58 protein-coding genes and 1 riboswitch (2 of these 59 running past the window's edge) are annotated in these 55,326 nt (G+C 69.1%); of the genes, 37 read left to right on the top strand and 21 right to left on the bottom strand.

Annotated elements, in window-relative coordinates; all coding sequences use genetic code 11:
• From ACZ5BU_RS00510 to egtD, 6 genes are all read left to right on the top strand, one after another.
• Positions 1–121, top strand: partial view of a (2Fe-2S)-binding protein gene (locus ACZ5BU_RS00510; RefSeq protein WP_465694414.1) — the 3' portion only. The gene continues 539 nt to the left of window position 1, outside the view; 121 of the gene's 660 nt are visible here — the last part of the coding sequence; its start codon lies beyond the left edge, outside the window; it ends in the stop codon at positions 119–121.
• Positions 122–185: 64 nt separating this feature from the next.
• Positions 186–3,710 (top strand): glycoside hydrolase domain-containing protein, encoded by a 3,525-nt coding sequence (locus ACZ5BU_RS00505; RefSeq protein ID WP_465694413.1) that lies wholly within the window; start codon positions 186–188, stop codon positions 3,708–3,710.
• Between the two features lie 118 nt (positions 3,711–3,828).
• Entirely contained in the window at positions 3,829–5,049 is a 1,221-nt protein-coding gene (locus tag ACZ5BU_RS00500; RefSeq protein WP_465694411.1) for a glutamate-cysteine ligase family protein, read from the top strand.
• Positions 5,046–6,383: an ergothioneine biosynthesis protein EgtB gene (egtB, locus tag ACZ5BU_RS00495; RefSeq protein ID WP_465694410.1), complete on the top strand. Its 1,338-nt coding sequence runs from the start codon at positions 5,046–5,048 to the stop codon at positions 6,381–6,383. The genes ACZ5BU_RS00500 and egtB overlap by 4 nt, the downstream gene beginning before the upstream one ends.
• Positions 6,383–7,180, top strand: coding sequence for an ergothioneine biosynthesis protein EgtC (gene egtC / locus ACZ5BU_RS00490; protein WP_465694408.1), 798 nt, complete (start codon positions 6,383–6,385; stop codon positions 7,178–7,180). Before egtB ends, egtC begins: the two co-directional genes overlap by 1 nt.
• Positions 7,177–8,142 carry an L-histidine N(alpha)-methyltransferase gene (gene egtD, locus ACZ5BU_RS00485; protein WP_465694407.1) on the top strand — a complete coding sequence of 322 codons (966 nt, stop codon included), beginning with the start codon at positions 7,177–7,179 and terminating at the stop codon, positions 8,140–8,142. Before egtC ends, egtD begins: the two co-directional genes overlap by 4 nt.
• 160 nt (positions 8,143–8,302) lie before the next feature.
• Here egtD and ACZ5BU_RS00480 read toward each other — a convergent pair whose 3' ends face one another.
• From ACZ5BU_RS00480 to ACZ5BU_RS00470, 3 genes are read right to left on the bottom strand one after another with little or no spacing between them, the layout of a single operon-like run.
• A complete protein-coding gene (locus tag ACZ5BU_RS00480; RefSeq protein WP_465694405.1) occupies positions 8,303–9,604 on the bottom strand; it encodes an ABC transporter substrate-binding protein in 1,302 nt (433 codons plus the stop codon).
• A 12-nt stretch (positions 9,605–9,616) separates the two neighbouring features.
• Complete coding sequence (locus ACZ5BU_RS00475) at positions 9,617–10,519, bottom strand: carbohydrate ABC transporter permease (RefSeq protein WP_465694404.1); 903 nt, start codon at positions 10,517–10,519, stop codon at positions 9,617–9,619.
• The gene (locus ACZ5BU_RS00470) at positions 10,506–11,402 is read right to left on the bottom strand and encodes a carbohydrate ABC transporter permease (protein WP_465694402.1); all 897 of its coding nucleotides are present in this window, start codon (positions 11,400–11,402) and stop codon (positions 10,506–10,508) included. The genes ACZ5BU_RS00475 and ACZ5BU_RS00470 overlap by 14 nt, the downstream gene beginning before the upstream one ends.
• A gap of 135 nt (positions 11,403–11,537) precedes the next feature.
• On the opposite strand from ACZ5BU_RS00470, the gene ACZ5BU_RS00465 reads away from it, so the two are divergent.
• Both ACZ5BU_RS00465 and ACZ5BU_RS00460 read left to right on the top strand, forming a co-directional pair.
• Positions 11,538–12,587, top strand: a complete 1,050-nt coding sequence (locus ACZ5BU_RS00465; RefSeq protein WP_465694401.1) for a LacI family DNA-binding transcriptional regulator — start codon at positions 11,538–11,540, stop codon at positions 12,585–12,587.
• A 29-nt stretch (positions 12,588–12,616) separates the two neighbouring features.
• Positions 12,617–13,339 (top strand): alpha/beta fold hydrolase, encoded by a 723-nt coding sequence (locus ACZ5BU_RS00460; RefSeq protein ID WP_465694400.1) that lies wholly within the window; start codon positions 12,617–12,619, stop codon positions 13,337–13,339.
• A 40-nt stretch (positions 13,340–13,379) separates the two neighbouring features.
• Here ACZ5BU_RS00460 and ACZ5BU_RS00455 read toward each other — a convergent pair whose 3' ends face one another.
• The gene (locus tag ACZ5BU_RS00455; protein WP_465694398.1) at positions 13,380–14,087 is read right to left on the bottom strand and encodes an SH3 domain-containing protein; all 708 of its coding nucleotides are present in this window, start codon (positions 14,085–14,087) and stop codon (positions 13,380–13,382) included.
• Between the two features lie 132 nt (positions 14,088–14,219).
• Between ACZ5BU_RS00455 and ACZ5BU_RS00450 the strand changes: the two genes are divergently transcribed.
• The gene (locus tag ACZ5BU_RS00450; RefSeq protein WP_465694396.1) at positions 14,220–14,879 is read left to right on the top strand and encodes an NBR1-Ig-like domain-containing protein; all 660 of its coding nucleotides are present in this window, start codon (positions 14,220–14,222) and stop codon (positions 14,877–14,879) included.
• On the opposite strand, the gene ACZ5BU_RS00445 is transcribed toward ACZ5BU_RS00450, so the two are convergent.
• Positions 14,876–15,379: a GbsR/MarR family transcriptional regulator gene (locus tag ACZ5BU_RS00445; RefSeq protein WP_465694395.1), complete on the bottom strand. Its 504-nt coding sequence runs from the start codon at positions 15,377–15,379 to the stop codon at positions 14,876–14,878. The two genes, ACZ5BU_RS00450 and ACZ5BU_RS00445, sit on opposite strands and share 4 nt — an antisense overlap.
• Positions 15,380–15,459: 80 nt before the next feature.
• Here ACZ5BU_RS00445 and ACZ5BU_RS00440 point away from each other — a divergent pair, with 80 nt between their 5' ends.
• The 6 genes from ACZ5BU_RS00440 (at position 15,460) to ACZ5BU_RS00415 (ending at position 21,111) form a co-directional block, all read left to right on the top strand.
• On the top strand, positions 15,460–16,371 hold the full coding sequence (locus ACZ5BU_RS00440; protein WP_465694393.1) for an ABC transporter ATP-binding protein: 912 nt from the start codon (positions 15,460–15,462) through the stop codon (positions 16,369–16,371).
• On the top strand, positions 16,368–17,966 hold the full coding sequence (locus ACZ5BU_RS00435; RefSeq protein WP_465694392.1) for an ABC transporter permease: 1,599 nt from the start codon (positions 16,368–16,370) through the stop codon (positions 17,964–17,966). The genes ACZ5BU_RS00440 and ACZ5BU_RS00435 overlap by 4 nt, the downstream gene beginning before the upstream one ends.
• Positions 17,967–18,052: 86 nt before the next feature.
• The gene (locus ACZ5BU_RS00430) at positions 18,053–18,433 is read left to right on the top strand and encodes a TIGR03618 family F420-dependent PPOX class oxidoreductase (RefSeq protein WP_465694391.1); all 381 of its coding nucleotides are present in this window, start codon (positions 18,053–18,055) and stop codon (positions 18,431–18,433) included.
• Positions 18,423–19,625, top strand: coding sequence for a precorrin-6y C5,15-methyltransferase (decarboxylating) subunit CbiE (gene cbiE, locus ACZ5BU_RS00425; protein WP_465694389.1), 1,203 nt, complete (start codon positions 18,423–18,425; stop codon positions 19,623–19,625). Before ACZ5BU_RS00430 ends, cbiE begins: the two co-directional genes overlap by 11 nt.
• Positions 19,622–20,362 (top strand): precorrin-4 C(11)-methyltransferase, encoded by a 741-nt coding sequence (gene cobM / locus ACZ5BU_RS00420; RefSeq protein WP_465694388.1) that lies wholly within the window; start codon positions 19,622–19,624, stop codon positions 20,360–20,362. Before cbiE ends, cobM begins: the two co-directional genes overlap by 4 nt.
• Complete coding sequence (locus ACZ5BU_RS00415) at positions 20,359–21,111, top strand: cobalt-precorrin-6A reductase (protein WP_465694386.1); 753 nt, start codon at positions 20,359–20,361, stop codon at positions 21,109–21,111. Before cobM ends, ACZ5BU_RS00415 begins: the two co-directional genes overlap by 4 nt.
• On the opposite strand, the gene ACZ5BU_RS00410 is transcribed toward ACZ5BU_RS00415, so the two are convergent.
• The gene (locus tag ACZ5BU_RS00410) at positions 21,072–21,839 is read right to left on the bottom strand and encodes a TetR/AcrR family transcriptional regulator (protein WP_465694385.1); all 768 of its coding nucleotides are present in this window, start codon (positions 21,837–21,839) and stop codon (positions 21,072–21,074) included. The genes ACZ5BU_RS00415 and ACZ5BU_RS00410 overlap by 40 nt on opposite strands.
• Before the next feature lie 79 nt (positions 21,840–21,918).
• Between ACZ5BU_RS00410 and ACZ5BU_RS00405 the strand changes: the two genes are divergently transcribed.
• Positions 21,919–22,767, top strand: coding sequence for an NAD(P)H-binding protein (locus ACZ5BU_RS00405; protein WP_465694384.1), 849 nt, complete (start codon positions 21,919–21,921; stop codon positions 22,765–22,767).
• 89 nt (positions 22,768–22,856) lie between these two features.
• A complete protein-coding gene (gene rpe, locus ACZ5BU_RS00400) occupies positions 22,857–23,522 on the top strand; it encodes a ribulose-phosphate 3-epimerase (RefSeq protein ID WP_465694382.1) in 666 nt (221 codons plus the stop codon).
• Here rpe and ACZ5BU_RS00395 read toward each other — a convergent pair.
• A complete protein-coding gene (locus ACZ5BU_RS00395; protein WP_465694381.1) occupies positions 23,487–24,695 on the bottom strand; it encodes an MFS transporter in 1,209 nt (402 codons plus the stop codon). The two genes, rpe and ACZ5BU_RS00395, sit on opposite strands and share 36 nt — an antisense overlap.
• Positions 24,696–24,730: 35 nt before the next feature.
• Between ACZ5BU_RS00395 and ACZ5BU_RS00390 the strand changes: the two genes are divergently transcribed.
• Complete coding sequence (locus ACZ5BU_RS00390; protein WP_465694380.1) at positions 24,731–25,531, top strand: HAD-IIA family hydrolase; 801 nt, start codon at positions 24,731–24,733, stop codon at positions 25,529–25,531.
• A gap of 6 nt (positions 25,532–25,537) precedes the next feature.
• Here ACZ5BU_RS00390 and ACZ5BU_RS00385 read toward each other — a convergent pair whose 3' ends face one another.
• The 3 genes from ACZ5BU_RS00385 to ACZ5BU_RS00375 form a co-directional block, all read right to left on the bottom strand.
• On the bottom strand, positions 25,538–26,275 hold the full coding sequence (locus ACZ5BU_RS00385) for a polysaccharide deacetylase family protein (protein WP_465694378.1): 738 nt from the start codon (positions 26,273–26,275) through the stop codon (positions 25,538–25,540).
• 117 nt (positions 26,276–26,392) lie between these two features.
• Positions 26,393–27,055, bottom strand: a complete 663-nt coding sequence (locus ACZ5BU_RS00380) for a polysaccharide deacetylase family protein (RefSeq protein WP_465694377.1) — start codon at positions 27,053–27,055, stop codon at positions 26,393–26,395.
• 131 nt (positions 27,056–27,186) lie between these two features.
• A complete protein-coding gene (locus ACZ5BU_RS00375; RefSeq protein ID WP_465694375.1) occupies positions 27,187–27,885 on the bottom strand; it encodes a helix-turn-helix domain-containing protein in 699 nt (232 codons plus the stop codon).
• A gap of 145 nt (positions 27,886–28,030) precedes the next feature.
• On the opposite strand from ACZ5BU_RS00375, the gene ACZ5BU_RS00370 reads away from it, so the two are divergent.
• The 8 genes from ACZ5BU_RS00370 to ribH all read left to right on the top strand — a co-directional run bounded on the left by ACZ5BU_RS00370 (position 28,031) and on the right by ribH (position 37,093).
• Complete coding sequence (locus tag ACZ5BU_RS00370) at positions 28,031–30,118, top strand: vWA domain-containing protein (protein WP_465694374.1); 2,088 nt, start codon at positions 28,031–28,033, stop codon at positions 30,116–30,118.
• Positions 30,119–30,202: 84 nt separating this feature from the next.
• Complete coding sequence (locus ACZ5BU_RS00365; RefSeq protein WP_465694373.1) at positions 30,203–31,411, top strand: serine/threonine-protein kinase; 1,209 nt, start codon at positions 30,203–30,205, stop codon at positions 31,409–31,411.
• 48 nt (positions 31,412–31,459) lie between these two features.
• Complete coding sequence (locus ACZ5BU_RS00360) at positions 31,460–32,665, top strand: MFS transporter (RefSeq protein WP_465694371.1); 1,206 nt, start codon at positions 31,460–31,462, stop codon at positions 32,663–32,665.
• Between the two features lie 59 nt (positions 32,666–32,724).
• Positions 32,725–32,855: riboswitch (FMN riboswitch) on the top strand.
• Between the two features lie 213 nt (positions 32,856–33,068).
• A complete protein-coding gene (ribD, locus tag ACZ5BU_RS00355) occupies positions 33,069–34,079 on the top strand; it encodes a bifunctional diaminohydroxyphosphoribosylaminopyrimidine deaminase/5-amino-6-(5-phosphoribosylamino)uracil reductase RibD (RefSeq protein ID WP_465696684.1) in 1,011 nt (336 codons plus the stop codon).
• The gene (locus tag ACZ5BU_RS00350; protein WP_465694370.1) at positions 34,080–34,709 is read left to right on the top strand and encodes a riboflavin synthase; all 630 of its coding nucleotides are present in this window, start codon (positions 34,080–34,082) and stop codon (positions 34,707–34,709) included. It abuts the gene before it with no gap.
• Positions 34,706–35,380, top strand: coding sequence for a nicotinamide riboside transporter PnuC (gene pnuC, locus ACZ5BU_RS00345; protein ID WP_465694369.1), 675 nt, complete (start codon positions 34,706–34,708; stop codon positions 35,378–35,380). Before ACZ5BU_RS00350 ends, pnuC begins: the two co-directional genes overlap by 4 nt.
• Position 35,381: 1 nt before the next feature.
• Positions 35,382–36,620: a bifunctional 3,4-dihydroxy-2-butanone-4-phosphate synthase/GTP cyclohydrolase II gene (locus tag ACZ5BU_RS00340; RefSeq protein ID WP_465694367.1), complete on the top strand. Its 1,239-nt coding sequence runs from the start codon at positions 35,382–35,384 to the stop codon at positions 36,618–36,620.
• Complete coding sequence (gene ribH / locus ACZ5BU_RS00335) at positions 36,620–37,093, top strand: 6,7-dimethyl-8-ribityllumazine synthase (RefSeq protein WP_465694366.1); 474 nt, start codon at positions 36,620–36,622, stop codon at positions 37,091–37,093. The genes ACZ5BU_RS00340 and ribH overlap by 1 nt, the downstream gene beginning before the upstream one ends.
• 236 nt (positions 37,094–37,329) lie before the next feature.
• On the opposite strand, the gene ACZ5BU_RS00330 is transcribed toward ribH, so the two are convergent.
• Positions 37,330–38,289 (bottom strand): hypothetical protein, encoded by a 960-nt coding sequence (locus ACZ5BU_RS00330; RefSeq protein WP_465694365.1) that lies wholly within the window; start codon positions 38,287–38,289, stop codon positions 37,330–37,332.
• 63 nt (positions 38,290–38,352) lie between these two features.
• Between ACZ5BU_RS00330 and ACZ5BU_RS00325 the strand changes: the two genes are divergently transcribed.
• On the top strand, positions 38,353–39,318 hold the full coding sequence (locus ACZ5BU_RS00325; protein ID WP_465694363.1) for a helix-turn-helix transcriptional regulator: 966 nt from the start codon (positions 38,353–38,355) through the stop codon (positions 39,316–39,318).
• On the opposite strand, the gene ACZ5BU_RS00320 is transcribed toward ACZ5BU_RS00325, so the two are convergent.
• Positions 39,309–39,782, bottom strand: coding sequence for a MarR family transcriptional regulator (locus tag ACZ5BU_RS00320; RefSeq protein WP_465694362.1), 474 nt, complete (start codon positions 39,780–39,782; stop codon positions 39,309–39,311). The two genes, ACZ5BU_RS00325 and ACZ5BU_RS00320, sit on opposite strands and share 10 nt — an antisense overlap.
• A 75-nt stretch (positions 39,783–39,857) precedes the next feature.
• On the opposite strand from ACZ5BU_RS00320, the gene ACZ5BU_RS00315 reads away from it, so the two are divergent.
• Complete coding sequence (locus tag ACZ5BU_RS00315; RefSeq protein ID WP_465694361.1) at positions 39,858–40,490, top strand: NAD(P)-dependent oxidoreductase; 633 nt, start codon at positions 39,858–39,860, stop codon at positions 40,488–40,490.
• Positions 40,490–40,990 (top strand): anthrone oxygenase family protein, encoded by a 501-nt coding sequence (locus ACZ5BU_RS00310; RefSeq protein ID WP_465694360.1) that lies wholly within the window; start codon positions 40,490–40,492, stop codon positions 40,988–40,990. Before ACZ5BU_RS00315 ends, ACZ5BU_RS00310 begins: the two co-directional genes overlap by 1 nt.
• Here ACZ5BU_RS00310 and ACZ5BU_RS00305 read toward each other — a convergent pair.
• Both ACZ5BU_RS00305 and ACZ5BU_RS00300 read right to left on the bottom strand, forming a co-directional pair.
• Complete coding sequence (locus ACZ5BU_RS00305) at positions 40,913–41,773, bottom strand: P1 family peptidase (protein ID WP_465694358.1); 861 nt, start codon at positions 41,771–41,773, stop codon at positions 40,913–40,915. The genes ACZ5BU_RS00310 and ACZ5BU_RS00305 overlap by 78 nt on opposite strands.
• An 89-nt stretch (positions 41,774–41,862) precedes the next feature.
• Positions 41,863–42,255 carry a VOC family protein gene (locus ACZ5BU_RS00300; protein WP_465694357.1) on the bottom strand — a complete coding sequence of 131 codons (393 nt, stop codon included), beginning with the start codon at positions 42,253–42,255 and terminating at the stop codon, positions 41,863–41,865.
• A 71-nt stretch (positions 42,256–42,326) separates the two neighbouring features.
• Between ACZ5BU_RS00300 and ACZ5BU_RS00295 the strand changes: the two genes are divergently transcribed.
• Genes ACZ5BU_RS00295 through ACZ5BU_RS00285 form a run of 3 tightly spaced genes read left to right on the top strand, consistent with a single transcriptional unit; the run spans position 42,327 to position 43,966 of the window.
• A complete protein-coding gene (locus ACZ5BU_RS00295) occupies positions 42,327–42,590 on the top strand; it encodes a phosphoribosyl-ATP diphosphatase (RefSeq protein ID WP_427890272.1) in 264 nt (87 codons plus the stop codon).
• Between the two features lie 48 nt (positions 42,591–42,638).
• Complete coding sequence (gene hisG / locus ACZ5BU_RS00290) at positions 42,639–43,487, top strand: ATP phosphoribosyltransferase (protein ID WP_465694355.1); 849 nt, start codon at positions 42,639–42,641, stop codon at positions 43,485–43,487.
• Between the two features lie 14 nt (positions 43,488–43,501).
• Positions 43,502–43,966 (top strand): PH domain-containing protein, encoded by a 465-nt coding sequence (locus ACZ5BU_RS00285; RefSeq protein WP_465694354.1) that lies wholly within the window; start codon positions 43,502–43,504, stop codon positions 43,964–43,966.
• Here the strand turns inward: ACZ5BU_RS00285 and ACZ5BU_RS00280 are convergent.
• Positions 43,944–44,825, bottom strand: coding sequence for an aldose 1-epimerase family protein (locus ACZ5BU_RS00280; RefSeq protein WP_465694353.1), 882 nt, complete (start codon positions 44,823–44,825; stop codon positions 43,944–43,946). The two genes, ACZ5BU_RS00285 and ACZ5BU_RS00280, sit on opposite strands and share 23 nt — an antisense overlap.
• A gap of 90 nt (positions 44,826–44,915) precedes the next feature.
• Between ACZ5BU_RS00280 and ACZ5BU_RS00275 the strand changes: the two genes are divergently transcribed.
• Both ACZ5BU_RS00275 and ACZ5BU_RS00270 read left to right on the top strand, forming a co-directional pair.
• Positions 44,916–45,260 carry a YciI family protein gene (locus ACZ5BU_RS00275; RefSeq protein WP_465696682.1) on the top strand — a complete coding sequence of 115 codons (345 nt, stop codon included), beginning with the start codon at positions 44,916–44,918 and terminating at the stop codon, positions 45,258–45,260.
• Positions 45,261–45,262: 2 nt separating this feature from the next.
• Entirely contained in the window at positions 45,263–46,936 is a 1,674-nt protein-coding gene (locus ACZ5BU_RS00270; protein ID WP_465694351.1) for a DUF6596 domain-containing protein, read from the top strand.
• Here ACZ5BU_RS00270 and ACZ5BU_RS00265 read toward each other — a convergent pair.
• Together ACZ5BU_RS00265 and ACZ5BU_RS00260 are read right to left on the bottom strand one after the other, a co-directional pair.
• On the bottom strand, positions 46,915–47,586 hold the full coding sequence (locus tag ACZ5BU_RS00265; protein WP_465694350.1) for a uridine kinase family protein: 672 nt from the start codon (positions 47,584–47,586) through the stop codon (positions 46,915–46,917). The two genes, ACZ5BU_RS00270 and ACZ5BU_RS00265, sit on opposite strands and share 22 nt — an antisense overlap.
• Positions 47,573–48,061, bottom strand: coding sequence for a hypothetical protein (locus tag ACZ5BU_RS00260; RefSeq protein ID WP_465694349.1), 489 nt, complete (start codon positions 48,059–48,061; stop codon positions 47,573–47,575). Before ACZ5BU_RS00260 ends, ACZ5BU_RS00265 begins: the two co-directional genes overlap by 14 nt.
• An 88-nt stretch (positions 48,062–48,149) precedes the next feature.
• Between ACZ5BU_RS00260 and ACZ5BU_RS00255 the strand changes: the two genes are divergently transcribed.
• Positions 48,150–48,662: an SseB family protein gene (locus ACZ5BU_RS00255; protein ID WP_465694348.1), complete on the top strand. Its 513-nt coding sequence runs from the start codon at positions 48,150–48,152 to the stop codon at positions 48,660–48,662.
• 14 nt (positions 48,663–48,676) lie between these two features.
• On the opposite strand, the gene ACZ5BU_RS00250 is transcribed toward ACZ5BU_RS00255, so the two are convergent.
• The 3 genes from ACZ5BU_RS00250 to ACZ5BU_RS00240 are packed head-to-tail and all read right to left on the bottom strand — an operon-like array spanning position 48,677 to position 52,348.
• On the bottom strand, positions 48,677–51,142 hold the full coding sequence (locus tag ACZ5BU_RS00250) for an ABC transporter permease (protein WP_465694346.1): 2,466 nt from the start codon (positions 51,140–51,142) through the stop codon (positions 48,677–48,679).
• Between the two features lie 31 nt (positions 51,143–51,173).
• Positions 51,174–51,926, bottom strand: a complete 753-nt coding sequence (locus ACZ5BU_RS00245) for an ABC transporter ATP-binding protein (protein WP_465694345.1) — start codon at positions 51,924–51,926, stop codon at positions 51,174–51,176.
• Complete coding sequence (locus ACZ5BU_RS00240; protein WP_465694344.1) at positions 51,923–52,348, bottom strand: DUF1707 domain-containing protein; 426 nt, start codon at positions 52,346–52,348, stop codon at positions 51,923–51,925. Before ACZ5BU_RS00240 ends, ACZ5BU_RS00245 begins: the two co-directional genes overlap by 4 nt.
• A 142-nt stretch (positions 52,349–52,490) precedes the next feature.
• On the opposite strand from ACZ5BU_RS00240, the gene ACZ5BU_RS00235 reads away from it, so the two are divergent.
• Together ACZ5BU_RS00235 and ACZ5BU_RS00230 are read left to right on the top strand one after the other, a co-directional pair.
• Positions 52,491–53,204 carry a TetR/AcrR family transcriptional regulator gene (locus ACZ5BU_RS00235; protein WP_465694343.1) on the top strand — a complete coding sequence of 238 codons (714 nt, stop codon included), beginning with the start codon at positions 52,491–52,493 and terminating at the stop codon, positions 53,202–53,204.
• Between the two features lie 63 nt (positions 53,205–53,267).
• On the top strand, positions 53,268–54,437 hold the full coding sequence (locus tag ACZ5BU_RS00230) for a serine hydrolase domain-containing protein (protein ID WP_465694342.1): 1,170 nt from the start codon (positions 53,268–53,270) through the stop codon (positions 54,435–54,437).
• Here ACZ5BU_RS00230 and ACZ5BU_RS00225 read toward each other — a convergent pair.
• Positions 54,427–55,326: the 3' portion of a glycoside hydrolase 5 family protein gene (locus ACZ5BU_RS00225; protein WP_465694340.1), read on the bottom strand. 261 nt of this gene lie beyond the right edge of the window; only the last 900 of its 1,161 coding nucleotides appear in the window; its start codon lies off the right edge, out of view — the gene reads right to left on this strand; it ends in the stop codon at positions 54,427–54,429. The two genes, ACZ5BU_RS00230 and ACZ5BU_RS00225, sit on opposite strands and share 11 nt — an antisense overlap.

Below are 55,326 nucleotides of genomic sequence, written 5' to 3'. Positions count from 1 at the left end.
CGTGGACGCGGCTGCCGAGGCGTTCGGGGTGTCGTTGGAGCAGAAGCTGCGGACCTCGTGTTGCTACTTCTACGTGCTTCCCAACGTGACGGCCTGCACCACCTGCCCGCGTTTTCGCTGATTGGTCTAGCCGGGCTGCCGGTAGAGCATTGCCGGGACCGGACCGGCCGCGAAGGCTTGGCGGCATGCGCTGGACACGAGTAGTGGTGGCGAGTGGACTGATGGTGACGACGGTTGGGTTGGCGCCATTGGCGCACGCTGCCGGCGTGGCACCGGGCATGTGGACCGAGACGTCGTACAACTCGGTCTTCAAGGACAGCGGGCGGTCACCGGAGGCGGGCGACGAGATCCGGCTGGACACCGCGAAGAACGACTACGAGGCGGCACAGATCGTGCTGCGCGGACCGGCCGCGTTCACCGTGACCAGCGTGGACTTCAGCGCGCTGCAGGGGACCGGCGACGCGATCGCGGCGAGTGAGATCAGCTACAACCCCGTCGGGTACGAGTACCTCGACCACAACTCGTACAACGGCTGGGAGCCGGACAACTTCGTCGTCCCGACGATCCGGACCGCGCCGGGCGACTTCCCGGACCGGCTGCTCAACCAGACGAGCATCGACGTACCGGCGAACCAGACGCAGTCGATCTGGGTCCGCGTGCACGTACCGGCCACTGCCGCGGGCGGGGTCTACACCGGCCGCGCGACCGTCCGGACGACGAACGGCAACCTGAACGTGCCGATCCGGGTGAACGCCCGCAACGTGGTGATCCCGCCGGCGAACCAGAGCGAGTTCACCAACGTGATGTGGACGAACTTCCTCGGCCTGACCTCGTGGGACATCGGCGCGGGCGACACGGTCAAGCTGTTCTACGGCCATGATCGGTACTCGACGCAGTGGTGGCAGTTGATCGACAACTGGGCCGACACCATGAAGCGGTACCGGCAGAACGACCTGCAGTTGCCGCTGATCAACCTGCTCACCGACGGCGGCAGCAAAGTCGATGCTGCGGGCAACTACACGTTCAATTTCGACCGCTTCGACCAGGTCGTGCAGCGGTTCCTCGACAAGGGCGTGGTGAGCCGGCTGGAGGGCTTCACCGGCGCCGGTCCGCAGAACCCGGACCGCAACCCGCAGTACCCGCGGTACCTGCAGGAGGTGACGCCCAAGCAGACCGGCAGCCAGGTTCCCGACTTCGTCTACTGGGACTCGCCCGAGGCCGACAACTGGTACAAGCAGTTCTATCCCGCGCTGCGGCAGCACCTGGTGGACAAGGGCTGGCTGGACAAGTTCTGGATGCACGTGGGCGACGAGCCGGGAGCTGGTGGCGACCCGGGCTGGTTCGGGATCGCGAGCAAGCTGCGGCAGTACTGGCCGGACGTGAAGATCGGTGACGCGGTGGTGAACGACCTGGCGCCGCGGGTCGCGCAGGCAGAGGACATCGTGATCCCGAACCTGTTCACGTACACGGTCAACCCGAAGCCGTTCGACGACCAGCGCAAGGCCGGGAAGCCGATGTGGTTCTACAACTGCAACATCCCCGCCGGCAACCACCTGAACAGGTTCATCGACCAGCCGGAGTGGAACCAGCGGCAGACCATGTGGCTCGCGTACGGCAAGGGCGCGACCGGGTACCTGCACTGGGCGTACGGCAACTGGCAGTTCAAGATGAGCGACCAGACCGTGAAGGGCGACGGGTACATCGTCCGTCCGGACACGGTGCACAACACCGTCGAAGCCTCCCCACGGTACGAGTCGTTGCGGGACGGCATGGAGGACTGGGAGGTCCTCAACCACCTCGGCAAGACCAACCCGGGGCTGGCGCACGACCTGGCGAACGCCGTGGTCCAAGCGAGCGACAAGTACTCGCCTGACGTCAGCTACATGCAGCGGGTCCGCGCCCTCGCGCTGGACGCGGCGGCAGGGCTGCCGGTGACAGGCCTCAAGTACACCAAGACCACCATCTCGAACGGCGTGCAGATCGACCTGGGGCGTCAGGCGCAGGTGGACGGCGTGAAGCTGCACTGGGGCTCCACCTGGGCCGGCAGCTACCACGTGCAGATCTCGTACGACGGTACGAAGTGGGCCGAGGCGGCGAACCGGGCCGACAACCCGGCCGACGACCTGGCCAAGCCCGGTGGTGACGACTTCCTGGGCGTCAACGCGAAGACGCGCTACCTCCGGATCACGGTGGACGGCACGGCGCCGTACGACCTGCAGAGCATCGACGTTGCGGGGCATTACCTGCTGCAGCAGAACCTTGCGGGTGGGAAGACGTACACGAAGTCTGTCGCACCGTCGACACGGTTCCCGGACGCCGGCAACGAGGCGACCGACGGGGTATTGGGGGACAACTGGGGTGACGGCAAGCAGTTCGGGTACGAGCTGGCCAACGTCGGCGACAGCGTGCACCCGGCGGTCACCATCGACCTCGGGTGGGCGCAGACGGTCGGCACGGTCCGGGTGCACGCGTACGAGGAGTACCCGGACTACCGGCCCGACCAGATCACGGTCGCGACCAGTACCGACGGTACGAACTTTACCGACCGCGGGCAGGTCAGCTCGGTGAACGGGGCCTCACGGATCTGGTACGACATCGGCTTCGCCCCGTCGAAGGCCCGGTGGGTACGGCTGACGTTCGACAAGACGATGCACAACAAGTACCAGACCGGCGTGTTCATCGACGAGATCGAGGCGTACGGCGCCGGCCACGCGGGCGACGTGGTGCCGGGCGCGACGGCGTACCAGTGGAACGACGCGGGTGGCGCCGGGCACGAGCTGATCTTCGCCCCGACCGCGGCCGGCACCATGGGGCGCTGGGACTGGAGTGGCGCGGCAGGGCTGAAGCGCAACGACCTCGGCGGTGGCCCTGTCGCCGGTAAGAGCACCGGGTACGCCTGGGAGAACCAGCAGCACGCAGTGGCCCGAAGTACGACGGGAACGCTGCTGCACTGGTGGTGGATCGAGGGCGAGTCAGCAGCGCACTACGGGGACTGGGGAGGTGATGCGGCCGGTGATCCGGCCGCAGTGGTCTGGTCCGGGCAGCAGCACATCTTTGCGCGCTCCTCGAGCGGGGACCTCACCCACTGGTGGTGGGACCCCGCGGACGGCCAGTTACGCATCGACAGCTGGGGCGGTGCGCCCGGGCCCATCGTCGGTACGCCGTCCACGTACGTGTGGGACAACCAACTGCACGTGGTCGCCCGTGGCGCGGACAACCACCTGTACCACTGGTGGTGGCAGCTGGGTGACTTCGAGCCGCGCTTCGCCGACTGGGGCGGTGAGGCGTACTCCGACCCCACCACGTTCGTCTGGAACGGACAGCAGCACGTGTACACGCAAGCCGCGGACGGGCAGCTCTACCACTGGTTCTGGGACGCCGGTGACGGGCTGCACCAAGTCGAATGGGGAGGCGCTCCGGCGAAGTTCGTCGGGGCACCGTCGGCGTTCAAGACCGCGACACAGCAGCACGTGGTAGCCCGTGGCCCCGGAAACACGCTCTACCACTGGTGGTGGGACCAGGGCACCGGCAAGGTGACGTGGGAGGACCTGGGCGGGCAGGTGTACGCCGATCCGGTGGCGTTCGCGTTCGCTGATCAGCACCAGTATTTCGCCCAGAGCGGAACCGGAACGCTGTACCACTGGTGGTGGACACCGCAGGACGGCTGGCACCAGAACGACTGGGGCGGTTCGGTGCACGTCCCGGGCTGAAACTGTCGGTGGCGCCAGGGAACATGGCGGGCATGAGTCGACTCGCTGCCCAGGCGTCACCGATCGGTAATTTTCTGGTCGGTTGTCCAGCCCTGGACCCGGAGCTAGGTTCGCTGACGTGACCTCGCCCGGTGGTTTCCCGGCGACGACCCCGATCGGCTCCCGGGCCGAGGCCGAGGGTTACGTCGCGATGGTTTGTTTCAAGCACGGTCCACCTCAGCTGTACGGCGTCGAGCTCGAGTGGACTGTGCATCATGCGGAAGATCCGCACCGGCCGCTCGACGCCGGACAACTCAGCAAGGCCCTGGGCGAACACGCCCCCGCGACCCTGGTCCGCGGCAGTCCGCAGCTGCCGTTGAGCCGGGGTGCTCTGGTCACCGTCGAACCTGGTGGCCAGGTGGAGATCTCCGGCCCCGCGACGGACTCGATCCCGCGACTGATCGACGACACCGCCGCCGACGCCGCCGAGCTCACCTCTTTGCTTCTGGATGCGGACCTGGTCCCCGGCGCGTACGGCCTGGACCCCTTCCGGCTACCCCGCCGGATCCTCACCGTCCCGCGGTACGCCGCGATGGAACGCGCCTTCCAGCGACTCGGACCGCACGGCCCGCGGATGATGTGCAGCACCGCCGGTCTCCAGGTCTGCCTCGACGCCGGCGAAGCCGATCAGACCGCGCTGCGCTGGCGGGCTCTGCACGATCTCGGCCCCGCACTGGTCGCGCTGTTCGCGAACTCCAGCCGTCGCGCGGGCTCCGACACCGGCTGGGCCTCAGCTCGTACTCAGGCCACTTTCGGTACCTGCGCACCGTTCACCGAGCCGCCACCGCTCGACGGCGACCCGGCTGCGGCGTGGGCTCGTACGGCGATGGAGGCGCCGGTGCTCTGCCTGCGCCGGGGCGACACCTGGGACGCGCCGACCGGGCTCACGTTCGGTGCGTGGGCGGATGGACAGCTGCCCGGCGACAGACCGACGTACGACGACCTCGACTATCACCTGTCCACACTGTTCCCGCCGGTTCGCCCGCGCGGGTATCTCGAGGTGCGCTACCTCGACGCGCAGCCGGGGGACGGGTGGATCGCCCCGACCCTGCTGCTCACCGCACTGATGTCCGCGCCGCTGGACGAGGTGCTGGCGGCGGCCGAGCCCGCCGCGGGCCGCTGGTTCCCGGCCGCCCGGGAGGGACTGAAGGACCGGTTGGTCCTGCGTGCCGCGCGCGACGTGGTCGCGCTCGGTACCGCGGTCCTGGACCGGACCGGTGCGGATCCCGAACACACCGCTGCCGTCGCGACCCGGCTGCAGCGCATCGTCGACAACACCCGAGGAAGGCGAGCTTCATGAACCACCAACTGTCCGACCTGTCACCCGAAGGCCTGCGGGCCTACGTCGGTGAGCAGCTCGAGCGGTCGCGCGCCCGGACCGCCCAGCTGACCGACGCGGTCGACACCGACGACCTGGTCAAGCAGCACTCGAAGCTGATGTCGCCGCTCGTCTGGGACTACGCCCACATCGGCAACCAGGAGGAGCTCTGGCTGGTCCGCGACGTCGGCGGCCGCGAGCCGCTGCGGCAGGACATCGACGAGCTGTACGACGCGTTCCAGCACCCGCGGGCGGACCGGCCGTCGCTGCCGCTGCTCGGTCCGGCGGAGACGCGCGTGTACGTGAGCGAAGTACGGGACAAGGTGCTCGACGTGCTCGATCACGTGAAGTTCGATGCCGGACGTGAACTCGTGGACAATGCGTTCGCGTTCGGGATGATCACGCAGCACGAGCAGCAGCACGACGAGACGATGCTCGCGACCCACCAGTTGCGCGAGGGTGCGCCGGTGCTGGACGCGCCGCCGCCTCCCGCCGGCCGGCCGCTGCCGTCCGCGGAGGTGTTCGTGCCCGGTGGCGTGTTCGAGATGGGTACGTCGATCGAGCCGTGGGCGCTGGACAACGAGCGGCCGGCGCACGCCGTCCACGTGCAGCCGTTCGTGATCGACACGGTGCCGGTGACGAACGGCGACTACCTGAACTTCGTGCTCGGCGGTGGGTACTCGGATCCGCGGTGGTGGTCGGAGGCCGGGTGGGCGCACGTGCAGAAGGCTTCGTTGGTGGCGCCGAGGTTCTGGTCGCAGGCGGACGGCGAGTGGTGGCGGCTGCGGTTCGGGCACCGGGAGCGGTTGCCGCTGGACGAGCCGGTGATGCACGTCTGCTTCTACGAGGCGGAGGCGTACGCGAAGTGGGCCGGGAAGCGGCTGCCGACCGAGGAGGAGTGGGAGTTCGCGGCGCGGTTCGATCCGGCTACCGGGCGGACGCGGCGGTTCCCGTGGGGTGACGAGTCGCCGGGTCCGCAGCACGCGAACCTCGGTCAGCGGCATTTGTCGCCGGCGCCGGTCGGGGCGTACCCGGCCGGGGCGTCGCCGCTCGGGGTGGAGCAGTTGGTCGGAGACATCTGGGAGTGGACGTCGAGCGACTTCGGCGGGTACCCGGGGTTCCGCGCTTGGCCGTACGACGAGTACTCGCTGGTGTTCTTCGGCCCGGAGTACAAGGTCCTCCGCGGTGGCTCGTTCGGTACCGACGAGGTCGTGGCGCGCAGTACGTTCCGCAACTGGGACTACCCGATCCGCCGCCAGATCTTCGCCGGATTCCGCTGCGCCCGCGACCCCCGCCCCGAGGAGCTGCACCACTGATGTGCCGCCACCTGGCTTACCTGGGGCCACCGGTAACCCTCTCGTCGCTGGTCCTGGACCCCACCCACTCGCTGTACGAACAAAGCTGGTCCCCGAACGACATGCGCGCCGGCGGCACCGTCAACGCCGACGGCTTCGGCCTCGCCTGGTACGCCGACGAGGACCCGGCCGCCTCTGCCGCCGCCTCCTCCTCCACACCCTCGTCGCGCGTAGCGCGGCGAGTGGTGCGCTACCGGCGGAGCGTGCCGATCTGGACCGACGACAACCTTCCCGGGTTGCTCGGAGCGATCCGTTCGGGTGCTGTGCTCGCGGCTGTTCGCAACGGGACCGATCTCATGCCGCACACCGAGGCGGCGGTCGCGCCGTTCACCGGGGAGAACTGGGCGTTCAGCCACAACGGCCGGGTGCCGGGGTATCCGGAGTCGGTCGTGAAGCTCGCGGAGGAGTTGCCGACGGAGGAACTGCTTCGGCTTGATGCGCCGGTGGACTCGGCGACCGTCTTCGCGCTGATCCGGCATCGGATGTCTTCCCACTCACCGGAAGAGGCGGTGGCTTCGGTGATACGGGACGTGGAGGCTGCAGCCCCGGGATCGAGGCTCAACCTGCTGCTGACCGACGGCGAACAGCTGATCGCGACCGCGTGGACGCATTCGCTGCACGTACAGAAAACAACCGACTCCGTGACCGTCGCCTCCGAACCCTTCGGTGACGGTGACTGGCAGGCGGTACCTGATCGTTCCCTGCTGGTGGCTACCGCCACGACCCTGCAGGTCACCCCGATGGAAGGACAGTTGTGACGCTGATCGACGTACACCTCACCCCGGACTACGCGGCCCGCGCGCTACGTGACGACGTCCGGGCGGGGTTGTCGGCGACGCCGAAGTGGTTGCCGCCGAAGTGGTTCTACGATGCGCGGGGCAGCGAGCTGTTCGAGGAGATCACCCGCCTCCCGGAGTACTACCCGACCCGCGCCGAGCGGGAGATCCTGCAGAACAGAAAAGGCGAGATCGCCGGGATCACGAACGCGCACACGCTGGTCGAGCTCGGCTCCGGCTCGTCGGAGAAGACCCGCCTGCTGCTCGACGGTCTCCGCGACCACGGCACGCTGACCAGCTTCGTACCGCTCGACGTCTCCGAATCCGCGCTGCGCGACGCCGCGGACGCGATCAACGCCGACTACTCGACGATCGACGTACACGGTGTCGTCGGCGACTTCACCGCACACCTGGACAAGCTCCCGGGCGACCCGCCACGGCTGGTCGCGTTCCTCGGCGGCACGATCGGCAACCTGATCCCGGCCGAACGGGAGACGTTCTACCGTTCGATCCGCGACGTCCTCGAGCCCGGCGAATGGCTGCTGCTCGGTACGGACCTGGTGAAGGACCCGGCCACCCTGGTCGCGGCGTACGACGACGCGGCCGGCGTCACCGCGCAGTTCAACCAGAACGTGCTGCGCGTGATCAACCGGCAGCTCGGCGCGGACTTCGACGTCGACGCGTTCGAGCACGTCGCGATCTGGGACGCCGACAACGAGTGGATCGAGATGCATCTGCGCGCCACCCGCGCGATGCAGGTGCTGATCCCGGAGATCCACCTGGAGGTGAGCTTCGAGGAAGGCGAGGAGATCAGCACCGAGATCTCCGCGAAGTTCCACCGCGCCGGAGTGGAAGCCGAACTGGACAAGGCAGGCTTCGCCCCCGCCGCCTGGTGGACCGACACCAAGTCCCGCTTCGCCCTGTCCCTCTGGCAAACCACCTAACCACCCCACCCCACCCCACCCCACCCCCACCCGCTCGCGCCCTCCCGCGTTTCCCTGGCAGACCCAGCAAGTGAGGGGTTCCACACCCATACCCCGGGTGTGGAACCCCTCACTTCGTGGGTCAACCAGCCAATTTGCTGGGTCAACCAAGCAAACGGGATCAGTTGCCTTGCTTGATCAATCCGTTGATCTTGTCGACGTAGGCGGGCAGGTCGGTGATCGGCTTCTTGCCGCTCAGGATGGGCTGGTAGTTGGCCGTGGTCAGGTCGCCGACCTGGCTGGCCCACTGGGTGGTGAACCGGACACCGACCGTCTTCTCCGCCGCCAGGTCCGCCTTGACCGTGTCGACGACCGTCGTCTGCTGCGCCTTCGTCAGCGCGTCGAAGTAGCTGGCCTGCGCGGGTGTGTACGCAGGCGGCGCGACCGGTGAGGCGGGCAGTACGGCGTCCCACACCTTGGTGTTGATGTACTCGAGCACCTTGAACGTCGCGTCCTGGTCCTTCGTGTACTGCGGTGTGCAGATGCCGACCGAGTCGTACAGCGTGGTCGGCGTCTGCACCTGCGGGAACGGCGCGAACCCGTACTTGATCTTCGGCTTGTCGGTCTGGAACCCGGCCGCGAGCCACTGCCCGCCGAACGTCATCGGCACCTTGCCCGCGGCGAACAGCGACTGCACGTTCGAGGCGTCGTACCCAGGAGGCGCGACCGAGCCGTTCTTGATCGCGGCGGCGAGCTTCTGCACGCCTTCGGTGTACTTGTCGTCGGCCTCGGCCTTCGTCGGGTGGTTCACGTTGTCGGTGAACGGCGCACCGCCGGCGGAGACGGAGTACATGCTCATCGTGAACGGACCGTCCGCGCTGGTGAGCTGGTCGGCGACCAGGCCGTACTTCGCTCCGTTCTTGCCCGCGAGTGTCGCGGCGTCGGCGTACATCTCGTCCCACGTCCAGCCGGCCTTCGGCAGCGGCAGACCCGCGGCGGTGAAGGCGTCGGCGTTGTACCAGATGCCGTACGTGTTCATCAGCGACGGCAGACCGCCCATCTGGCCGTCGGCGGTCTTCCAGTTGTCCATCGCGGACGGCACGAACTTGTCGGACTTGAAGTCGCCGTCGCCGTTCTTGATCTTGTCGGCCCAGTCGACCAGCAGACCCTGGGACGTGTACTGCTGCTCCGTGTCGTTACCGCACCAGAACAGGTCCGGCAGCTTCTTCGCCTGGGTCAGCGACGCCAGCTTGTCGCCATACTGGCCGCTCGGGGTGTCGAGCAGCTGGACCTTGATGTTGTCGTCCTTGAAGTCGGCCAGCGCCTTCTTGATCGCGGCGTTGGTGTCGGCCGACTCCCACGTCATCACGGTCACGGTGACCGGCCCGTTGCTCGAGCCTCCGGAACCGGACCCGCCGCTGCAGGCCGTTGCCGTCAGCAACCCCGCGCACGCCAGCGCGGTGACGCCCAATGTCCTCTTCACAAGGATTCTCCTCTATTTCTGGTTCGTGCTGCCGAGAGCGCCGAGGCCCTGGATGAAGTAGCGCTGCGCGGCGAAGAAGATGATCAGCGGCGGCAGCATGTAGAGCAGGTTGGTGGCCATGTAGTAGCTCCAGTCCGGCGTCTTCCCGGCGAACGGGGAGATGAACGACGCCATCCCCACCGACAACGGCCACTTGCCGGACGAGTACAGGTAGACCAGTGGGTTCAGGTAGTCGTTCCAGGACGCCTGGAACGCGAGGATCGCCATCGTGAGCCAGGCCGGCCGGGTCAACGGCAGCATCACGCTGACGAAGATCCGTAGATGCCCGGCGCCGTCGATCTTGGCCGCTTCATCGATGGAATAGGGGATCGCGAGAAAGTACTGCCGGGCCAGGAAGATGAACAACGGGTTGCCGCCGAGGAAAGCCGGCACGATCAGCGGCAGCCAGGTGTCGTACCACCCGATGCTCTTGTACAGCTGGAACAACGGGATCAGGCCGACCACGCCGGGCAGCAGCATGCTGCCGACGAACAGGTAGAACCACACCTTGCGGCCCGGGAACCGCAACCGGGCCAGTGCGTACCCGGCCATCATCGCGGTCATCACCCCACCAAAAACACTCAGCGCGGTGATGATGACCGAGTTCAGGAACAGCCGCGGGAAGTGGATCGCCTTCGGCCCGTTGACGAAGTTGCTCCAGGCGAACTCGTGCGGCAGCAGCTTCGGCGGGATGTCGAAGACGGCGGTCTTGTCCTTCAGGCCGATCGTGATCATCCACAGCAGTGGGACGACCATGACGGCGCAGATGAACAGTGCGACGACGTACCACGCTGTCGTACCGGCGAGACGAGGCTTCCGCTTCGCCGGACGTACGACGTCGGACACAGCGGGCAGGGAGGCTTCAGTTGTTGTCACTGTACGTCCAGAGCGAGGAGAACTTCGCGGTCAGGGCGATCACGGCGATGATGACGACGAACAACACCCACACCTGCGCGGATGCGTACCCCAGCTGCGGGATTCGGCCGAGGGTCGGGAAGCCGTTGTTGTAGATCGACAGCATCAGCACGTTCGTACTGAAGCCCGGCCCGCCGTTGGTGAGGATCTTCGGCTGGTTGAACGTCTGCAGTGCGGCCGTGGTCTGCAGGATCACCTGCAGCAGCATGATCGGGCTGATCATCGGCATCGTGATCCGGAAGAACACCGCCCACGGGCCGGCGCCGTCCACCCTGGCCGCCTCGTACAGCTCGGTCGGCACCGACTGCAGTGCGGCCAGGAAGATGATCATCGTCCCGCCGACGCCCCACAGCATCACCAGTACCACGGAGGGCATCGCCATCTTCGGGCTCTGCAACCACAGGCTCGTCGGCAGGCCGAGCCGGTCGAGGATCGTGTTCAGCAGCCCGACCTGTGGGTCGAGCATGAACTTCCACAGCGTGATGGTGGCGACCGCGGGAAGTACGACGGGCAGGTAGGCGAGCGTACGGACGATCCGGACGCCGGCGAACCGCTGGTTGCAGAACATCGCCAGCGCCAGCCCGAGGACCAGGGACAACGGGACATAGAGCAGCACCAGGTAGCCGGTCGCCCGCAACGCCGGCCAGAACGCCGGGTCGGTGCTGAACAGCCTCCGGAAGTTGCCGAGGCCAACGAAGACCGGGGCGGTCAACCCGTTGTACTTCGTCAGCGCGAGATAGAACGATCGGATCAGCGGATACCCCACGAAGACGAGAAACCCGATCACCGCGGGCGCGATGAACAGGTATGCCGCCTTCACGTCGGAGCCGGCACTGCGGCTCATGCCACCACGATTGCGTCTCTTCTGGGTGGTGGTTCCGCCGGGAGAGACTGAATTCATCCGGCCTCCTGGACGGTAACGTTTCCAACGTTTTACTGTTGGGTGACGATGCCGTGTCCCGAAAAGGAAGTCAACCCCGTGTCCGAAACGTTTCCAAGCCAGCCGGAGGTCCCCCGGCCGACGATGATCGACGTCGCGCGCCGGGCCGGCGTGGGGCTCGGCACGGTGTCGCGGGTCGTGAACGGCGGCCACGGCGTCCGGGACGAGACCGCCCAACGGGTCCGCGCGGCGATCGACGAGCTCGGGTTCCAGCGCAACGAGGTGGCCCGTGCGCTCCGCCCGGGCAAGAAGTCGACCAGCCTCGCGCTGGTCCTCGGCGACCTGACCAACCCGTTCTACGCGAGCATCGCGAAGGCGTCGCTCGAGGTCGCCGGCCAGTCCGGGTTCGCCGTCGTGCTCGGTAGCGTCGACGAGGACCCGGAGGGGGAGAAGCGCGCGATCAAGGAGCTGGTGAGCCGGCAGGTGGCCGGTCTGATGATCGTCCCGGATCAGGGCGATCACGCGTTCCTGCAGGGTGCCGGTGTGCCGGTGGTCTTCGTCGACCGTCCGGCCAGCGGGATCGAGGCGGACATCGTGATGGTGGACAACGAGGGCGGCGGCCGGATGGCGGCCGAGCACCTGCTGAAGCAGGGCCACGAGCGGATCGCGATCATCCTCGCCCCGTCGTACTACACCATCGGGCGCCGGCTGCGCGGATTCCGCCGGGCGCATCGGGCGGCCGGGATCGAGGTCGACGAGTCGCTGGTGATCCAGCTGCCCGAGGGCAACGCGGAGGCCGCGGAGAAGGCGACCCGTGAGGTGATGCTGCGGCCCGATCCGCCGACCGCGATCTTCGCCTCGACGAACTTCCTGGCCGAGGGCGTCCTGCGGGCCCTCGGCGAGCTCGAACAGGATCCGGCCGTGGTCGGGTTCGACGACTTCCGGCTCGCCGACATGCTGCCGACGCCGGTCACGGTCGTTGCCTCCGACACCGCCGAGCTCGGCCGCAGCGCCGCCCGGCTGCTGCTCGATCGCGCCTCCGGTGCGGACACCCGTCCACCGCAACGGATCGTGCTGCCGTGCGCGCTGATCGAGCGCGGCTCGGGCGAGCGCCCGCCGGGTTCTGCTGCGAAGAGAAAACCCGGGTGATCGTCGGGCGCGCTCGCTAAGGTCGGAGCGTGTACTACGAGTCCTTTGGTGAAGGCCGGCCGATCTTCTTCCTGCCCAGCTGGGGCGGCGACGGCGGCGAAGGCCGCGACGTCCACGAACCGATCTTCGAACACCGCACAGGCTGGCGCCGCGTGTACGTCGACCCGCCCGGTACAGGGAAGTCGCCCGCCGATCCCTCGATCACCAACCAGGACGGCATGCTGTCGTCCATTGCCGGGCTGATCAACTCAGTGGCTGGTGACGACTCGTTCGCCCTCGCCGGTACCTCGGCCGGCGCCCTGCACGCCCGAGGCATCGTCAAGAAGGATCCGACCCGAGTCCTGGGACTGTTGCTCAGAGCACCAGGCATCGTCATCGACCGCTCCCGCCGTACCCTACCCACCGACGAGCACCTGTTGCCGTCGGCAACTCGCGACCGCCGGCACGCGTACTACGACGCGGCGGAAGCCGCAGCGGACCTGGAGTTCCTCGGCCGGATCCAGCGTGACCCGTCGACATACGGCCTGAGCGAAGACCCGTCGACCCATTTCGACCGCCCGGCCCTGATCGTCACCGGCCGCCAGGACACCATCGCCGGCTACGCCGACGCCTGGCCGCTCCTCGACGACTACCCGCGCGCGACGTACGCCGTACTCGACCAGGAGGACCACTTCCTCCCCGGCCCAGGCTCAGCCCTGTACCGCGCTCTCGTGAACGACTGGCTCGACAGGGTCGAGCACCCGGACGCGTGAGGGGCGGCACGCGCGTCCAGGTGCTCGTCTTCGGAGTGGATCAGAAGTTCGGCCAGGCCCAGCCGCGGTAGTTGGAGTAGTACGGGAGCTGGGCCAGGCCGATCGCGCCGTTGACGCTGGTGGCCCAGAAGTAGCCGTCGCCGCGGGCCACCCCGACGTGGCCGTACGGGGCGGCGAGGTTCCAGAAGACCAGGGCGCCCTTCGGTGGGTTCAGGTCGCCGGGGTGGGCGACGCCGCGGTTCACGGCGTCGTTCCAGTCCGCCGTTGCCGAAGCCCAGACCGAGGTCTTGCCGAACGAGTTCTCCGCGGCCATCTCGCAGTACCCCTGGAACGCGGTCGAGCCGTTCCGGGAGGAGTACCAGCCGATCGCCTTGTCCGCGCGCGGGTTGCTCGTACACAGCGGTGCGATCAGGCCGGTGCTTCCGGTGTTGACGTAGGAGTCGGTGATGTAGCCCTTGCCGGGGACGTGGTCCCAGATCAGGCTGCGGCCGTACTTGCCGGTGACAGGTTCGCCGTACACCTGGCAGTCGATCTCGACGGTTCCGTTCGGCTGGTTGCCGACCGAGGCGAAGCTGGTCGCGTTCCCGGACCGGATCGCGACGCCGGTGCCGCTGTCGGTGACCACGGTCCCGGTGGCGGCGCTGGCGGGGAGGACGCCGGTGCCGAGGGCGGCGGCACCGGCGAGGAGGGTTGTGCCAAGGATGCGTGCAGTAACACGGGTGGTAACGCGCAGGAGGGCGGTACGCATGGTGGTGGTCCTTTTCGCTGGGCGACTGGCGAAGTGACACTTTTTTACAGAGAATCAGAGCGTTACGGTGTTGTCGCAGTGGGCAACGGTTGACCCGGAGAGTGCACTGTGAGGCCAGCACAGGCTCGCTTTGTGATCGGTTCCCGGATGCGCGAGCTCCGGGAGGCGTCCGGCATGCCGTTGACGAAGGCGGCCGCCGAGTCGGGCTGGGACAAGGGCCACCTGTCCCGGGTCGAGCGTGGCCACACCAAGCCGAGCCGCGAGCTGATCGAGTGGTACGACGCCTCGTTCGGCGCGAACCAGGCCCTGGTGAACCAGCTGACCGAACTCGACGCCGCCGTCCGCGCCGACCGGGACATGTCCCAACGGGACCTGCGCCGGCACGTCCAACCCGTCCTGCTCGGCGGTTCGGTGCCGATCGACCACCACCCGGACGACCGGGCCGAGCTGGTGGGGGAGACGATCCCGGACGGTACTCAGGTACTCCGGGAGGAGGTGTTCGAGAAGACGTGGGTGATCCGCAACAGCGGTGACCGCCCGTGGTGCGACCGCCGCCTCACCCGCCAAGGCGTCCCCGGCGCCCCGGGCCATCTCCGCTCCCCGAACCAGGCCCCTGTTCCCGACGCAACCCCAGGCGACATCGTCACGGTCACCATGACCCTCCAGGCCCCGCCCCAGGCAGGCGCCTCGACGGCCTACTTCAAGATCACCGACGAAGCCGGCCGCCTCTACTACCCCGGCCTGGAGTCCCCACCCATCTACTGCACGATCCTCACCGTCTATGAGCTCTAACGGCCGTACTCGGCGTCCAGTTCGGCGTCGAGTTCGGCCTTGCGCTTGATCCAGCGTTCGCTCAGGCCCTTCACCTCTTCGCTGATGAAGTCGATGAACTCGAGCGACACTCGGATCCGGCGGTGTGCGTCGGTGTCGTCGCCGGCGGCGTCGAGGACCTTGCGGAGCGAGACGGACCAGCGGGCGAGCGATGCGTCCTCGGTCATCATCGTCTGGTACCACGCGTCGTCCTGGACGACGTACACGTCGCGGCGGCTGCCGGGCTCGCGCTCACGGGTGGCGAGCCGGAGCTGCAGCAGGTAGTTGACCGCGCCGGAGACCGCGGCCGGACTCGCCTGCAGCTGGTCGGACAGCTCGGCCGCCGTCATCCGCCCTTCCACGCTGGAGAGGATCGCGGCGAACACCCGAGCCGCCATCCGCGGCCAGCCTGTCTCCGCCAGCAGGTTGCCGAACTGTTCGGTGTACCGCTTGACGGCGTCGTCGTCCCGATGTGCACTCACCGCCCCATCATCTCCTCTGCCGCGTCAGGATGCCGTTAGGAAGATTCACAAACTTCTGAATGAAGTGTACGTTATGAATCATGACATCAGCCATCGTGGTCTCTGGACTGCACAAGTCGTACGGAAGTACGCACGCCCTCGACGGGCTCGACCTCGAGGTCAGGACCGGTGAGGTGCACGGATTCCTCGGGCCGAACGGGGCCGGGAAGTCCACCACCATCCGCGTCCTGCTCGGACTGCTGAGGGGTGACGCCGGCGATGTCTCACTGCTCGGCGGCGACCCGTGGCACGACGCCGCGAAGCTGCACCGGCGGCTCGCGTACGTACCCGGCGACGTGAACCTGTGGCCGAACCTGACCGGCGGCGAGGTGATCGACCTGCTCGGCCGGCTCCGCGGCGGGCTCGACGAGAAGAAGCGCGACGAGCTGCTCCGCCGCTTCGACCTGGACCCGACCAAGAAGGGCCGGACGTACTCCAAGGGCAACCGGCAGAAGGTCGCGCTGGTCGCCGCACTGGCGGCGGACGTCGAGCTGCTGATCCTGGACGAGCCGACCTCCGGCCTCGACCCGCTGATGGAGGAGGTGTTCCGGCAGTGCATCGAGGAGGAGCGCCAACGCGACCGCACCGTGCTGCTGTCGAGCCACATCCTGTCCGAGGTCGAGGCGTTGTGTGACCGGGTCAGCATCATCCGCCGCGGCAAGGTCGTCGAGACCGGCACGATGGCCGAGCTGCGGCACCTCACCCGTACGTCGATCCACGCCGAGCTGGCCACCTCGCCGAACGGGCTGGCGCAGTTGCCGGGCGTACACGATCTCGATGTCGAGGGCAACCGGGTGCGGTGCGAGGTGGACACCGCCCAGCTCGACGCGGTGATGCGGCAACTGTCCGCGAGCGGTATCAAGAGCCTGGTCGCGCAGCCGCCGACGCTCGAGGAGCTGTTCCTGCGGCACTACGAGGAAGACGTCGCGGAACCCGAGGCGGCGCTGCGATGAACGACTTCGTCGGTACCGGGACGCTGGTGCGGCTCGCGCTGCGCCGCGACCGGCTGCTGATCCCGATCTGGGTCGTCGTCTTCGTGATGTCGGCGGCCGGCTCGGCCAAGGCCTCGATCGACCTGTACTCCGACCAGAACGCGCTGGTCCAGGCCGCGCGGACGTCGAACGCGTCGCCCGCGCTCGTCTCGTTGTACGGGCGGATCTTCGACGAGTCCTCGCTCGGGGAGGTCGCGCTGTTCAAGCTCACGGCCTTCGGCGCGCTGCTGGTCGGGTTGCTGGCCGGCATGCTCGTCGTGCGGCACACCCGGACCGAGGAGGAGTCCGGGCGGCTCGAGCTGCTGAGTGCCGGCGTACTCGGCCGGTACGCCGCTCTGGCCGCCGGGCTGATCGTCTCGTCGGCAACGGTGATCGTGGTGGGGCTGGTGACCGCGCTGTCGCTGATCGGGAGCGGGCTGGACGCCAAGGGGTCGTTCGCGTTCGGGTTGATGTGGGCCGCGGCCGGTCTGTCGTTCGCCGGTGTCGGTGCGGTGACGGCACAGGTCACGGAGAGCGCCAGGGCCGCTAACGGGCTCACCGCGGTCGTGTTGGGTGTGTCGTACGTACTGCGCGCCATCGGCGACTCGTCCTCCGACGGCAGTACGCAATGGGTGTCATGGCTGTCGCCGATCGGCTGGGCCCAGCAGGTCCGTCCGTACGCCGGAGACCGGTGGGCCGTACTGCTGGTCCCGCTGGTGTTCTTGGCGGTTCTTGTCGCTGCAGCGACCGCACTGATCCGGCGGCGCGATCTTGGTGCCGGTCTGGTTCGGCCGCGGCCTGGACCGCCGCGGGCGGCTGCGTCGTTGCGTTCGCCGCTCGCGCTGGCGTGGCGGCTGCACCGGGGCTCCTTGCTGGCTTGGGGTTTCGCCTTCCTGCTGCTGGGCCTGCTGGTCGGCAACATCGCCAGCAACGTCGACGGGTTCGTGACGAGCGACAGCGCCAAGGAGATGGTGCAGAAGCTCGGTGGCGTCGAGGGCATCACCGACGCGTTCCTCGCGACAGAGATGGGCGTGATGGGCCTGCTGGCTTCAGCGTTCGGTATCCAGGCCGCGTTGCGGCTGCGGTCGGAGGAGACGGCGCTGCGCGCCGAGCCGTTGCTGGCGACCGGTGTGACGCGTGCGCAGTGGTTGGCGAGCCACGTACTGATGGCTCTGCTCGGTACTGGCCTGCTGATCCTGGTCGCCGGTCTTGGCTCGGGCGTCTCCAGCGGAGCGTCTCTGGGCAACATGGGGCGTCAGGTGCCGCGGATGCTCGCGGCGGCCGCCGTACAGTTGCCCGCGATCTGGCTGGTCACCGCGCTGGTCGTCATCCTGTTCGGGATCGCGCCGAAGCTCGTCACCGCGGGATGGGGCCTGTACGGGCTGTTCCTGCTGATCGGGCAGTTCGGCGAGATCTTCAACCTGCCGCAGTGGATGATCGACCTCAGCCCGTACGGCCACACCCCGCGGTTGCCCGGTGGTGAGTTCTCCGTCACGCCAGTGATCTGGCTGACCGCGATCGCGGCCGCGTTGACCATCGCGGGATTCGCCACCTTCCGTCGGCGCGATATCGGCTGACGTTCCCGAGTGGCGCCGGTCTGAGGGGTCCGGCGCTCACAGGCCCGCCCGGTGCACCTCCGGGCGGGCCTGTCTACGATCGCTGGGTGTTGAGTGAGCAACTGGTCGGGTTCTGGACCGAACGGCACCTCTGTGTGCTGAGCACGGTCCGGGCAGACGGGACCGTACATGCGACCCCGGTCGGCGCAACGCTGGACGCCGAGGCCGGGCTGCTCCGCGTGATCTGCTCCGGCACGTCGTACAAGGCCCGTACGATCCGCCGGCTCGGCGAGGCGTCCGTCGCCGTGACGCAGGTAGACGGCCGCCGCTGGAGCACGCTCCAGGGCCGCGCCGTCGTCAGCGACGACCCGGTGCGCGTCGCCGACGCCGAAACCCGCTACGCGAAGCGCTACAAGCAACCCCGGCCCAACCCGGCCCGGGTCGTCATCGAAATCACCATCACAAAGGCCCTGGGCAATGCCGGCTGACCCCATCACCGTCGTAGGCATAGGCCCCGACGGCTGGCCAGGCCTAACCCCGGCCGCTCAAGCCGCCCTGCAATCAGCCGAAGTCTTCCTGGGCAGCCCCCGCCAACTAGCCCTGCTCCCACCCCTTGGCTCTGACGCAGTGCGTGTTGCCTGGCCGTCTCCGCTTTCCGAGGGGTTGCCTCGGTTGTTGGCGGAGTATCGGGGGCGCCGCATCTGCGTGCTCGCGAGCGGCGATCCCACCCTCCACGGGATTGGTACGACACTGGTCCGGCTCCTCGGTGCTGACGCCGTACACGTGATCCCGCACCCGTCCAGCGTCTCGCTCGCCTGCGCACGACTCGGCTGGGCGCAGGACCAGGTACAGGTGGTGAGCCTGGTCACCAATCCGGTCGAACGCCTCCACCCGCACCTCCAGCCCAACCGGCGCATCCTCATCCTCAGCCGTACCGCGCAAACCCCCGCAGAAGTTGCCCAACTCCTGACCGCCCGCGGCTACGGCAACAGCACCTTCACCGTCCTGGAACAACTCGACGGCCCGACCGAGCGCATCCGCACCTCAACAGCGACCGACTGGTCCGCCGAGGTCGACCCGCTCAACGTGATCGCCGTCGAATGCCCAGCGGACGCACCGATCCTCTCGACCGTCCCCGGTCTCCCCGATGACGCGTACGAGAACGACGGCCAGCTCACCAAACGCGAAGTACGTGCCGTCTCGCTCTCCCGCCTGGCGCCGGTACCCGGTCAACTCCTCTGGGACATCGGCGGTGGTGCCGGCAGCATCGCGATCGAGTGGTCCCGTCACCACCCGGCCTGCCGCGCGATCGCCGTCGAACGCGACCCCGACCGCGCCAAACGCCTCGAACGCAACGCAACCACCCTCGGCGCCGCGGTCACCGTCGTACTCGGCGCAGCCCCCGCGGCCCTGGACGGTCTGGAAAACCCGGACGCGATCTTCATCGGCGGCGGCGCAACCGCTCCGGGCCTGTTCGACGCGTGCTGGAACGCGCTCCGCCCCGGCGGCCGCCTCGTCGCGAACGGCGTCACGCTGGAGACCGAGGCGCTGATCATCCAGTGGTACAAGCAGTACGGCGGCGACCTGGTCCGCCTGGACGTCCAACGCGCTTCCGCCATCGGCACCATGACAGGCTGGCGCCCCGCCATGCCCGTCACCATCTGGAGCGTCACCAAGTGACCGTTCACTTCATCGGCGCCGGCCCGGGTGCCGCCGATCTGATCACCGTGCGCGGGCGCGATCTGATCGCGTCCGCACCGGTCTGCCTGTACGCCGGCGCGCTCGTCCCGGTCGAGCTCCTCGACCACTGCCCACCCGGCGCCCGCAAGATCGACACCGCGAACCTCAACCTCGACGAGATCATCGCCGAACTCAGCACCGCCCACGCCGCCGGCCACGACGTCGCCCGCCTGCACTCCGGCGACCCGTCCGTCTTCAGCGCGATGGCCGAACAGCTGCGCCGCCTCGACGCGCTCGACATCCCGTACGACGTGACGCCCGGAGTACCGGCGTACGCCGCGGCCGCCGCCACCCTCAACCGCGAGCTGACCGTCCCCGAGGTCGGCCAGACGGTCGTACTGACCCGCATCGCCGGCAGCGCCAGCGCGATGCCGCCGGGGGAGGACCTCGCGACCCTCGGAGCGAGCCGCGCGACGATCGTCCTGCACCTCGCCGTCCAGCAGATCGACCGCGTCGTCGCCGAACTCCTCCCGAACTACGGCCCGGACTGCCCGGTCGCGGTCGTCGCCCGCGCCTCCCGCGACGACGAGGTCGTACTCCGCGGCACCCTCGCCGACATCGCGGATCAGGTGAAGGCCGCCGGTGTCCGCCGTACCGCCGTCATCATCGCCGGAAAGGTGCTCTCGGCAACGACCTTCCGGGACAGCCATCTCTACTCGGCCGATCGCACTCGATGAAGGTCCTGCTGCTCGGCGGGACGGCGGAGGCCCGCGAACTCGCGGCTGCGCTGGTCGGCGTCTCGGGTGCTCCGGGCGGTGTCGAGGTCGTGTCGTCGCTGGCCGGGCGGACCTCGGACGCGCGGGTTCCTGTCGGTGAGGTGCGGGTCGGTGGTTTCGGCGGTACGAGCGGCCTCGCGACCTGGTTGCGGGAGCATCCGGTGGACGCGGTAATCGACGCTACCCACCCGTTCGCCGCGAACATGACGGCGAACGCAGTCGCCGCCACGCGGGATGTCGGTGTGCCGCTGCTCGTACTCCGGCGGCCCGGCTGGACTCCGGAGCCCGACTGGCACTGGGCCGACACCACGACCGCTGCGGCCGAGTTGCTGCCGACGCTCGGGACGCGCGCCTTCCTCACGATCGGCCGACAAGGCCTCGACGCCTTCGCCGGCACCGGCCTCTGGACCCTCGCCCGCTGCATCGATCCGCCCGAACCGCCACCCAGCTGGTGCACGCTGATCCTTGCCCGCGGCCCCTTCACCCTCGCAAACGAGCAGACGATCCTCCGCGATCACAGCATCGACGTACTGGTCACCAAGGACAGTGGCGGCCCTGCCACAGCCGCCAAGCTGACCGCCGCCCGCCAACTGGCAGTCCAGGTCCTCGTCATCCGCCGCCCACCCCTACCCATCGGCCCCCAGGTGGTCGAGACAGTCACCGAGGCGGTTCAGTGGGTAATGCGGGTGAGCCACTCACCGAGCACGTGACGCTCGCCCTCGGTCAGCATCTCGAGCTCCGGCAGCTGAGCTTGCAGGGCGTTCGCGGCGGTGGTGGGGCCGGTGTTCCGCGTCTCGGCCTCCGTCGCTCCCGGAGCGGTGATCGCCGTGACGACCGCGTCGAACATCGTCCCGGACAGGCGGCGGTCGCGCCTGGCCTCGGGGACCGCGAGCAGCGTGAGTACGGCGCCTGATCCGGCTGCCTGCACCAGCTCCGCGGCCAGGTCCTCGTCCACGCGCAAGCGTCCGGCGGTCGCGATGTTGCGGATCCGGGTGCGCAGGATCGCCAGCCCGGCCTCGGCCGCGGCGGGGCGCTTCCCCGGCTGCGTGTCGGCGTACATCAGCAGGAACAGCGCCGGATTCGCCAACCCGAATCCGAGGTGCAGGTCCCACCCCGCGCGCAGATCCGCGATCGGATCGGCCGTCGGGTCGTGCGGCGGTTTGTCGGCGAGATACTTCGTGAACCCGTACTCCAGCACCGCCGCGAGCAGCCCGTCCTTGTCGCCGAACAGCCGGTAGATCGTCGGCGCCTGCGTCCCCGCCGCGGCCGCAACCGCCCGCGTCGACACCGCATCCCGCCCACCGGCAGCAAGCAGACCCGCGGCGACCTCGACGATATGCGCCCGCATCCGATCCCGCCCACTCGTGCCGTCGCCACTCGTGCTTCCACCGCTCGTGGTTTCGGCGCCTCGCGTCCCGTCCGTCTGCAGCTCCTCCACGCGGCCAACCGTAGCGGTTGGCTCTGGTTGTTAACAGTGATAGCGTCAATCTGTATCCACTGATAACAAGGAGTTGTACATGATCATCGTCACCGGAGCCACCGGCCGTCTCGGCCGTGCCGTCGTCGACCGGCTCGCCGACCGCGTCCCCGCCGACCAGCTCGGCGTCAGCGTGCGCGATCCGGAGAAGGCCGCCGACCTCGCCGCCCGCGGCATCCGGGTACGGCGCGGGGACTTCGACGACCCGGACTCGCTCGCGACCGCGTTCGAAGGTGCCTCGCAGGTGCTGATCGTCTCCGGCGCGGTCGAACCTGAGCCGCACCACAAGGCAGCTGAGACGGCCAGGGCGGCCGGCGCCGAGCGAGTCCTCTACACCAGCCACCAGGCCGCGAACCTGGACTCGTTGTTCAGCGCAACCCGCGGCCACGCCGCGACGGAGCAGTATCTGGCTGCGTCCGGCGTACCGTTCGCGGCCTTGCGCAACGGGTTCTACGCGAGCACACCGGCGTACCTGCTCCGGTCCGCGCTGGAAACGGGGGAACTGGTCCTTCCCGAGGACGGCCCGTTCTCCTGGACCGCGCACCGCGACCTGGCGGATGCGGCCGCGATCGCGCTCACCGAACCGGGCCGACTCGACGGCATCACGCCGCCGCTCACCGGGCAGGAACTGTTCGACTACGCGGAGATCGCCGCGATGGCGTCGGACCTCGTCGGGCGGAAGATCACGCGGGTCACGGTGCCGGACGAGGAGTGGAAGCAGACGGCACTCGGCCGCGGGTTGCCGGAGTTCTTGGCCGATCTGACGCTGGGCATCTTCGCGGCCGCCCGGCGCGGTGAGTTCGCCGTCGTGGATCCCACGCTGCCCGCACTACTCGGTCGCCCAGCTACGACGCTCCGCGAGGTGCTCGCCGCAGAGCTGGCCGGGTGAGGCCCGCGGCCGCGTCGTGCAGCGGTGCGGGATGCCGCGACCGCTACCACCCTGAGGATGCGGAGGTGAGCGGCCGATAGATTGACGCCATGGGGATTCAGATCGCGCCGAGCATCCTGACCGCCGACTTCGCCCGGCTGGCCGACGAGGCGGCGGCCGTGTCGAACGCGGACTGGCTGCACGTCGACGTGATGGACAACCACTTCGTACCGAACCTGACCCTCGGGATGCCGGTGGTCGAGTCGCTGGCGAAGGCGACCGACCTGCCGCTCGACTGTCACCTGATGATCGAGGACCCCGACCGCTGGGCGCCCGGGTACGTCGAGGCCGGCGCGTCCAGTGTCACGTTCCACATCGAGGCCTGCCGCGCCCCGATCCGGACCGCGCGGGAGATCCGCGCCAAGGGTGCCCGGGCCGCGATGGCGCTGCGGCCGGCGACTGCGATCGAGCCGTACGAGGACCTGCTGCCCGAGCTCGACATGATCCTGATCATGACCGTCGAGCCCGGGTTCGGCGGGCAGAAGTTCCTGGACGTGTGCGTACCGAAGATCCGGCGGACGCGGGAGCTGCTCGACAAGCACGGTCTGGACCTGTGGATCGAGATCGACGGCGGCGTCTCCGCCGACACGATCGAACGGTGCGCCGAGGCCGGCGCGGACGTGTTCGTGGCCGGCTCGGCGGTGTACGCCGCCGACGACCCGAACGCGATGGTCGAGGAACTACGCGGTCTCGCCGAGCACTCCACCGGCCGGTAGATCCGCCGGCTCCTCCACCTCGGGCGGTATCCGAAGCAGCAGCGCCGTGGCGAGCGCCGCGAGTACGGCGGCCAGCAGCCACACGTACCGCACGCCGAAGGCGTCGATCAGCGCACCCGACGCCGCCGCCCCGATCGCCGCACCACCCGTCGCCGCGCTGCCCATCCACCCGAACACCTCGGTCCGCGCGACGTCCGGCGTCAACGCACCGAGCCGCCCGTACAGCGCGCCGATCGCCGGCGCCAGCGTCAGCCCGGACACCGCCAAAGCGATCCCGAGCGACATCGACGACCAGGTCGCGAACACGCACAGCAGCATCCCGACCGCGACCAGCGCGGCCCGCCGCCACAGGTACGACGTACGCCGGCCCGGCAACGCGCCCGCGACCGCCCCGCCGACCAGGCTGCCGAACGCCCACACGGACTCGAAGATCCCGGCGATCAGCCGCTGCCCGTGGTCGTCGGCGAACGCGACGATCGCCAGCGAGATCCCGTTGAACGACATGATCCACAGACCGAACGCCAGGATCAGCGGCAACCGATGCCGATGCCACAGCAACTGTCGCGCGGTCAGCGGCACCGCGCGATGCTCGCCGTGACCCGGCGACCCGGGTTGTCGAAGCGCGTACCACCAGATGAAGACCGCCGACATCGCCGCCGCGAGCAGTACGCCGAGCCGCGGACTCGCCACGCTCACCGCGGTCGCACCGAGCATCGGCCCGACCATGAACAACAACTCCTGCGCCGTCGCGTCCACCGAGTACGCCGTACGCAACGCAGGCCCTTCGGCGACCCGTGGCCAGGCAGCCCGCAACGTCTGCATCACCGGCGGCACGAGCGCACCGGCAATCGCCGCCAGCACCGGCAGGAACTGATGCCGGTTGGCGGGCAGTAACGCGATCCCGAGCAGCGCCACGCTCCAGGCGATCCCGGTCAGAAGCAGCACGCCCCGCGGCCCGCGACGGTCGGCCGTCCGAGACCACAGTGGGCCCGCGGCCGCCATCCCGACTGAATAGGCGCCGGCGACCACTCCGGCCCAACGGAACGATCCGCTGGCGTCCTTCGCCAGGAACGAGATCGGCACCATCGTCGCCAGCATGGGCAGCCGGGCGAGCAGCGACGACACCAGCAACGGCACGACGCCGCGTGTCTGCCACAAGTCCCGATAACCCATGGCGTGATTCTGGCAACCCGCACCGACAATTTACGATGAGCAGCGTGACCGACCCCAAACCGGTGGATACCTGGCTGACCGACATGGACGGCGTGCTCGTGCACGAGGAGCGTGCGATCCCCGGAGCCAGCGACTTCATCGCCGCGCTGCAGGCGTCCGGCAAGAAGTTCCTGGTCCTCACGAACAACTCGATCTTCACCCCGCGGGACCTCCGCGCCCGCCTGCTCGCCGCGGGCATCGACATCCCGGAGACGTCGATCTGGACCAGCGCGCTGGCCACCGCCCAGTTCCTCGACGACCAGCGGCCGGGCGGGACGGCGTACGTGATCGGCGAGGCCGGGCTGACCACCGCGCTGCACGAGATCGGGTACGTGCTGACCGAGCGCGATCCGGACTACGTCGTCCTCGGCGAGACCCGGACGTACTCGTTCGAGGCCATCACCAGGGCGATCCGGCTGATCACCGACGGCGCGCGCTTCATCGCCACCAACCCGGACCCGACCGGCCCGTCGCAGGAAGGGCCGCTGCCCGCGACCGGCTCGGTGGCCGCGCTGATCACCCGCGCGACCGGCGTCGATCCGTACTTCGTCGGCAAGCCGAACCCGCTGATGATGCGCAGCGCCCTGAACCGGATCGAGGGGCACTCGGAGACGACCGTGATGATCGGCGATCGGATGGACACCGACATCATCAGCGGTCTCGAGGCGGGTCTGCGGAGCGTACTCGTACTGTCCGGCTCGACCGGTGAGCACGAGGTCGAGCGGTTCCCGTACCGCCCGACCCGGATCGTCGCGTCGATCGCCGACGTCGTACCGCTGGTGACTGCTCTTTCCTGACCAGGCCTAGCAAGTCAGCGTGCGGAAGCCGTACCCCTGCGCTTTCAAGGCTTTCAAGATCGTGGGGAGTGCAGCGATCGTCTGCGCGCGGTTGCCGCCGCCGTCGTGCATCAGGATCACCGAGCCGCTGTGCACGTTCTTGAGTACGCGTTGCACGATGGCCGCCGTACCGGGCTTCGTCCAGTCGCGTGAGTCGATCGTCCACACGACCAGGTCCTTGCCCAGCTGACGTGCGCGTTGCCGTACGGCTGGGTTCACCCCGCCGTACGGGGGCCGCAGACAGCCCGGCGTACTACCGATCTGGGTGCGGATCGCCTGGTCAGTCGACGTGACCTCCTGCTGGAACTTGGCCGCTGTGAGCTTGCGCAGGTCGCTGTGGTCCCAGGTGTGGTTCTGCACGCTGTGACCGGCCGCGTGGATCTGCTTGGTCAGCTCCGGATGCTTGATCACGTTCTGACCGACCTCGAAGAACGTTGCCTTGGCGCCGTACAGCGCCAGGACGTTGAGCACCTTCGGCGTGTAATCGACATCAGGACCGTCGTCGAAGGTCAGCACGACATACTTGGTCGGCAGCGGCGTCGGACTGGGCGTGACTGCAGCCGGAGCGGCGGCCGGCGTAGGCGTGACGGGTTTGGCGGGTGACTTCGCGGCCGCGACCACGACCGTACCGATCACCGCGCTCACCAGCATCATCATCGCCAGACCCACGGCCCTGTTCCCGGCACGCGTCAAGCGAACGTCCATGTTCCCCCCAGGGCGGTGGGTGGTCACTTCCTCACCCGACCCACCCTGCGTCAACCACTACCGAAAGCCAGCGACCACGCCGCTTCCGCCTCAACAATTCACGGATACCGGACGGTTCTAGGTGCAGGACATGGTGGTGAAGGCGAAACCCCGGGCCTTCAGGGTCCGCAGGATCGCCGGCAGCGCGGCGACCGTCTGACTACGGTTCCCGCCACCGTCGTGCATCAGGATCACCGAGCCGCCGTGTACGTTCGCCAGTGCACGGCGCACGATCACCGACGATCCGGGGCGGGACCAGTCGCGGGTGTCGATCGTCCAGACACGAAGCTTCTTGCCCAGCGTGGCCGCCCGGCGGGCCACCAGCTTGTTCGTACCGCCGTACGGCGGACGCAGGCAGCGCGGGGTGTACCCGGTCTGGGCGCGGATCACCCGGTCCGTGCTCTGCACCTGGGACCTGAAGACGGACCACGAGACGTACCGGAGGTCGGGGTGCGACCAGGTGTGGTTCTGCACGCTGTTGCCGTGCTGGTAGGCGCGCCTGGTCAGGTACGGGTAGCGCGCGACGTTCTTGCCGACTTCGAAGAAGGTCGCCCGGGCGCTGTACGCCCGCAGGATCTTGAGGACCTGCGGGGTGTACGGGCTCGGGCCGTCGTCGAAGGTGAGATAGACGTACTTCGGCGCCTGGGCGGCGGCAGTAGCTCCCGACGGTGACGTGGCCGCCATCGCCAAGGCGACCACTCCGATCGCGAGTGCTGCGACGAAGAACCGGCGAACAGACATGGCCCACCCCCAGTTGCGGCGTCAGACCTCCATCGTGCGCCCCGAGCGGCTCACGCAGAACACCTGAGGAAGGAACGGCCGACAAAGTGCAGAGGCGGCGTTGCCGGAGGGGCAGCCGCGGCGGGGTGTTGTCAGCCGTGGTGCTGGTTGTAGTGGGCGAGCGCGTCGGCGGTGCGACCGGTGCCGTAGGCAAGCAGTAGGTCGGCGACGGCCGGCGACTCCGCTGCCGCTGCCGCTGCTGCCCGTTGGATCTCGTCGGCGGACGCGATCGCCCGGAACAGGTCCTGGATCTCCCGCACGACAGCGCGTGCCGAAAGCTCGGCCGGAGCCGCCTGCCAGGCCGGGACCGGCGTCTCGACGGGAAGGCTGGCCGGTCCCGCGAACGGCGCCGCCGTCGATCCCGGTCCTGCGTACGGTCCCGCCGCCGATCCCGGCAGTGTCCGTGCTCCGTCTCCCGGCGGTGCGTCCGACGGTGCTCCGGTTGACCCAGCGGCTCGGCGTACATGGCTGGTGGTCGGGTTGGTGTAGGCGCTGGTGGCCGTCTGGATGTGATTCAGCTCGTACGCCACCTTGTCGGCTGTGACCACATCGGCGATGCGGGCGTCCGCGAGCTCGGAGACAGCCCTCAGCCGGGACACCACGGCGGGATTGCCGATCTTCACCCGTCGGGCGCTCACCAGCTGTGAGAGCATCGGCGCGGACAACCCGAGCACCTGGGCGAGCCCGCCCTGCGTCAGGTCGAGCGCCCCGGTGACCCGCCGCACCACGTCGCCCAGCGGCTCGCCGTACAGCTCGACCTGCTGTTGCAGGTTCTGTGCGGTCTCTTCCATCGTCGACTCCCCTCGGCCCGCCACCGTTCTTGGCAACTGCAAAGATCTTCGCACTTGCGAACGAGAATTTCCAGTCCGATTCGGCTTGACATTTGCGATCGCAAACTGTCAGGGTTTGCGGCAGCGAATCTCACCGGAGGAAACGATGACGACTCACCATGGCCACCGCCGCCTGGCAGTGTGGGCGCTGCTCGCCGTCACGCTGATCGCGGTTCTCGGCGGGCTGAACGCGCCGGCGGCGCTCGCTGACCCGGACCCGAGTGCCGGCAAGCTCGTGCTCGTGCTCGACTCGTCCGGCTCGATGGCGGAGCCGGCCGGCGACGGGCACAGCAAGATCGTCGCCGCGCGGACCGCCCTGTCCAGCGTGGTGACCAAGCTTCCCGCAACCGCCCAGGTCGGCCTCCGGGTCTACGGCGCGACCGTCTTCAAGCGCACTCAGCCGGGCGCCTGCACCGACACCCAGCTGACCGTCCCGATCGGGACCGGCAACCGGCCGCAGCTCCAGTCGGCCATCGCCAAGTACAAGCCGTACGGCGAGACCCCGATCGCCTACGCCCTCCAGCAGGCCGCGAAGGACCTCGGCCCGAGCGGCCCGCGCACGATCGTGCTGGTGTCCGACGGCGAGGCGACGTGTGCGCCGGAGCCGTGCGCGGTGGCCCGCTCGATCGCCCAGCAGGGCATCGACCTGAAGATCGACGTGGTCGGCTTCCGGGTCGGCGGGAAGGCGCGCAGCCAGTTGCAGTGCGTCGCCCGTGAAGGCCGCGGTGACTACTACGACGCCGACTCGACGGTCGACCTCGAGGCCGGGCTGGATCGGCTGTCGGTGCGAGCGTTCCGCCCGTTCCGGATCTCCGGCACGCCGGTTCAGGGCGGTGCGCAGCAGGAAGGCGCCCCGGTACTTGCCCCCGGCCACTACACCGACACCTTCGGCAACGACTCCACCGCGAAGTACTACGTAATCAAGCGGACGATGGCGAAGTCGACCCTTCGGGCCGGTGTCGCGTTCCGGCGGCCGTCCGGCGGCAGCTTCGTCCTGAAGGCCGAGGTCAAGCTGAACACCCTCGGCGGCGAAGCCTGCGGCTGGAGTTATCCGCTGGCGTTCGACGGCGACCAGGGCATCGCGACCGGTGCCGCGTCGAGCTGGACCGGCGACTACCCGAAGGACTGCACGGACGCCGACCGGCTCGTCCTCACGGTCTCGGCCGGTGACGCCTTCCGCGAGATGAAGGGCGTTCCGTACGAGCTGCGCATCGACGAGGAGCCTCCGGTCGACTCCACCGTCAACCTGCCGACCGCGGCCGGCGATCCGACCTGGACGGCGATGCCCGGATCCACGCCTCGCGAGATCGTGCCGGGGTCGAGCTTCGCCGATGCGCCGCTGATCACCGCGGGCAGCTACAAGACCACGCTGATGCCCGGCGAGGTCCAGCTGTACCGGGTGAAGGCCGACTGGGGCCAGCGTCTGCAGGCCCAGGTCAGCATCCCGCAGCTCGGCGCGGCCACCGGCAAGGCGTTCGGCACCCTGCGGTACCTCGACATGGGGCTGATCGCGCCTACCGGCGAAGACGCGCTGGCAATCTTCGCGCAGCAGGTCCCCGGCAACGCCGGCCGCCGCGGAGTCATCACCCCGCGCGGCGCGGTCAAGGGCGCCACCACCAAGGAGATCCGCTACCTCGACCGCGACGGCGCCAACTCGATGGACCGAGGTACATCGACACCTGGCGACTACTACGTGGCCGTCTCCCTGAGCCGCCAGGACCAGGACCGCGCCTTCGCCATCCCGATGACGCTGACCATCGGGCTCCTGGGTACGGCCGGGAGCGGCAAGCCCGAGTACGTCGACGGAGCCTCCCCGGTGGACGGCGGCACAGTGACTCCCACGACCACCCCGACTGCGACGCCGACGAGCGAGCCGTCCGACCCCGGCACCAAGAACCAGGCCGGCGGCCCGATCCAGGGCCGCAACGACAACGACCACGGCACCCCCGTGGCCTTGATCGCCGGCCTCAGCGGCGGCGGCATCGCCCTTCTCCTGGTGGGCCTCCTCCTGGTGGTCCGGCTGCGCCGCACCCCGACAACCCCGGCCCCGAGCGCCGCGTACCCCAACGGCCCGCAGTACCCGAACGGCCCGCACAGCCAGGGTGGCCAGCAGTACCCGGGCGGCTCGCAGCACCAGGGCGGCCAGCAGTACCCGGGCGGCCAGCAGTACCCGAACCAGCCCCCGAGCCGGTGACCGGATCGCCGGGCGACGAGGTTCTGTGCGTCGCCCGGCGATCGGTCGTCGGGGAGGGCTGGGGGAGGCGGTAGGTTCTGGGCGGTGGAGGCGTTTGCTGGGCGGTATCGGCTGATCGACCTGATCGGGACCGGCGGGATGGGGTCGGTCTGGCGGGCCTGGGACCTGCGGCGGTCGACGTACGTGGCGGCGAAGGTTCTCGGGCAGCACGACGCGGCGGCGTTGCTGCGGTTCGTACGGGAGCAGTCGTTGCGGATCGAGCACCCCCACGTGATCGCCCCGCACGGCTGGGCCGCGGACGACGACACGGTCGTGTTCGCGATGGACCTGGTCCGGGGTGGTTCGGTGGCGACTCTCCTCGGAGATCACGGGCCGCTTCCGGTGCCGTACGTCGCCGTACTGCTCGATCAGCTCCTGCACGGGCTGTCCGCGGTACATGCGGCGCGCGTCGTCCATCGCGACGTGAAACCGGCCAACCTCCTCCTTGACGTCACCGGAACCGGCCGGCCCCACCTACGCCTCTCGGACTTCGGCGTCGCCGCACTGCTCGACGAGCCCCGCATGACCCGGCACAGCACGATCCTCGGCACCCCCGGATACCTGGCCCCCGAGCAGTTGGCGGGCGCCGACCCGGACCCTCGCCAGGACCTGTACGCCGTAGGCGCCGTCGCCGTCGAACTACTCACCGGCGAACGCCCCGGTACGGACGGCAAGCTCCCCGACCTCCCGGACGCCGCCGGTCCGCTGGTCGAGTTCATCGCCCAGCTGACCGCGACCGATCCGTCCGCCCGCCCCGACTCAGCCGCCACCGCCGGCCGCCTCCTCGCCGCCACCGGCACCCTCCCACCCCCGAACACCACCCCGTGGACCCAAACCCCGGACGCCCCCGAGGTCTTCGACCAACTCCCACCCTTCCCGCCCACCTGGACCCCCACCGGCCCCAACCCAGCAACCCAACCCGCCACACCCGCGGCGCCGACATCCACAACACCTGCACCACACACACCCACACCACCCGGGCCACCCGCACCTGGCGTTCCCGCGGTGGCTGAGCCCGCTGCGGCCGCATCTGCGGTGCCTACTCCTGCGGCGCCTGAGCCAAGTGCGCGTCTTGCACCCAACGAGCCAGCAGCCGCCGCAGCTGGCACACCGCGTGAGCCGGGTGCTCAGCCAGAGCCATCTCCTGTGGCTGGGGTGGGGCGGGCTCGGCGGGGGTTGTGGTGGGTTGCGGGTGGGTGTTTTGTGGGGGCGGCCGGGTTGCTCGGGGCTGCTGTTTGGTTGCTAGTTCGGTGAGAGGTAAATCTCCGGACACGCAACGCCTGCGGTGGAAGACTGGTGGGGATGGATCGGCCAGGAGGTGCGGCGACGAGGGGTGAGCGGCTGCGGCTGTTGGTGGCGGCGCTTGCTGTCACGACGACCGTTGGCTACGGCGTCCTGACGTATGCGTTCAGCGCGCTGCTCGGCCCGATGAGCAAGGACCTCGACCTCTCGACCACGACGACGGTCGGCGCCTCGACGGTCGCCGTACTGGTGAGTGGCCTGATGTCGATCCCGGTCGGACGGTGGCTGGATGTCCGCGGCGGCCGGGCGCTGATGACCAGCGGATCGATCCTCGCCGCGATCGCGGTGTTCGGCTGGTCGCAGGTGCAGAACACCCTCCAGTTGTACGCCGTGTTCGTGCTCGTCGGCGTTTCCAGCGCGATGGTCCTCTACCCGCCCGCCTTCGCCGTCGTGGTTGCCGTCGCGTCGCCCGCGGCCAGGACCAACTCGATCCTCACCATCACGCTGGTCGCCGGGCTGGCCAGTTCGATCTTCATCCCGTCGACCGGGTACCTCGCGCAGGAGTTCGGCTGGCGGCGGGCGCTCGTCGTACTCGCGGGTGTCCTCGCCGTCACCACGATCCCGCTGCACCTGTTCGTCGTACCGAAGCAGGCACGCCGGCCACGAGAGACTCGGCACGGGAAGTCGCCGACGAGGGTGCTCGGTGATCCCGGTTTCTGGCTGCTGGCGGGCGCGTTCGTTGTCCACAGCGCGGCGCTCGCCGTGATCTCCGTGCACCTGGTGGTGTACCTGGTCAGTCTCGGGCACCCGACGGCGCGGGCCGCGAGCCTGGCGGGGCTCCTCGGATTGTTGTCGGTGACCGGGCGGCTGGTGACCAGCGTGTCCGCGCGCTGGTTGCCGATGGCGACGATCACCGCGCTGATCCTGTTCGTCCAGGGTGTCGCGATCGCGCTGCTGCCGGTGGTCGGGCGGCATGTCGCCGGTGCGGTCGGCTGTCTGGTGCTGTTCGGACTCGGGTTCGGGGTGTCGTCGATCGCGACACCGGCCATTCTGCTCGACCGGTACGGCGCGACCGGGTTCGGCACGATCGCGGGTCTGCTGGGTACGCCGACCACGATCGCGAAGGCGACCGGGCCGCTGGCCGGCGCCGGGCTGGCCGACGCGGTCGGGTACCGGCCGCTGATCCTCACCGTCGCGGCCGCGTGTGTGCTGGCGGCGGCCGGCCTGGCCCTGACCCGCCGGGTACGTCCGGTGGCCACGATGTGACCTGGGTCGTGGTGGCGGTTGCGGAAGGGGGCATACTTGAGGCACGAGTGAAACCCACTCGCGTGCTCCGGGGTCGGTGTAATTCCGAGCCGGCGGTGACAGTCCGCGACCCGTGACTTCGCAAGAAGAAGCGGTTGACCTGGTGGAATTCCGGGACCGACGGTGAAAGTCCGGATGGGAGGCGCACGCGGTCGGCGGGTGTGCTCTGGCGCCCGGCGGCGCGGAGCGTGGGCTGTGAAGCCCGCGGGACGCGGCGGCGAGGGTCCGGCGGCAGCGGACGAGAGTTCGGTGGCGCCGGCGGGACCGGTGAAACGGTTGCGGCGACGGAGCAGATGTGCCGAACGAGGCCCCGGCAGCGCGTCCGTGACGACGAGGGGCCCGAGTAGTGAACGACGTGTCGCCGATGGATGTCGCCTGGATGCGGCGTGCCGTCGAGCTGGCCGCCCGCGGTACCGGCAGCACGCATCCCAACCCGGTCGTGGGTTGTGTGATCACCGCCCGCGACGGGCATCCGGCCGGCGAGGGGTTCCATGCCGCTGCCGGCGGCCCGCACGCGGAGGTCGAGGCGCTCCGGATGGCCGGCGCCCGCGCTCGCGGCGGTACGGCGTACGTGACACTGGAGCCCTGTAACCACACCGGCCGTACCGGTCCGTGCGCGGATGCCCTGATCGAGGCGGGTATCGCGCGTGTGGTGTACGCCGTACCGGATCCGAACAGGACGGCAGCCGGCGGCGCCGAGAAGCTGCTCAGCAAGAACATCGAGGTCGTACAGGGCGTCCTGCACGCCGAGGCGGAAGCCGTCAACCACGTGTGGCTGCACAGCGTCCGGGTCGGGCGGCCGTTCGTCACCTGGAAGTTCGCGACCACGCTCGACGGGCGGTCCGCGGCGCCGGACCGGACCAGCAAGTGGATCACCGGCCCGATCGCGCGCGCCGACGTTCACCGCAAGCGCGCCGAGTGCGACGCCGTCGCCGTCGGGACCCAGACGGTGCTGGACGACGACCCGGAGCTGACGGTTCGCGACGAGAACGACGTACCCGCGGCGCGGCAGCCGCTGCGGGTGGTGGTCGGCGACCGGCCGATTCCGCCGGCCGCGCGGGTCCGCAACGACCGCGCGGAGACGTTGCTGCTGCCGACCCACGATCCCGCCGAGGTCCTTCGGCAGTTGCACGACCGGCAGATCCGGCACCTCTGGCTCGAGGGCGGCCCGACGCTGGCCGCCGCGTTCCTGCGGGCCGGCCTGGTCGACCAGATCGTCGCGTACGTCGCCCCGGCCGTGCTCGGTTCGGGGTTCGCGGCCGTCGGCGACCTCGGCGCGGAATCGATCGACCACCTACGGCGGTTCAAGCTAGCGGACGTCACCCGGCTCGGGGACGACGTCCGGTTGACCCTGGTTCCTCTGGGAGGAAAGTAGATGTTCACCGGCATCATCGAAGAACTCGGCACGGTCGAGTCCCTGGACGTCGACGGCGATGCCGCGCGGCTCACGATCCGCGGACCGCGGGTGACCGAGGACGCGGCGCACGGCGCGTCGATCGCGGTCAACGGCTGTTGCCTGACGGTGGTGGAGTACGGCGGCGGCCTGTTCACCGCGGACGTGATGCGCGAGACGTTGCAGCGCACCAGCCTCGGCGGTCTGGAGAAGGGCTCGCCGGTCAACCTGGAACGCGCGGTCGCCGCGCACGAACGGCTCGGCGGGCACATCGTCCAGGGGCACGTCGACGGTACCGGCACGATCGCCTCGCGGACTCCCGGTGAGCGCTGGGAGGACGTCCGGATCGCGACGTCGCCGGACATCCTGAAGTACGTCGCCGAGAAGGGCTCGATCGCCATCGACGGGGTCTCGTTGACGGTGACCGATGTCGACGACGAGACCGGGACGTTCGGGGTCAGCCTGATCCCGACGACGCTCGAGCTGACCGTGCTCGGATCTAACAAGGTCGGCGACACGGTCAACCTGGAAGTCGATGTGATCGCGAAGTACGTCGAGCGCCTGCTCACCGCGGGCGGCAACCTCTCTTCTGTTGCTGGAGGCAACAAGTGAACCCGATCGACTGGCTGCTCACCTCACAGGTCACGATCGCCGGCTCGCCGGTGCTGGTGCGGGAGATCGTCGGCAACGTGTTCGGCCTGGGCAGCGCGCTGTTCGGGATGCGCCGCCTGGTCGCGGCGTGGCCGGTCGGCATCGTCGGCAACGTGCTGTTGTTCACGGTGTTCGTCGGCGGGATCTTCGACACTCCGCAGGAGAAGGACCTCTGGGGCCAGGCCGGCCGGCAGGTGTTCTTCGCGCTGATCAGCCTGTACGGGTGGTACCGCTGGTACCAGACCCGTCACCACGGTTCCGCGGCCGCGGTCCAGCCGCGCTGGGCGACGATGCGCGAGCGGCTCGAACTGCTCGGCATCGGCGTGGTGCTCTACGCGATCGCGTACTTCGTACTGAAGGCGCTCGGCTCGTGGGGCCCGCAGTGGGACGCGTGGATCCTCACCGGTTCGATCCTGGCGACGTACGGGATGGCGCGCGGGTTCGTCGAGTTCTGGCTGATCTGGATCGCCGTCGACGTGGTCGGCGTACCGCTGTTGGTACAGGCGAAGTTCTACCCGTCGGCGACGATGTACGTCGTCTACGGGCTCTTCTGCGTACTCGGATTCGCCTCGTGGTGGAAGATCCAGAACCGCGAGCGGACCGCTACGCCCGAGGCAGTGGTGGTGGGCTGAGATGAGCGACACGTTGCGGTTGGACACGATCGAGGAAGCGATCCACGAGATCCGGGCCGGCCGGGCGGTGATCGTGGTCGACGACGAGGACCGCGAGAACGAGGGCGACCTGATCTTCGCCGCGTCCAAGGCGACCCCGGAGCTGCTGGCGTTCCTGATCCGGTACAGCTCCGGCGTGGTGTGCGTACCGATGGAGGGCGCCGAGCTCGACCGGCTCGGGATCCCGCTGATGACGCCGCACAACCGTGAGCGGATGCGGACGGCGTACACGATCTCCGTCGACGCCCGCGACGGGATCAGTACCGGTATCTCGGCCGCGGACCGGGCCCGGACGATCCGCGTACTGGCCGACTCGGCCTCGGAGCCGTACGACCTGGTGCAGCCGGGACACGTGTTCCCGTTGCGCGGTCGCGAGGGCGGCGTGCTCGTCCGGCCCGGGCACACCGAGGCATCGATCGACCTGGCGCGGATGGCCGGGTTGACGCCGGCCGCGGTGATCTCGGAGATGGTGAACGACGACGGCACGATGAAGCGCGGTCCGGAACTGCGCGAGTTCGCGGACGAGCACGGGCTGGTACTGGTCTCGATCGACGACCTGATCCGGTACCGGCGGCGTACCGAGTCGCAGATCCAGCGGGTCGCGACGACGACGCTGCCGACCCAGTACGGCGATTTCGTTGCCCACGGCTACCGCAACATCGTGGACGGGTCGGAGCAGCTTGCTCTGGTGCGGGGCTCTTTGGACGATGGGCCGACGCTGGTGCGGTTGCACTCGGAGTGCCTGACCGGCGACGTGTTCGGGTCGCTGCGCTGCGACTGCGGTCCGCAGCTCGACGAGGCGATGCGACAGGTCGCGGCTGAGGGTGGGGTCGTGGTTTATCTGCGCGGGCACGAGGGCCGCGGGATCGGCTTGCTGCACAAGCTGCAGGCTTACGAGCTGCAGGACGCGGGGCGGGACACCGTCGACGCGAACCTGGATCTCGGTCTGCCGGCCGATGCTCGCGACTACGGGACCGGGGCGCAGATCCTCGCCGACCTCGGCGTGAAGTCGGTGCGGCTGTTGACGAACAACCCCGACAAGCTCGCGGGCGTCCAGGGATATGGCATCGAGGTCGTCGAGCGGCGCAGCATCTCCATCGACCCGACCGAACACAACCTGCGGTACCTGCGCACCAAGCGCGACCGGATGGGTCATCACCTCCCCGATGGCCTGCTCACCGAAGAGAACGGAGCCGTCTGATGTCGGGCAGTGGAGCACCCACCATCGAGGTTCCGCGCGCCGAAGGCGCCCGCGTCGCGATCGTCGCCGCCCAGTGGCATCCGAAAGTCACCGACGGCCTGCTCGCCGGCGCCCTGCGCGCGCTGGAGGACTCCGGTGTCACCGACCACACGGTGGTCCGCGTACCCGGTTCCTTCGAGCTTCCGGTCGCCTCGTTGCATGCAGCCAAGTCCGGGTACGACGCCGTCGTAGCCCTCGGCGTGGTGATCCGCGGCGACACCCCCCACTTCGAATACGTCTGCCAGGCAACAACAGACGGCCTGATGCAGGTCGGGGTGAGTACCGGAGTCCCCGTCGGCTTCGGCGTCCTGACCTGCGACAACGACCCCCAGGCCCTGGACCGAGCCGGCCTCCCCGACAGCCGAGAAGACAAAGGCTACGAAGCAACCCAGGCTGCGCTGTCCACCCTGGCCGCAATCCGACAACTGGGCTAATCAGCCCCCGCGTGCCGCGCAGGTCCGCTAGTGCGCTGAGTCGGAAGTCGGGGGCGCTTACGGTGCCGGGTCGACGCACCTGACCTGGTCTGGGGAGTATTTCTTGCCGATCCGGGCGGGAGATCCTCCCCAACCCAGCCCTGGTCGACGGCGTGGCCGCCGAGTCGTGGCGAAAGGCTCCGCGCGCGGGGGCCTAACCACCTCCACCACTCATCACCTGCGCTTGACCCGCGGACCTACTCCATGCGGGTGTGTTCCATGTACCAGTTCACCGTCCATGTCTTGCCGTTGTCGGTGGAGAAGGACTGTTCCCAGGCGGCTTTGTCGGTGCCGGGGGTCCAGAGGAAGCGGACGTCGATGGGTTGGCCGTCCCAGATGTCGGGGCCTTCGAAGGTGCCGGTGCCGTTGGTGAACGAGCCGATGACGGGGGTTTCCAGTTGGCCGCGGGTGCTGTTGATCCAGTGGATGGACCAGGTGCGGGTCTCGGGGTTGTAGAGGCGGAACGTCGCGCCGCGGAAGCCTTCGCTCGGGAACCAGCCCTCGTCGAAGCTGATCGCGCCGTCGAAGTACGTGGTCGCCTCCATCGTGGCGTCGTGTTCGTACCAGGTGAACGGCTCTCCCAGGACCGGACGGCGTCGGTGGTTGTGGAAGGCCCACCGGCCGACCAGGAAGTCGAAGTCGTCGGTGATCTTCGGCAGATCCAGCGCCGGCGGCGGGGTGGCACGCCGGGTGAAGTCCATGATCCAGTTCGTCTCCCACGTCGCCCCGCCGTCGTTGGAGTACGCCTGCTCCCAGTGCGCGGTCTCGTCGGTGATGTCCGACCACTCGTAGCTGCACAGGATCGGGATCCCGTCGAGCGAGTCCTCACCGACGAGCCGGCACGAAGTGCCGTCCGCGGACCAACCGCCTTGCACCGGCGGATAGAGCCGCATGGTCCGGCTGTCGACCCACCAGATGTTCCACACCTGCGCGACCGGGTCGAACAGTCGCAGCGACAGCCCGTACGAGCCCTTCGTCGGGAAGCGCATCTCGTCGATGCTGATCTGGCCGTCGAAGTACGTCCGCGCCGTCGTGGTCCCGTCGTACTCGAGCCACTCGTCGCATCCGGCGAAAGCCTTACGAAGCGTCCGGTGGTGTACGTCGAAGTACCCGTTGAGGAAGTCGAAGTCACCGGTGACCTTGTCCCATGTCGTCATGCAGCCAAGCCTCGCGGACATACCTGACAGTCCATGGCAGTGTTCGCGACTAACCTGGACACCATGCGTTCGAGCCGGCTGTTGTCGATCCTGTTGCTGCTGCAGACGCGCCGGCAGCTGACGGCGCGGGAGCTTGCCGATGAGCTCGAGGTGTCGCTGCGGACGATCTACCGCGACGTCGAGGCGCTCGCGGCTGCTGGGGTCCCTGTGTACGCCGATCAGGGCCGCGCAGGCGGGTACCGCCTGGTGGACGGCTACCGCACCCGCCTCACCGGGCTGAACGAACAGGAAGCAGCTGCCCTGTTCCTGGTAGGAATGCCCGGAGCCGCCGCAGCGCTCGGGCTGACTGCAGAGACGAGCGCAGCCGAGCTCAAGCTGCTCGCGGCGCTCGCCCCGGACCAGCGGGACCGGGCTGGTCGTTTGAAGAACCGCTTCCACCTCGACCTACCCGCTTGGTACCAGGACGCCGAGAACTCGCCACAGCTCGCAGCAGTCGCCGACGCCGTGCTGCACGACCGCCGGGTGAAGGTGCTGTACCGCAGGTGGGAGGAGCCCCGCGAGGTGGAGCGCCTGCTCGAGCCGTACGGCCTGGTCCTCAAGAACGGCGCCTGGTACGTCGTAGCGGCCACGGCCGGCGGTCTGCGTACGTACCGCGTCTCCAACATCCTGGAGCTCACGCCGACGGAAGAGGAGTTCGAGCGCGCCGACGACTTCAACCTGGAGCAGTTCTGGCAGGACCACCTGGAAGGGTTCGACCGCGTCCGCTTCACCGCCGAGGCGGTCGTCAGAGTGTCTGCGGGGCTCGCTCAAAGGATGTACGACGTCTCGTTCCCCGCGCTGGTCAAGGCGGTCGCGGACGCCGTACCGGAGCCGGACGGGAGCGTTGTCGTGGCCATCCCGATCGAGTCGGTTCCTAATGCAGCGGCAACGCTCAGCCGGTTCGGCGACGCGGTAGAGGTGCTGGAGCCGCAGGAGCTCCGGGTAGAACTCAAAGAGCTCGGCCAGAAGCTCCGCGACCTCTACTCCTGAGCCAGGGTGCCGGTGGCCTGCTCGCCGGCGGCTGTGCTGCGCCGCAGGAAGTCGGCGATGAGCGCGAGCTCGGCCTGGCTGTAGTCCGCGAGTACGTCGTCCATCGCGCCGATCATCGGCTGGTACAGCCGGATCACCTCGGTTCCGCGATCGGGCAGCAGCCGGATCGTGACGCTGCGCCGGTCCGCCTGGCCGCGGTCGCGGGCGATCCAGCCGCCGCGTTCGAGCCGGTCGAGGATCCCGGTCAGCGTGGCCGGATGCAGGCCTGCCTGACGGGCCAGTGCGCTCGGCGTGAGCGGCCCGCTGCGGGCGAGCACGTCCAGGCAGTCGAGATCAACGTCCTTGAGCGCCAGCTTGCCGCCGATCTGGTGGTTCAGCAGCGCGAGCTGGATCCGCAGGTCGCGGAGCGCGGCCTTGATCTCGTTCCCGGCGCGCCGACGGTGGCGTGCGTCACCTGTTTGCATCTGTTCCATATCTTATGATTTCCGTACTATATGAGTTGCAGATAAGAATCACGGTAGCGCACTGGAGGCGTTCGGATGAGGATCACGGTGTTCGGAGCGACGGGCGGGATCGGCGGTCACGTCGTACGGCAGGCACTCGACGCGGGACACAAGGTAACGGCGGTGGTACGTACGTCGTCCGCGTTCGAGGTGGAGCACCCGTCGCTGGACGTGGTGCGGGTACCCGGTCTGGACGCGGCGGAGCCGCTGCGCGAGGCGGTCGACGGCAGTACGGCGGTCATCTCGGGCGTGGGGCCGCGGGGCCGCAAGGACGGGCCGGTCGCGTCCCGGAGTACGAAATCGATCCTGGCGGCGATGGACGCGGCGGGGGTACGGCGGTTCGTGGCGGTGAGTGCCGCGCCGCTCGGGCCGGTGCCGGCGGACTTCCTGAACCGGCGGATCGTGTTCCCGCTGATCAACCTGTTCGCCGCCGACGTGTACGCCGACCTGCGGGTGATGGAGGCGGACATCATGAGCAGCGGCGTGGAGTGGACGGTCGTACGGCCGCCGAAGCTGAACAACAAGCCGCTGACCGGGCACTACCGGACCGAACTCGGCGGGAACGTCAACCGCGGGTATCTGGTGTCGCGGGCCGATGTCGCCCATCTGATGCTGTCGGTTGTCGACAATCCGACGACGATCGGGCAGCCGATCGGTGTGGGGTACTGATGACGCGCGTCGTGCGTGGCGTGAGCCTGCTGTTCACGGGGTTGTTCAGCGGGTTTCTGGTGTGTGTGCTGGTCTTGGAGACGTCGTTGCGTGGTTTCGACGGGTCGGTTTACACGCAGGTGCGGTTGGTCGAGTTGGACTCGCTGGACAAGCTCGCTGCGGTGACGTTGATCCCGGCGTTCGTTACGACCGTGCTGGTTGCTGTTCGGAGCCGGGGGAGTGGGCGGCGGGTCGTACTGGCGGCTTTGGTGCTGCTGGTCGTGGTGTTCGTGACCACGTTTGTGGTGAACCTGCCGATCAACTCGGATCAGCTGTCGTGGTCGGTGCAGCAGCCGCCGTCGGACTGGGCTTCGGTCCGGGATCGTTGGCAGTTGGCGCATCTGGTGCGGACGGTGGCGGCGGTGGTTGCCTTTGGCATGTTGTTATCGCAGCAGGTCGTGGGGGACCGCGTGAGCCGTGTGGTTGTTGAAGCCGGTCGTGGTGTGAGCCATCGTCAATGAGTTGAGCAGGGCCTCTTCCACCGATTCCGTGACGGCTTGGAACGGAGCGCGGAGGTCGCGGTCGGTGTAGTTCGCCGTACGGTTGGTGGTGAAGGCGATCGCGTAGTCGCCGCTGCCTGGTGCGTAGTCGGAGCCGACACGGGCCATCGCGAAGATCGCCCGCCACGCAAGCCGCCCGAGCTGCCGCGAGTCGAGCGGCAGGTCCGTCGCCACCACGATCATGCACGAGTTGCCGTCAGCATCAATCGGCTCGGCAGGAATCTGCCGCCCGGCGACAGTCAACAGCCCGGAGAAGTTCGCCTGCACCAAAGCACCCACAGTTCCATCACCCAAGGTTCGGGAGGCGGTGCCGATTCCTGCTTTGAAGCCTAGGGCGGTGGTGCCGGTGCCGGCTCCGGTGCAGCCTTCGGTGGGGAGGGTGGAGGTGGCTGTGTCCAGGGCGTTGTGGACGTGGGCGGGGGTGATGGGGCGGCGGCGGATGTCGGAGAGGTGGCCGTCGTTGGTTTCGCCGACGATGGGGTTGAGGCTGATGGCTCGGGGGTTGCGGTCGAGGAGCCAGGTGAGGAAGGCGTCCGCTACCCGGAACGTGCTGAGCGTCCCGGTCAGCAGGATCGGAGTCTCGATCACACCGAGCTCGTCCACCTGGGTGGTCCCGATCAGCTTGCCGTACCCGTTGCCGACAGCAACCGCCGCCGGCAACGTCAGCTCCCAGCCGTCGGGGACGATCGCGGTCACCCCGGTGTTCAGTCCGTCGCCCGTGATCGTCGTCTGACCGACGCGCACCCCAGGTACATCGGTGATCGCGTTCAACGGCCCGGTAGGCAAAGTACCGACGACAACACCCAGTTCGCGAACTCTCCGAGGACTCTGCATCAGTCGCGGTCAGCACTTCCTAGCGGCGACCGGTCTCCCACGAACCACAGGTGCCCGAACGGATCCAGGAACGACCCCTGCCGATGCGTGCCCCACGGTACGGCGTGGTCGCGGACCGGATCGAAGCTCCCGTCCGCCCCGGCCGCGACAGCCCGCTCGACGAAGGCGTCTGGATCGTCGACGAACACCTCGACCCGGACCGTCGGCGCACCGGTGTCCGCGGGCGTCTTCCAGATGTTGTTGCCGGGCTCGCCGAGGAAGATCGGCGCGCCGCCGATGCTCAGCCCGATCACGCTGCCCAGGTTCCACAGCTCGACGGCGCCGAGCGCCCGGGCGTACCAGTCCGCGGCCGCGGGAGCGTCCTCGACCGCCAGCATCACCGAGATCTGCACGCGTTCAGTATGGTCCGCCCACCGGACCTGGGGGCCGATCGGCTGAACCCGCCCCGTAGGCTGGGCCCGCGATGAAGACTTTTGACGAGCTGTTCGCCGAGCTGGGAGAGAAGGCGCGGACGCGGCCGGAGGGTTCCGGGACCGTGGCGGCGCTGGACGCCGGCGTACACGCGATCGGGAAGAAGCTGGTCGAAGAGGCCGCCGAGTCCTGGATGGCCGCCGAGCACGAGGGCAAGGAGCGGGCAGCTGAGGAGCTGTCGCAGCTGCTGTACCACGCCCAGGTGATGATGCACGCGCTCGGCCTGGACCTCGAGGACGTGTACCGACATCTGTAGGAGTCCCTCCTGCAGATCACCGGTTCACACCCAGAAAGGGCAGTCGCCATGCTGCGCGTCGCAGTACCGAACAAGGGCTCGCTGAGCGAGGCCGCCACCGAGATGTTGTCCGAGGCCGGCTACAAGCAGCGCCGGACCACCAAGGACCTGACCCTCACCGACTCGGCCAACGAGGTCGAGTTCTACTACCTCCGCCCGCGCGACATCGCCGTGTACGTGGGCGAGGGCACCCTCGACGTCGGCATCTCCGGCCGCGACCTGGTGCTCGACTCGCACGCCGACGCGGACGTGATCATGGGTCTCGGGTTCGGGTCCTCCACGTTCCGGTTCGCGGGCCGCCCCGGCGTCGCCGACTCGATCAAGGACCTGGCCGGTAAGCGGATCGCCACGTCGTACGCCGGGGTCCTCCAGGACCACCTCGCCGAGCACGGCGTCGACGCCTCGGTGGTACGCCTGGACGGCGCCGTGGAGTCCGCCGTACAGCTCGGTGTCGCGGACGTGATCGCGGACGTCGTCGAGACCGGTACGACGCTGCGCCAGGCCGGGCTCGAGGTGTTCGGCGACCCGATCCTCAAGTCCGAGGCCGTGCTGATCAAGCGGCACGGCGTCGAGGTCTCGCCGAACGGGATGCAGCAGCTGGTACGCCGGCTCGAAGGCGTCCTGATCGCGCGGAACTACGTGATGATGGACTACGACATCCGCGCCGAGGACGTCGACGCGGCCACCTCGGTCGCGCCCGGGCTGGAGTCACCGACGATCTCGCCGCTGCACCGGCAGGGCTGGGTCGCCGTCCGGGTGATGGTCCAGCGGGCCGAGGCGCAGCGGCTGATGGACCAGCTGTGGGAGGTCGGCGCCCGCGCCATCCTCACCACCGACATCCACGCCTGCCGGATCTGACCGGGGGCCGTGACATGCCCGCCCGAGACCGCTTGCTGACCTTCCATCCGTGGATCGTGTCCGGAATGTCGGCCGGGATGGGCTTGTCGCTGATCGCCGTGTTCGGGGTGATCTGGTTCCGGCTGTCGCCGTCGGACCGGGCCACGTTCGACTGGTTCCAGCGGATCACGCTGCTGGCGTTCTTCGGCGCGGTGCTGTGGATCCTGTACCGGATGTCGACGCTGCGCGTGACGGCGTACGAGGACCGGCTGCGGGTGCGGAACGTGTTCCGGTCGTACACGCTGAGGTGGTCCGACGTGACCGCGCTGCGGTTCCGGCCCGGTGACGCCTGGCTGCAGCTGTTCGATGCCGAGGACAACCGAATCGGGATTCTCGCGATCCAGGCGTCAGAGGGTGCGCGGGCGACGCGCGCAGCCAAGGAGCTGGCGGCGGTCGCCCGCGAACACGGCGCCGGGTCTAGACCGATACCTGAAAAGTAGTCGTGTGGGAGTCGCCCGGTTGCAGGACGATCAGGTCGTCGCCGGTACGGAAGGCGTCGGGCGGGCAGGTCATCGGCTCCACTGCGAGGGCTGAGCGGCCTACCGGTTCGCCGGTGAACAGCTGCATCCACTTGGTGTTGCTGCTGAGCACCGAACGGGCGCCGGTTGCCGGATCGGTCAGGCTGACGGACCAGTTGTCGCCGAGGCCCGTGAACGCGTTGTCGATGACCGTTGCGCCGATCGTGCGGCCGCCGCGGAAGTCGTACGGCGATCCCGCGACCGGAGCCGACCCGGTCGGACTCATCCGCTCCGACAGTTCCAGCCGCTCGGCTGCGGTGAACTCCAGTACGCACTCGTCGATCGGGCGACCCACGCTGAGATACGGATGCGCCCCGTAGCCGTACGGCGCCGCTGTCGTGCCGATGTTGGTAGCAGTTGCCGTCACCTGCAGGTGGTCCGTCAGGCGGTAGTCGACGCGGAGATCCAGTTGGTGCGGGTACCCCGGCTCGCCGTGCAGCCGGTGGCCGACGGCGGCAGCTGCCTCGTCGGAACCGTCGTCGAGGCGTTCCCAGTTCGCCCAGCGCGTCAGGCCGTGGATCGCGTTCCGCCGGGCCGGCTCGGTCAGGCCAAGGTGTCGCTCGACGCCCTCGAACGTGTATTGACCGTCGGTGATGCGGTTCGGCCAGGGGAACAGGTGTTGCCCGATCCCGGCGTGCGCCAGCTCGTCGTCGGCGTAGCCGAGCAGCACCGGGCGGTCGTCGTACGTGAGCCCGCGTAACCCACCGCCCACGCTCACCACGATCGCCTCGTACCCGCCGCCGCGAAGCACCCACTGCTCACCTGAAGGTAGAACGCTCATACCCCTATCCTCACCGATGCTGTCCATCCGGGCCGAACCCGTTCGTGGTGATGCTGTAGACACGGACACAGGAGGTACGACGTGAAGTACATGCTGCTGATCAACGCCGGCGAGCTCGACCTGGACAACACCCCGGTGGGATGCGAGCCGGAGGACTGGATGCGGTTCGACAAGGAGATCCAGGACGCCGGGGTGGTGGTCGCGTCCGAGTCGCTGGCCGACCTGGTCACCTCGACCCGCGTCCAGGTCGCGAACGACGGGAAGCGGACCGTGGTGGACGGGCCGTTCGCGGAGACCCGGGAGGTGCTCGGCGGGTTCTACGTGATCGACGTACCGGACCTGGACGTCGCGCTGGACTGGGCTGCGAAGTGCCCGGGGGCCCGGGGCGGGGGATCGGTCGACGTCCGGCCGGTCGCGGAGTTCCCAGGAGCCTGAGGATGCGGCAGGTCGAAGAGGTCTTCCGGGAGGAGCGCGGCCGGTTGCTGGCCGCGCTCGCCCGGCGGTTCGGCGATCTCGACCTGGCCGAGGAGGTCACGTCGGAGGCGATCGAGGCGGCGCTGACCCGCTGGCCGGTCGACGGCGTACCGCCGAACCCGGGCGGCTGGCTGATGACCACCGCGCGGCGCAAGGCGGTCGACCGGCTCCGGCGCGACCAGGTGTACGCAGCCAAGCTGGCGATCCTCCAGGTCGAGGCAGACCGTTCCGCGCCGCAGCCGGTCGGCGGCGAGCTGCCCGACGAACGCCTGCAGCTGTTCTTCACCTGCGCCCACCCCGCCCTCGCCGCCGAGGACCGCGGCGCGCTGACGCTGCGCTGCCTGGCCGGGCTGACCACGCCTGAGGTCGCGCGGGCGTTCCTGGTGCCGGCCGCGACGATGGCGAAGCGGATCGTCCGCGCGAAGAAGAAGATCCGGGAAGCCCGGATCCCGTTCCGGGTGCCCGGTCCGGACGAGCTGCCGGAACGGCTGCCCGGCGTACTGCAGGTGATCTACTCGGTCTTCACGGAGGGGTACGCCGCCAGCGCCGGGCCGTACCTGCAACGCCTGGACCTCGCCGAGGAAGCGATCCGCCTGGCCAGGATCCTGCACCGCCTGCTCCCGGACGCGCGCGAGGCGACGGGCCTGCTCGCGCTCATGCTCCTCGTCCACGCCCGCCGGGACGCCCGCACCGGCCCGGACGGCAAACCCGTCCTGCTCGAGGACCAGGACCGCTCCCGCTGGGACCACGAGATGATCGCGGAAGGCCGCGCTCTCGTCATCACCGCCCTCACCGATGCCGGCCCGTACGCGATCCAGGCGGCGATCAACGCGGTCCACGACGAGGCCCCCGACTTCGCGACCACCGACTGGCCCCAGATCGTCCAGCTGTACGACGTACTCCTGGAACTCGACCCGTCGCCGGTGATCGCGCTGAACCGGGCCGCCGCGATCGCCTTCCGCGACGGCCCCGCCGCAGGCCTGAAGCTGCTGGACGAGCTGGGCGGCGACCCACGGCTGCAGGACTACCATCCGTACGCACTGGCCCGCGCCGACCTGCTCCGACGCCTCGACCGCTTGCCCGAGGCAATCACCGCCTACGAGAGGGCCCTCGCGACGGCAGGTTCCGAACCGGAACGCGCACAGGCCCGTGACCAGCTCGCCGCCGTGGTGCAGACTGCCCGCATGGAGACCGTTTACGAAGCGGCGGGTGGGTCCGAAGGCTTGATGCGGCTGGCGGCCGCGTGGCACGGGCGGGTGATGGCGGACGAGGTCGTCAGCCACGCGTTCCACAACGGAGCGAAGCCCGACCACGTCGAGCGGCTGGCGTCGTACTGGGGTGAAGCGCTCGGCGGGCCGCCGGCCTACACGACTGCGTACGGCACCGAAGCCGAAGTCCAACGGCTGCACTCCGGGAACGGCGAGCACGACGAGATGAACCGGCTCGCGATCGCGTGCTTCGACCAGGCCATGACCGACGCGGACCTCACCGACCCGCGGCTGCGGCAGGTCCTGCACGACTACTTCGCGTGGGCCACGTTCAACACGATGTACAGGCACCGCGCCGAAGACGTCGAGGACGGTCAGGCCGTGACCCGGTGGTCGTGGGACGGGCTTCAGGAGGCGGCGGAGTCGTGAGGCGGCAGCGCCACCGAGGTGGCGACCAGCTCCGACAAAGGGTCGTACGGCGTCGAGGGGTCGCCGTCGACGATCACGTGCGCCCGGGACCGAGTCGCCTGCTCGGCGAAGTGGTCGCGCTCCCACCGCATCCACTCGAGCCAGTGGTCGCGGAGCGCCTCGCCGTCGCGTTCGATCCCGCGGTCCAGGCGGACCTGGTTGGACGTCTCGACCCACAGCCGCAGCGACTGCCAGTGCGCCGCGTCCCGGTCGCAGGCGGTGACACCCTCGACGATCAGCAGGTCGACGGTGTTCGGTACGACGTGCAGCTCGGCGTACGCGCCCTGGTACCAGTCGTACCGGCGGTACCGGCCCTCGCGGCCGTCGGCCAGCCGCTGCAGGACGTGGTCGCGGAGCAGGGCGAAGCCACGCTCGGCGCCGGCCCAGCCGTCGTACAGGTCGTCCATGTGGATGACGTAGGTGTTCAGGTCGCGCAGTTTCGCGCGGGCCTCGAGGCGGGCGGCGACGGTGGTCTTGCCGGAGCCGGCCGGTCCGTCGACGCCGATCAGTCTGGTCCGGCCCAGGCGCGGGGTGCCGGCCTGAACGTTGTCCAGCAGCGAGTCGATGGTCAGGGGGGAACCGTGGTCAGCGGTTTTCTCAGTTGATTCCATGGCGCTTCAGGATGTCCTCGATCTCGTCGAACTCCGACGATTCCTGCTGCTTCGCCTTCCCCTTTGACGGCTTGGCAGCTTTAGCGGTGGTGGCTGACGCGGGCGTGGGCCCCGTTGTGGTCAGCTCGCCCGCGGGCGAGGCGGGTTTCTTCTGTGCCTTCTCCTTCGGTGTGCGGCCGCGGGCGACGCCGGAGACGACGTACAGCACGACAGAGACGCCGAACAGCGCGACCCCGGCCCAGACGGTCGGCGAGAAGATCAGGTGCACGGCCCAGTTCACGACCGAGCGCACTACCTCCCAGAGGACCTTGAGCAGCCCGGTCATGTACAGGGACACCGGCAGCAGCGACCACGCCACTCCGCGCGTCCCTGCCGCCAGCCCGCGGCGTCGCCAAGCGAACCACGAGCCGATCAGTCCGAGCAGCGTCAAGCCTGCGCAGAGCGGCAGTAGCGTCGAAGCGTCGTATGTAGGCACATGTCCAGGCTCGCACAGATGGCCAGTGAACCAAGAGGGGAACAGCCCTGACGTACCCCTGAAAGACCCGTCCGGGGAGAATGAACCCGTGCAACCACCACAGCGGCGACTGGCTTTCACCGGGTTCGACAGCGACGACGGCTCGGCCGATCCGGCGCTCGCGGCGGCGCTGGCCGCGGGGGACGACGGTGCGATGCTCGCGGCGCTCACCCGGGCCCGGCTGCTGGTCCCGGTGGTGGCGATGCTCGGCGAGGTCGAGTACGACGAGAACGGGCTCGCCCACGACAAGACGTCGGACATGGCGGTGGTGCTGCTCCAGGGCCAGGACGGGCGGAACGCTCTGCTCGCGTTCACCGGCACCGAGAGCCTGGCCCGCTGGGATCCGGCGGCGCGTCCGATGCCTCAGCACACCCAACTGGTCGCGACGGCAGCGGTTCAGGAAGGCGCGGCCGCGATCGTGCTGGACATCGCCGGCCCGGCCACGGGCGTGATCGAGACCGACGACGTACGACGACTGGCCGCCGGCCTCCAGGTCGTACGCCTGGAGGACGGCGGCTACGCGTGGATGGAACCGGCCGGCCCAGACCCCTCCGGCAGCTGAGCCGGCCGGTGGCCTCAGCCGACCGGTGAGCTCAGCGCGTCCATCGGCTTGGCGCGCATCGCGATCCGGCCGGTGATCGCGGTCGTCGGCAGCACCAGGAGCAGTACGACGGCCACCCAGGCGAGCAGGATCCACGCCGGACCGGACGGGATCGGCCAGCCGCGGGTCGCCATCGCGATCGGGAACACCGTGAAGGCCGCCGTGACCAGTCCCGCGACCAGCCCGAGCGCCGCGATCAGCAGGCCCTCCAGGCCGAGCATCCGGGACACCTCGCGCCGCGTCGACCCGGTCAGCCGCTGCAGCCCGAACTCCCGCCGCCGGTCCAGTACCGCGACGGCGATCGTGTTGATCGAAGCGATCGCCGTGTACGCGACCGCGATCGCGGCGAGCAGATAGCCGATCCACGCGTCTACCCCGAGGCCGGTGTCCAGCCCGTCGGCGAGTACGCTCCGGCCGCCGATCGACGTACCGGGCCACTTCGACAGATCCGATTTGAGCGTGGCCTTCTTGTTGCTCGTCTTCAGGATCAGCTGGCCGGGCAGGCCGGTGGTGGTGTGGGCGGCGAGCAGCCGCGCGGGCAGCAGGAGCGATTCGTAGCCGGCAGGTCCTTCGGCCAGCGCGACCACCTTGAGCTTGACCAGCGCGCCGTCGCCGAGCCGTACGCCGAGCTCCGAGCCGACGCCGACCTTCAGCTTCTTCGCCGTCCCGGGCGGGATCGCGACCGTGTCGCCGGTCAGGTCGTCGAGCGAACCCTGTTTCACCTTGCCGCGGTAGACCGGGCCGCTCAGCCCGAGGAGCGGCCATGCGTCGCTGGTGTGCGACTTGTCGTACGGCTCCTCGATCCAGCCCTTGCTGCGGACCAGTTCCGAGACCACGGTGACGCCGGGCATCGTACGGGCCGCGTCGGTCAGTGAGGCGGGGATGCCGCCGGTGGTGGAGCTGATCACGACGTCGCCGGCCAGGTTCTTCGTGTAGGCGTCGATCGCTGCCTGCTGCTGCGTGGTCTGCGAGTAGATGTTGCCGACGGCAATCGCCGTGGCGATCGTGATCGGGACCAGGATCGCGCCGAACTGCACTGCGCGGACCCTGAGGTTGATCACGGCCAGGGTGCCGCTGGTGCCGCGCTTCTCCACCAGCCGGGTGATCCGGGGGAGCAGGGCGCGCCGGATCACCAGCGGGGCGAGTACGGCGACCGCGATCGAACCGGTCAGCCCGGCCGGGCCGCCGATCGCCGCAGCGTTGGCCGGACCCATGAACGGGGTGGAGAGGGCGATCGCCACCGTCGCGCCGGCGAAGACCAGGCCGATGACGATCCGGACCCGGCCGAGGGCGACGTTCGGTACGGCGGCCTCGGCGAGCGCCTGGATCGGGCGGATCCGGGCGGCGCGGGCGGCGGCGAAACCGACGGTGGTCCGGAGTACGGCGAAGGTCAGTACGGCGGCGCCGGCGAACGGGAGCGGGCCCTGGTCGAAGCGCAGTTGCGGCGGGACGATGCCGCCGTCGGCCAGCATCCCGAAGATCCAGGTGCCGGCGATCCGGCCGCAGAGCAGGCCGAGGACGAGGCCGAGTACGCCGACCACCATGGTCTCGGCGATCACCATCTTGCCGACCTGGCGCGGGGTGGCGCCGCTGGCGCGGAGCAGGGCGAGTTCGCGGCGGCGCTGCCGGACCGAGAGGCCGATCGTGGCGGAGACGACGAGCGCCATCACCACGGCCACCATGCCGCCGAACACGCCCGCCATGATGATCAGCGGGAGACTGGTCGCAATCCCGGAGAACTCCGCGACGCCACGCTCGTCCCCGGTGTACGCCTTCACACCGGCCGGGAGGTCGAGCCGCTTGGCAAGCTCACGCACCGAGGTCCCCTCCGCCGGGAACACCCCGATCGCATCCACCCCCGCCGGCACCTCGCTGTCCGCAAAGAACACCGCAGGCACCTCAACCTCCTGCCCGGCAACCGCAACCCCCGCCAGCACAAACCCCCGCGGTTCACCGCCCACAACGATGGTCACCCGCTCACCAGGCCTGGTCGCACCAGCCAACCGCTCGTCCAACACCACCTCCCCACTCCGCGGCGCCCGCCCGCTGATCAGCCGGTACGGCGTCAACTCAGCAGAACCCCAGCCGTGCCCGGCCAGCACTCCAGCCTGCGAAGAGGCGAGGACCGCTGGGAATGATCTGTCGGCGACCACCTTTTGCACGCCCGGGGTGTGGAGGAGTTTGGTGACGAGAGTTGCGTCTACGCGGTGGCGTTCGGGGAAGGGGGCTGAGCCGCTGCCGTCCGGTGGGTGGTAGGCGGGGTCGCCGGTGACGACGATCGGGGCGGCGGCGAGGCGTTGGGGTGGGGCGTTCAGGCGGAGGCCGGTTTCGAGCAGGCCGCCGGCGGCGCTCAGCAGGGCCCCGCCGAGCAGGACCGCGACGAAGATCGCGAGGAACGCGGCGGTCCGGTACCGCAGGGTGGTGACGGCGAGGCGGAACATGAGCTCTCCCTCTCAGATGATGGGACGGACGTCAGTTGGCGGTCGTACGAGCGCGGCGGGTGGTGCTGAGGTGGGCAAGTTCGGCGGCTACGGACTCCGGAGTGGGGCGCGTGGATTCGGAGACGATCTGGCCGTCGACCAGGAACACGACGCGGTCGGCGTACGAGGCGGCGACCGGGTCGTGGGTGACCATGACGATGGTCTGGCCGAGTTGGCGGGACTGGTCGCGGAGGAGGGTCAGGACCTCCAGAGCGGTGGTCGTGTCGAGCGCGCCGGTCGGCTCGTCCGCGAAGGTGATCGCCGTACGACCGGCCAGCGCCCGGGCGATCGCGACGCGCTGCTGCTGCCCGCCGGACAGTTCGCTGGGGCGGTGCCGGACGCGTTCGCCGAGGCCGACGCGCCCGATCACCTCGGTCACCCAGGCGTCGTCCGGCTGCTTCCCGGCCAGTGTCATCGGGAGTACGACGTTCTGCCGTACGGTCAACGCCGGCATCAGGTTGAACGACTGGAAGACGAAAGCGACCTGCTCCCGTCGCAGCTCCGTCAACGCCGTCTCGTCGAGCCCCTGCAACGACTGACCGGCCAACTGCACCTGGCCGGCGGTCGGCGTATCGAGCCCGGCCGCGCAGTGCAGCAACGTACTCTTACCCGACCCGGACGGGCCCATCACCGCCGTGAACGTTCCGGCAGCGAACCCGTACGTCACCCCGGCCAGCGCGTCGACCGCGCCAGGCCCGGTGCCGTACACCTTGCGTACGTCGGTGAGCTGTACGGGCGCGCTCACGACGCCACCAGCACGTCGCTCTTGCGGTGGTACGACTCGTTCGTCCACCACAGGATCGCGACGATCGCACCGAGACCGAGATCCGACCACAGCCACCACGGACCGTCGAAGTGACCGAAGACCGCGAGCGCCAGCCAGACCACGAACTGGACCACGCAGGCGACCAGCCAGACGCCGGTGAAGGCCTGCAGCGCCAGCGTCAGCCCGCGCGGCGGGGCGGCGTCCGCGACGCCGGACAAGATGTTCCGGAGCTCGCCTCGGGTGCCGGCCGTGAGGACCCGGTCCTGCCGGTCGGCCGCCTGCGACGGGGTGAGGGCGGCCTGCCGTACGGCACTGTCGAGCTTGGCGATCGCGGCGCGGCGGTCGGTGTCTGTGAGTTGGACCTGGTCGGGGGTGAGGAGGCCTTCGAGCACGTTGTTCATGGGAATGGGTCCTTTCGAGCGGGTTCCGATGTAAAAAAGCGTAAGGGTTGAACAGTTTCGGCCGCCCGGTGCTCAGGACCCGTTCCGGGGTGGTGCTACCACCCCTGTTCGGCGGCTTCCGGCGTACGACAGGATGGGAGGTATGACCGACGACCGGGACGACCTGCCGCCGGGGCTCGCCCTGTCCTGGGGCGTCCAGCCGGTCCAGCGGCGCGGCCCGAAGCCGGCGCTGACGATCGACCAGATCGTGGCCACCGGCATCGAGTTGGGCGACCGGTACGGCTTCGAGGCGATCTCGCTGCAGCGGATCGCCGGCCGGCTGGGTGTCACGACGAACGCGATGTACCGCTACGTCCGGTCCAAGGAAGAGCTGATCGTGCTCGTCCACGACAAGGCCGTCGGCCCGCCGCCGGAGCTGCCCGAGGGCTGGCGCGCGGCCGCGATCGCGTGGGTCGATGCCCAGGTCAAGCAGTACGCCGAACGCCCGTGGCTGCTGGACGTGCCGATCCGCGGCGCGCCCGTCACGCCGAACGTGCTGCGCTGGGTCGAGGTCATGCTCGCCGCGCTCGACCAGACCGGGCTGAGCCAGCACGACAACCTCGGCTGTCTGGTGCTGCTCGACGGCTGGGCGCGCAGCTACGCCGGACTCGCCCGGCAGCTCGGCACCAGCGACAGCACGCCCGTACAGGCCGAGCAGGTCGGCCGGTTCCTGGTACCGCGGCTGATGGCCGGCGACTACCCGACAGTGGCGTCGCTCTATCTCAACGCGGAGTACGAGGACGGCCTCGACGACGACCTCGAGTTCGGACTGGCCCGCATCCTCGACGGCATCGACGTACTGATCGGCAAGCGGTAACGCCGGGGAAACAGCCAAGTGGATTGGATCTCAGTGGTCATCGATCACGTGAGGAGCACTCCCTTGGCACAGCAGAGCAGCAGGCGTACTTTTCTCCGGCGGTCCGGTCTGGCCGTCGTACCGGCGGTCGTTGCCGGCGGCACCTGGGCCTATCCCAGCTCGGCGCAGCAGACCGACAGCGGGCCAGCTCGCGAGCTCGACGACTACCTCGACAAACTCGCGGCCGACGACTCGTTCTCCGGCACTGTGCTGGTGCTCAAGGACGGCCGCCCGGTCGTGTCCCGCTCGATGGGGTACGCCGACCGGAGCCGGCGGATCCGGAACCGCGCGGACACGATCTTCTGCCTGGCCTCGGTGACGAAGATGTCCACCGGGATCGCGATCGGCCAACTGGCGCAACGGGGTGCGTTGAACCTGGACGATCCGATCGAGAAGTACCTGAGCGGGTTCAGGTCCGGGATCGGCGACAAGGTCACGATCCACAACCTGCTCACGCACACGTCGGGCCTCGGCGACTACATGCGGCTCGACGGGTACTGGCAGGAGTCGGCGACCTGGACGACGCCGCAGCAGACGATGGACGGGATCCTGCGCTTCGTCCGGACCGAGTCGCTCGCGTTCGCACCGGGCACCGCCACCAAGTACAGCAACTCCGGCTTCCACGTCCTCGGCTGCATCGTGGCGAAGGTCGCGGGTGTCTCGTACTACGACTACATCCGCAGGCACATCTTCCGCCCGGCCGGTATGTCGTCGTCCGACTTCACCCTGCTGAACCAGTGGAAGACCGACCCGCGGTTCGCGCATCCGTACCCCACAGATCAGTCCGGCAAGCGGTACGACGCGCTCGCCACCGGCGCGTTCGGCCTGATCGGCACCCCGGCGGGCAACGCGTTCGCGAACGCGCCCGACCTGGTGCGCTTCGTCCGGGCGCTGACCGACGGCAGGCTGCTGAGTCCGACGTACCGGGACGTCTTCGTGACGCCGAAGTTCGCCGCCGGAACGTTGCCCGCCAAGCCCGGGCTGCCCGCGATCATCAACTTCTTCGGGTACGGCGTGGACAGCGTGATCCTCGACGGCGGGCTGATCAGCGGCCACACCGGCGGTGCACCGGGTGTCAGCACGAGCGCCGAGTGGTACCCGGAGCTCGGGTACACCGCCGTACATCTCGGCAACTACGACCCGACTCCCGGCGCGAACGTCAACCAGGAACTGCGCCAGGTCCTCACGAGCTGATCCGTACCGGACCGTTCGCGCGGGCGGCGACCCACTGCCGGTGGAATTCGCTGCCGGGGGCAACTTCCGCGCGCCGGTCCGGTTCGGTCCGCAGGTTGATCGGCGCGGTCAACGTGGTCACCGGCGCCTGCTGCGGTACGCCGTTCAGCCGGACGTCGGCGATCAGCTCGGACAGCGCCTGCGCGGCCGGCTTGCGCTGGTGGTCGACGGTGAACAGGCCGAGGTCGTACTCCCGGTCCGGGAAGTCGAGCAGTCGCCGGTCGATGTCGTGCGACGACCACCATGTCACGCCGTACAACGCCGGATTCGTCAGGACGTTCGAGACCGTACGGCGGGTGAACTCGGCCTGCAGGTCGACGGGAATGTCCGGCCCCGGTACGCCGACCTCCTGCAACCAGACGGGCCGCTCCGGCGCGAGCGACCGGGCGAGCTCGATCAGGTAGTCCGCGTGCGTGAGTGTGGCCGGCCCAAGAGGACCGTCCACTCGTGAGACCCCGTTGAAAACCCACGAGTGGACAGTGGTCAGATCACCCAGATCCACCGCGTCCGCTGGGTGGAACGGGTGGCCCGGCTTGTACCAGGCGTCGTCGAAGATCGAATGCAGCGCGAGCACGTCAGGCGCGGCCTTCTTCACCGTGGTCAGCAGATCCTGCGCCCACGCCGTCGACGCCTCCGCGGTCGTGGAGCTGTCCGGCCAGAGGTTGTTGACCTCGTTCCCGAGCGTGATCGCGAAGACGTTCGGCTTGGTCGCGACCGCGCGGGCCACGGTGTCGACGTACGCCTTGAGGCCGTCGCGGACCGTCGGGTCCTCGAACAGGCTGCTCTTGTGCCAGGTCAGCACCCACGACGGCAGGAAGTCGAAGCTGGACAGGTGCCCCTGGATCAGGTC

The sequence above is a fragment of the Kribbella sp. NPDC031520 genome (assembly GCF_055580825.1).
Note: the sequence above shows the minus strand (reverse complement) of the source record. Positions and strands in the feature narration are given on the sequence as shown.

Bases quoted from the DNA above. Each gene is read 5' to 3' on its own strand.
- ACZ5BU_RS00395 (WP_465694381.1), bottom strand. From the start codon at position 24,695: ATGGGTTATCGGGACTTGTGGCAGACACGCGGCGTCGTGCCGTTGCTG.
- ACZ5BU_RS00370 (WP_465694374.1), top strand. From the start codon at position 28,031: ATGACGACTCACCATGGCCACCGCCGCCTGGCAGTGTGGGCGCTGCTC.
- ACZ5BU_RS00505 (WP_465694413.1), top strand. From the start codon at position 186: ATGCGCTGGACACGAGTAGTGGTGGCGAGTGGACTGATGGTGACGACG.
- ACZ5BU_RS00455 (WP_465694398.1), bottom strand. From the start codon at position 14,087: ATGCGTACCGCCCTCCTGCGCGTTACCACCCGTGTTACTGCACGCATC.
- ACZ5BU_RS00385 (WP_465694378.1), bottom strand. From the start codon at position 26,275: ATGGACGTTCGCTTGACGCGTGCCGGGAACAGGGCCGTGGGTCTGGCG.
- ACZ5BU_RS00390 (WP_465694380.1), top strand. From the start codon at position 24,731: ATGAGCAGCGTGACCGACCCCAAACCGGTGGATACCTGGCTGACCGAC.
- ACZ5BU_RS00405 (WP_465694384.1), top strand. From the start codon at position 21,919: ATGATCATCGTCACCGGAGCCACCGGCCGTCTCGGCCGTGCCGTCGTC.
- egtC (WP_465694408.1), top strand. From the start codon at position 6,383: ATGTGCCGCCACCTGGCTTACCTGGGGCCACCGGTAACCCTCTCGTCG.
- rpe (WP_465694382.1), top strand. From the start codon at position 22,857: ATGGGGATTCAGATCGCGCCGAGCATCCTGACCGCCGACTTCGCCCGG.
- cbiE (WP_465694389.1), top strand. From the start codon at position 18,423: ATGCCGGCTGACCCCATCACCGTCGTAGGCATAGGCCCCGACGGCTGG.
- ACZ5BU_RS00380 (WP_465694377.1), bottom strand. From the start codon at position 27,055: ATGTCTGTTCGCCGGTTCTTCGTCGCAGCACTCGCGATCGGAGTGGTC.
- ACZ5BU_RS00340 (WP_465694367.1), top strand. From the start codon at position 35,382: ATGAGCGACACGTTGCGGTTGGACACGATCGAGGAAGCGATCCACGAG.
- ACZ5BU_RS00235 (WP_465694343.1), top strand. From the start codon at position 52,491: ATGACCGACGACCGGGACGACCTGCCGCCGGGGCTCGCCCTGTCCTGG.
- ACZ5BU_RS00270 (WP_465694351.1), top strand. From the start codon at position 45,263: ATGCGGCAGGTCGAAGAGGTCTTCCGGGAGGAGCGCGGCCGGTTGCTG.
- ACZ5BU_RS00440 (WP_465694393.1), top strand. From the start codon at position 15,460: ATGACATCAGCCATCGTGGTCTCTGGACTGCACAAGTCGTACGGAAGT.
- ACZ5BU_RS00320 (WP_465694362.1), bottom strand. From the start codon at position 39,782: ATGCAAACAGGTGACGCACGCCACCGTCGGCGCGCCGGGAACGAGATC.
- ACZ5BU_RS00360 (WP_465694371.1), top strand. From the start codon at position 31,460: ATGGATCGGCCAGGAGGTGCGGCGACGAGGGGTGAGCGGCTGCGGCTG.
- ACZ5BU_RS00285 (WP_465694354.1), top strand. From the start codon at position 43,502: ATGCCCGCCCGAGACCGCTTGCTGACCTTCCATCCGTGGATCGTGTCC.
- ACZ5BU_RS00275 (WP_465696682.1), top strand. From the start codon at position 44,916: ATGCTGCTGATCAACGCCGGCGAGCTCGACCTGGACAACACCCCGGTG.
- ACZ5BU_RS00375 (WP_465694375.1), bottom strand. From the start codon at position 27,885: ATGGAAGAGACCGCACAGAACCTGCAACAGCAGGTCGAGCTGTACGGC.
- ACZ5BU_RS00265 (WP_465694350.1), bottom strand. From the start codon at position 47,586: ATGGAATCAACTGAGAAAACCGCTGACCACGGTTCCCCCCTGACCATC.
- ribH (WP_465694366.1), top strand. From the start codon at position 36,620: ATGTCGGGCAGTGGAGCACCCACCATCGAGGTTCCGCGCGCCGAAGGC.
- ACZ5BU_RS00415 (WP_465694386.1), top strand. From the start codon at position 20,359: ATGAAGGTCCTGCTGCTCGGCGGGACGGCGGAGGCCCGCGAACTCGCG.
- ACZ5BU_RS00325 (WP_465694363.1), top strand. From the start codon at position 38,353: ATGCGTTCGAGCCGGCTGTTGTCGATCCTGTTGCTGCTGCAGACGCGC.
- ACZ5BU_RS00310 (WP_465694360.1), top strand. From the start codon at position 40,490: ATGACGCGCGTCGTGCGTGGCGTGAGCCTGCTGTTCACGGGGTTGTTC.
- ACZ5BU_RS00295 (WP_427890272.1), top strand. From the start codon at position 42,327: ATGAAGACTTTTGACGAGCTGTTCGCCGAGCTGGGAGAGAAGGCGCGG.
- ACZ5BU_RS00470 (WP_465694402.1), bottom strand. From the start codon at position 11,402: ATGAGCCGCAGTGCCGGCTCCGACGTGAAGGCGGCATACCTGTTCATC.
- ACZ5BU_RS00240 (WP_465694344.1), bottom strand. From the start codon at position 52,348: ATGAACAACGTGCTCGAAGGCCTCCTCACCCCCGACCAGGTCCAACTC.
- egtB (WP_465694410.1), top strand. From the start codon at position 5,046: ATGAACCACCAACTGTCCGACCTGTCACCCGAAGGCCTGCGGGCCTAC.
- ACZ5BU_RS00350 (WP_465694370.1), top strand. From the start codon at position 34,080: ATGTTCACCGGCATCATCGAAGAACTCGGCACGGTCGAGTCCCTGGAC.
- ribD (WP_465696684.1), top strand. From the start codon at position 33,069: ATGGATGTCGCCTGGATGCGGCGTGCCGTCGAGCTGGCCGCCCGCGGT.
- ACZ5BU_RS00250 (WP_465694346.1), bottom strand. From the start codon at position 51,142: ATGTTCCGCCTCGCCGTCACCACCCTGCGGTACCGGACCGCCGCGTTC.
- hisG (WP_465694355.1), top strand. From the start codon at position 42,639: ATGCTGCGCGTCGCAGTACCGAACAAGGGCTCGCTGAGCGAGGCCGCC.
- ACZ5BU_RS00280 (WP_465694353.1), bottom strand. From the start codon at position 44,825: ATGAGCGTTCTACCTTCAGGTGAGCAGTGGGTGCTTCGCGGCGGCGGG.
- ACZ5BU_RS00330 (WP_465694365.1), bottom strand. From the start codon at position 38,289: ATGACGACATGGGACAAGGTCACCGGTGACTTCGACTTCCTCAACGGG.
- ACZ5BU_RS00315 (WP_465694361.1), top strand. From the start codon at position 39,858: ATGAGGATCACGGTGTTCGGAGCGACGGGCGGGATCGGCGGTCACGTC.
- ACZ5BU_RS00435 (WP_465694392.1), top strand. From the start codon at position 16,368: ATGAACGACTTCGTCGGTACCGGGACGCTGGTGCGGCTCGCGCTGCGC.